At 63.7% G+C, this 57,671-nt stretch carries 48 protein-coding genes, 3 tRNA genes and 1 riboswitch (1 of these 52 running past the window's edge); of the genes, 33 read left to right on the top strand and 18 right to left on the bottom strand.

The window, feature by feature from the left end; all coding sequences use genetic code 11:
• The 5 genes in view from gspD to GCN78_RS24880 are tightly spaced (at most 58 nt apart) and all read left to right on the top strand, a layout consistent with a single transcriptional unit that may run on beyond the window.
• Window positions 1-323: the end of a type II secretion system secretin GspD gene (gene gspD, locus GCN78_RS24900; protein ID WP_152254110.1), read on the top strand. Its footprint begins 1,921 nt before the window's first position; 323 of the gene's 2,244 nt are visible here — the last part of the coding sequence; its start codon lies beyond the left edge, outside the window; the stop codon is at window positions 321-323.
• 10 nt (window positions 324-333) lie between these two features.
• Complete coding sequence (gene gspE, locus GCN78_RS24895) at window positions 334-1,755, top strand: type II secretion system ATPase GspE (RefSeq protein WP_152254109.1); 1,422 nt, start codon at window positions 334-336, stop codon at window positions 1,753-1,755.
• A gap of 10 nt (window positions 1,756-1,765) precedes the next feature.
• On the top strand, window positions 1,766-2,986 hold the full coding sequence (gene gspF / locus GCN78_RS24890) for a type II secretion system inner membrane protein GspF (RefSeq protein ID WP_152254108.1): 1,221 nt from the start codon (window positions 1,766-1,768) through the stop codon (window positions 2,984-2,986).
• A 15-nt stretch (window positions 2,987-3,001) separates the two neighbouring features.
• Window positions 3,002-3,559 carry a type II secretion system protein N gene (locus GCN78_RS24885; RefSeq protein WP_152254107.1) on the top strand — a complete coding sequence of 186 codons (558 nt, stop codon included), beginning with the start codon at window positions 3,002-3,004 and terminating at the stop codon, window positions 3,557-3,559.
• Between the two features lie 58 nt (window positions 3,560-3,617).
• Window positions 3,618-5,864 carry a patatin-like phospholipase family protein gene (locus tag GCN78_RS24880; RefSeq protein ID WP_152254106.1) on the top strand — a complete coding sequence of 749 codons (2,247 nt, stop codon included), beginning with the start codon at window positions 3,618-3,620 and terminating at the stop codon, window positions 5,862-5,864.
• On the opposite strand, the gene GCN78_RS24875 is transcribed toward GCN78_RS24880, so the two are convergent.
• Window positions 5,837-6,631, bottom strand: a complete 795-nt coding sequence (locus GCN78_RS24875; protein ID WP_152254105.1) for a helix-turn-helix domain-containing protein — start codon at window positions 6,629-6,631, stop codon at window positions 5,837-5,839. The genes GCN78_RS24880 and GCN78_RS24875 overlap by 28 nt on opposite strands.
• Window positions 6,632-6,799: 168 nt before the next feature.
• Here GCN78_RS24875 and GCN78_RS24870 point away from each other — a divergent pair, with 168 nt between their 5' ends.
• Entirely contained in the window at window positions 6,800-7,414 is a 615-nt protein-coding gene (locus GCN78_RS24870) for an outer membrane protein (protein ID WP_152254104.1), read from the top strand.
• Window positions 7,415-7,567: 153 nt separating this feature from the next.
• On the opposite strand, the gene GCN78_RS24865 is transcribed toward GCN78_RS24870, so the two are convergent.
• The 8 genes from GCN78_RS24865 to GCN78_RS24830 all read right to left on the bottom strand — a co-directional run bounded on the left by GCN78_RS24865 (window position 7,568) and on the right by GCN78_RS24830 (window position 15,008).
• Entirely contained in the window at window positions 7,568-7,762 is a 195-nt protein-coding gene (locus tag GCN78_RS24865) for a hypothetical protein (RefSeq protein ID WP_077398720.1), read from the bottom strand.
• Window positions 7,763-7,780: 18 nt separating this feature from the next.
• Complete coding sequence (hslU, locus tag GCN78_RS24860) at window positions 7,781-9,133, bottom strand: ATP-dependent protease ATPase subunit HslU (protein ID WP_152254103.1); 1,353 nt, start codon at window positions 9,131-9,133, stop codon at window positions 7,781-7,783.
• A 135-nt stretch (window positions 9,134-9,268) separates the two neighbouring features.
• On the bottom strand, window positions 9,269-9,805 hold the full coding sequence (gene hslV, locus GCN78_RS24855; protein WP_010394217.1) for an ATP-dependent protease subunit HslV: 537 nt from the start codon (window positions 9,803-9,805) through the stop codon (window positions 9,269-9,271).
• Window positions 9,806-10,026: 221 nt separating this feature from the next.
• A complete protein-coding gene (gene dksA, locus GCN78_RS24850; RefSeq protein WP_076565074.1) occupies window positions 10,027-10,479 on the bottom strand; it encodes an RNA polymerase-binding protein DksA in 453 nt (150 codons plus the stop codon).
• Between the two features lie 481 nt (window positions 10,480-10,960).
• Entirely contained in the window at window positions 10,961-12,037 is a 1,077-nt protein-coding gene (locus GCN78_RS24845; protein WP_152254102.1) for a CobW family GTP-binding protein, read from the bottom strand.
• Window positions 12,038-12,176: 139 nt separating this feature from the next.
• Entirely contained in the window at window positions 12,177-13,124 is a 948-nt protein-coding gene (locus GCN78_RS24840; RefSeq protein WP_152254101.1) for a tyrosine recombinase XerC, read from the bottom strand.
• A 7-nt stretch (window positions 13,125-13,131) separates the two neighbouring features.
• Window positions 13,132-13,809: a DUF484 family protein gene (locus tag GCN78_RS24835; protein WP_152254100.1), complete on the bottom strand. Its 678-nt coding sequence runs from the start codon at window positions 13,807-13,809 to the stop codon at window positions 13,132-13,134.
• 179 nt (window positions 13,810-13,988) lie between these two features.
• Entirely contained in the window at window positions 13,989-15,008 is a 1,020-nt protein-coding gene (locus tag GCN78_RS24830; protein WP_152254099.1) for a porin, read from the bottom strand.
• Between the two features lie 414 nt (window positions 15,009-15,422).
• On the opposite strand from GCN78_RS24830, the gene GCN78_RS24825 reads away from it, so the two are divergent.
• On the top strand, window positions 15,423-16,925 hold the full coding sequence (locus tag GCN78_RS24825; RefSeq protein ID WP_152254098.1) for a tetratricopeptide repeat protein: 1,503 nt from the start codon (window positions 15,423-15,425) through the stop codon (window positions 16,923-16,925).
• Between the two features lie 11 nt (window positions 16,926-16,936).
• Here GCN78_RS24825 and dapF read toward each other — a convergent pair whose 3' ends face one another.
• From dapF to GCN78_RS24810, 3 genes are read right to left on the bottom strand one after another with little or no spacing between them, the layout of a single operon-like run.
• Window positions 16,937-17,800, bottom strand: coding sequence for a diaminopimelate epimerase (gene dapF, locus GCN78_RS24820; RefSeq protein WP_152254097.1), 864 nt, complete (start codon window positions 17,798-17,800; stop codon window positions 16,937-16,939).
• Window positions 17,801-17,811: 11 nt separating this feature from the next.
• The gene (locus GCN78_RS24815) at window positions 17,812-18,687 is read right to left on the bottom strand and encodes an LpxL/LpxP family acyltransferase (protein WP_152254096.1); all 876 of its coding nucleotides are present in this window, start codon (window positions 18,685-18,687) and stop codon (window positions 17,812-17,814) included.
• Complete coding sequence (locus tag GCN78_RS24810; RefSeq protein ID WP_152254095.1) at window positions 18,684-19,553, bottom strand: lysophospholipid acyltransferase family protein; 870 nt, start codon at window positions 19,551-19,553, stop codon at window positions 18,684-18,686. Before GCN78_RS24810 ends, GCN78_RS24815 begins: the two co-directional genes overlap by 4 nt.
• A 188-nt stretch (window positions 19,554-19,741) precedes the next feature.
• On the opposite strand from GCN78_RS24810, the gene metK reads away from it, so the two are divergent.
• The 5 genes from metK to metF all read left to right on the top strand — a co-directional run bounded on the left by metK (window position 19,742) and on the right by metF (window position 24,542).
• The gene (gene metK, locus GCN78_RS24805; RefSeq protein WP_152254094.1) at window positions 19,742-20,908 is read left to right on the top strand and encodes a methionine adenosyltransferase; all 1,167 of its coding nucleotides are present in this window, start codon (window positions 19,742-19,744) and stop codon (window positions 20,906-20,908) included.
• A gap of 144 nt (window positions 20,909-21,052) precedes the next feature.
• Window positions 21,053-21,565, top strand: coding sequence for a hypothetical protein (locus tag GCN78_RS24800; protein ID WP_152254093.1), 513 nt, complete (start codon window positions 21,053-21,055; stop codon window positions 21,563-21,565).
• Between the two features lie 86 nt (window positions 21,566-21,651).
• A riboswitch (S-adenosyl-L-homocysteine riboswitch) is annotated at window positions 21,652-21,720 on the top strand.
• Window positions 21,721-21,747: 27 nt separating this feature from the next.
• Window positions 21,748-23,172: an adenosylhomocysteinase gene (gene ahcY / locus GCN78_RS24795; protein WP_092713571.1), complete on the top strand. Its 1,425-nt coding sequence runs from the start codon at window positions 21,748-21,750 to the stop codon at window positions 23,170-23,172.
• Between the two features lie 196 nt (window positions 23,173-23,368).
• A complete protein-coding gene (locus GCN78_RS24790) occupies window positions 23,369-23,725 on the top strand; it encodes a phage holin family protein (protein WP_077398738.1) in 357 nt (118 codons plus the stop codon).
• On the top strand, window positions 23,712-24,542 hold the full coding sequence (gene metF, locus GCN78_RS24785) for a methylenetetrahydrofolate reductase [NAD(P)H] (protein ID WP_034783533.1): 831 nt from the start codon (window positions 23,712-23,714) through the stop codon (window positions 24,540-24,542). Before GCN78_RS24790 ends, metF begins: the two co-directional genes overlap by 14 nt.
• Window positions 24,543-24,557: 15 nt before the next feature.
• On the opposite strand, the gene GCN78_RS24780 is transcribed toward metF, so the two are convergent.
• Window positions 24,558-25,085, bottom strand: coding sequence for a 5-formyltetrahydrofolate cyclo-ligase (locus tag GCN78_RS24780; protein WP_152254092.1), 528 nt, complete (start codon window positions 25,083-25,085; stop codon window positions 24,558-24,560).
• Window positions 25,086-25,222: 137 nt separating this feature from the next.
• Here GCN78_RS24780 and GCN78_RS24775 point away from each other — a divergent pair, with 137 nt between their 5' ends.
• The 4 genes from GCN78_RS24775 to GCN78_RS24760 all read left to right on the top strand — a co-directional run bounded on the left by GCN78_RS24775 (window position 25,223) and on the right by GCN78_RS24760 (window position 29,812).
• Complete coding sequence (locus GCN78_RS24775) at window positions 25,223-27,178, top strand: lytic transglycosylase domain-containing protein (RefSeq protein ID WP_193316866.1); 1,956 nt, start codon at window positions 25,223-25,225, stop codon at window positions 27,176-27,178.
• Window positions 27,179-27,190: 12 nt separating this feature from the next.
• A complete protein-coding gene (locus GCN78_RS24770; protein WP_152254090.1) occupies window positions 27,191-27,907 on the top strand; it encodes a glutathione S-transferase family protein in 717 nt (238 codons plus the stop codon).
• A gap of 12 nt (window positions 27,908-27,919) precedes the next feature.
• A complete protein-coding gene (locus GCN78_RS24765) occupies window positions 27,920-29,017 on the top strand; it encodes a multifunctional CCA addition/repair protein (RefSeq protein ID WP_152254089.1) in 1,098 nt (365 codons plus the stop codon).
• A gap of 87 nt (window positions 29,018-29,104) precedes the next feature.
• Complete coding sequence (locus tag GCN78_RS24760; protein WP_152254088.1) at window positions 29,105-29,812, top strand: GNAT family N-acetyltransferase; 708 nt, start codon at window positions 29,105-29,107, stop codon at window positions 29,810-29,812.
• On the opposite strand, the gene GCN78_RS24755 is transcribed toward GCN78_RS24760, so the two are convergent.
• Window positions 29,813-30,337, bottom strand: coding sequence for an Lrp/AsnC family transcriptional regulator (locus GCN78_RS24755; RefSeq protein ID WP_034783525.1), 525 nt, complete (start codon window positions 30,335-30,337; stop codon window positions 29,813-29,815). It lies immediately after the preceding gene.
• Window positions 30,338-30,462: 125 nt separating this feature from the next.
• Here GCN78_RS24755 and hppD point away from each other — a divergent pair, with 125 nt between their 5' ends.
• The 9 genes from hppD to kefC all read left to right on the top strand — a co-directional run bounded on the left by hppD (window position 30,463) and on the right by kefC (window position 46,664).
• Window positions 30,463-31,590 carry a 4-hydroxyphenylpyruvate dioxygenase gene (hppD, locus tag GCN78_RS24750; RefSeq protein ID WP_070313026.1) on the top strand — a complete coding sequence of 376 codons (1,128 nt, stop codon included), beginning with the start codon at window positions 30,463-30,465 and terminating at the stop codon, window positions 31,588-31,590.
• A gap of 196 nt (window positions 31,591-31,786) precedes the next feature.
• On the top strand, window positions 31,787-35,383 hold the full coding sequence (locus GCN78_RS24745; RefSeq protein ID WP_152254087.1) for an indolepyruvate ferredoxin oxidoreductase family protein: 3,597 nt from the start codon (window positions 31,787-31,789) through the stop codon (window positions 35,381-35,383).
• A gap of 122 nt (window positions 35,384-35,505) precedes the next feature.
• Entirely contained in the window at window positions 35,506-37,002 is a 1,497-nt protein-coding gene (locus tag GCN78_RS24740) for a S41 family peptidase (protein ID WP_152254086.1), read from the top strand.
• A 163-nt stretch (window positions 37,003-37,165) separates the two neighbouring features.
• Window positions 37,166-39,889, top strand: coding sequence for a TonB-dependent receptor plug domain-containing protein (locus GCN78_RS24735; protein ID WP_152254085.1), 2,724 nt, complete (start codon window positions 37,166-37,168; stop codon window positions 39,887-39,889).
• Window positions 39,890-40,013: 124 nt separating this feature from the next.
• Window positions 40,014-41,813: a M14 family metallopeptidase gene (locus GCN78_RS24730; RefSeq protein WP_152254084.1), complete on the top strand. Its 1,800-nt coding sequence runs from the start codon at window positions 40,014-40,016 to the stop codon at window positions 41,811-41,813.
• Window positions 41,814-41,933: 120 nt separating this feature from the next.
• Window positions 41,934-43,079 (top strand): ankyrin repeat domain-containing protein, encoded by a 1,146-nt coding sequence (locus tag GCN78_RS24725; RefSeq protein ID WP_152254083.1) that lies wholly within the window; start codon window positions 41,934-41,936, stop codon window positions 43,077-43,079.
• A gap of 3 nt (window positions 43,080-43,082) precedes the next feature.
• Window positions 43,083-44,195 (top strand): MGDG synthase family glycosyltransferase, encoded by a 1,113-nt coding sequence (locus GCN78_RS24720; protein ID WP_193316865.1) that lies wholly within the window; start codon window positions 43,083-43,085, stop codon window positions 44,193-44,195.
• 10 nt (window positions 44,196-44,205) lie between these two features.
• Window positions 44,206-44,778 (top strand): dual specificity protein phosphatase family protein, encoded by a 573-nt coding sequence (locus tag GCN78_RS24715; protein WP_226939814.1) that lies wholly within the window; start codon window positions 44,206-44,208, stop codon window positions 44,776-44,778.
• 62 nt (window positions 44,779-44,840) lie between these two features.
• On the top strand, window positions 44,841-46,664 hold the full coding sequence (gene kefC / locus GCN78_RS24710) for a glutathione-regulated potassium-efflux system protein KefC (RefSeq protein WP_152254082.1): 1,824 nt from the start codon (window positions 44,841-44,843) through the stop codon (window positions 46,662-46,664).
• A gap of 24 nt (window positions 46,665-46,688) precedes the next feature.
• Here the strand turns inward: kefC and pepF are convergent, their stop codons facing one another.
• The 4 genes from pepF to GCN78_RS24690 all read right to left on the bottom strand — a co-directional run bounded on the left by pepF (window position 46,689) and on the right by GCN78_RS24690 (window position 50,973).
• The gene (gene pepF / locus GCN78_RS24705; RefSeq protein ID WP_152254081.1) at window positions 46,689-48,578 is read right to left on the bottom strand and encodes an oligoendopeptidase F; all 1,890 of its coding nucleotides are present in this window, start codon (window positions 48,576-48,578) and stop codon (window positions 46,689-46,691) included.
• 189 nt (window positions 48,579-48,767) lie between these two features.
• Window positions 48,768-49,730: a tRNA 2-thiocytidine(32) synthetase TtcA gene (ttcA, locus tag GCN78_RS24700; RefSeq protein WP_152254160.1), complete on the bottom strand. Its 963-nt coding sequence runs from the start codon at window positions 49,728-49,730 to the stop codon at window positions 48,768-48,770.
• Between the two features lie 5 nt (window positions 49,731-49,735).
• Window positions 49,736-50,134 carry a dihydroneopterin aldolase gene (locus tag GCN78_RS24695; RefSeq protein WP_046682033.1) on the bottom strand — a complete coding sequence of 133 codons (399 nt, stop codon included), beginning with the start codon at window positions 50,132-50,134 and terminating at the stop codon, window positions 49,736-49,738.
• 53 nt (window positions 50,135-50,187) lie between these two features.
• On the bottom strand, window positions 50,188-50,973 hold the full coding sequence (locus GCN78_RS24690) for an SDR family oxidoreductase (protein WP_152254080.1): 786 nt from the start codon (window positions 50,971-50,973) through the stop codon (window positions 50,188-50,190).
• Between the two features lie 90 nt (window positions 50,974-51,063).
• On the opposite strand from GCN78_RS24690, the gene GCN78_RS24685 reads away from it, so the two are divergent.
• The 8 genes from GCN78_RS24685 to GCN78_RS24650 form a co-directional block, all read left to right on the top strand.
• On the top strand, window positions 51,064-52,215 hold the full coding sequence (locus tag GCN78_RS24685; protein WP_152254079.1) for a class I SAM-dependent methyltransferase: 1,152 nt from the start codon (window positions 51,064-51,066) through the stop codon (window positions 52,213-52,215).
• A gap of 139 nt (window positions 52,216-52,354) precedes the next feature.
• Window positions 52,355-53,446: a J domain-containing protein gene (locus GCN78_RS24680; RefSeq protein WP_152254078.1), complete on the top strand. Its 1,092-nt coding sequence runs from the start codon at window positions 52,355-52,357 to the stop codon at window positions 53,444-53,446.
• Window positions 53,447-53,509: 63 nt separating this feature from the next.
• Window positions 53,510-55,105 (top strand): DUF3369 domain-containing protein, encoded by a 1,596-nt coding sequence (locus tag GCN78_RS24675; RefSeq protein WP_152254077.1) that lies wholly within the window; start codon window positions 53,510-53,512, stop codon window positions 55,103-55,105.
• A gap of 133 nt (window positions 55,106-55,238) precedes the next feature.
• Window positions 55,239-56,885: a tetratricopeptide repeat-containing response regulator gene (locus tag GCN78_RS24670; protein WP_152254076.1), complete on the top strand. Its 1,647-nt coding sequence runs from the start codon at window positions 55,239-55,241 to the stop codon at window positions 56,883-56,885.
• Window positions 56,886-57,119: 234 nt separating this feature from the next.
• Window positions 57,120-57,204, top strand: a tRNA-Tyr gene (locus GCN78_RS24665).
• A 63-nt stretch (window positions 57,205-57,267) separates the two neighbouring features.
• A tRNA-Gly gene (locus GCN78_RS24660) sits at window positions 57,268-57,341 on the top strand.
• Window positions 57,342-57,384: 43 nt separating this feature from the next.
• Window positions 57,385-57,459, top strand: a tRNA-Thr gene (locus GCN78_RS24655).
• Window positions 57,460-57,547: 88 nt separating this feature from the next.
• Window positions 57,548-57,671: GTP-binding protein (locus tag GCN78_RS24650; protein ID WP_017454492.1), on the top strand; the 124-nt coding region annotated here is incomplete at its 3' end.

The following is a 57,671-nucleotide window of genomic DNA, read 5'->3' as shown; positions in this document are numbered from 1 at the left end:
AAACCAACCTGATGATCTTCCTGCGCCCCGTCATCGTGCGCAACAAGGAGCAGAGCGGCAGCCTGGCGGCCGACCGCTACGACTACATGCGTTCGGCCGAGACGGCCGCCGTGCCGGCTTCGGGCAATCTGATGCTGAAAGACCTGGGCACGCCGGTGCTGCCGGCCCTGCAGGATGGCCAGCCCGTGGGCGGCAACATGGTGACGCGTCCCGTGCCGCCGGCACCGACGCCGCCGCCAGGCGCGCCGGCCAACGCGGCCACGCCGCCGCAGTCGCTGCTGCAGCAATATCAGCAACAGCCGCAGCCGCAGCCGCAGAAGTGATGGGACAGTCATGAGTAATCTGCTTCCCTACGCCTACGCGCGCGATTTCGGCTTGCTGGCCCGGCCCGGCGCCGTCGACGGCGCCCCCGTCGAGGTGCTGGTGGCCGTATCGACGGCGCCGGCGGCGATTGCCGAAGTGTCGCGCCGTTTCGGCCAGATCCAGCTGACGGTGCTGCCGCGCGGCGACCTCGATGCGGCCATCGCCGGCGCCTACGCGGGCGGCGGCGGCGACGCGTCGCAGATGGCCGACGAATTCGACGCCGACCTCGATCTGACCAAGCTGCTGCAGGACGTGCCGGCCATCGAGGATTTGCTCGAATCGTCCGACGATGCGCCCGTCATCCGCATGATCAACGCGCTGCTCACGCAGGCGCTGCGCGAAGGCGCGTCCGACATCCACATCGAGCCATTCGAGCAGACCTCCGTCGTGCGCTTCCGCATCGACGGCAGCCTGCGCGACGTGGTGCGCCCGCGCAAGGCCATCCACGGTTCGCTGATCTCGCGCATCAAGATCATGGCGCAGCTCGACATCGCCGAAAAGCGCTTGCCGCAGGACGGCCGCATCACCCTGCGCGTGGGCGGCAAGCCCGTCGACGTGCGCGTCTCGACCCTGCCGACCGGGCATGGCGAACGGGCCGTCTTGCGTTTGCTGGACAAGGAAGCGGGCCGCCTCGACCTGCAGCACCTGGGCATGAGCGCGCCCATGCTGGCGCAGTTCGACGGCCTGATCACGCAGCCGCACGGCATCGTGCTCGTCACGGGCCCCACCGGCTCGGGCAAGACCACCACCCTGTACGCGGCGCTGTCGATGCTCAACGCCACCACCACGAATATCCTGACGGTGGAAGACCCGATCGAGTACGACCTGGCCGGCGTGGGCCAGACGCAGGTCAATCCGCGCATCGACATGACGTTTGCCAAGGCGCTGCGGGCGATCCTGCGGCAAGACCCGGATGTGATCATGATCGGCGAGATCCGCGACCTGGAAACGGCGCAGATCGCCGTGCAGGCATCCTTGACGGGCCATCTGGTGCTGGCGACCCTGCACACGAACGACGCTTCGGCGGCCGTCACGCGATTGCTGGACATGGGTATCGAGCCGTTCCTGCTGTCGTCGTCGCTGCTCGGCGTGCTGGCGCAGCGGCTGGTGCGCAAGCTGTGCGGCTCCTGCAAGACCTTCGACGGGCAGTACTGGCAGGCGGTCGGCTGCGAGCATTGCGGCCAGACGGGCTACCAGGGCCGCGTCGGCGTGTACGAGCTGCTGCGCACGACGGAGCAGATCCGCGCGCAGATCCACAACCGCGCCTCGGAGGCGGACGTGCGCGCCGTGGCCCTGCAGGACGGCATGACGAGCATGCGCGACGACGGCGAACGCTGGCTGCGCGACGGCACCACCACGCAGGCCGAATTGCTGCGCGTGACCAAAGACTAGGCCCGCCACCATGCCCGCATTCCGCTATGAAGCCGTCGACGCCCAGGGCGCCACCCGCAAGGGCGTGCTCAATGCCGACAGTCCCCGTTCCGCGCGCGCCGAGCTGCGCGTGCAAGGCCTGGTACCGCTGGCCGTCGAGCCGATCGCCGCGCAGGTCGACGCCGCCGGCGTGACCAAACGGCGCGGCTTCGGCGAGCGCCTGTCCAGCACCGAGCTGGCCCTGTTTACGCGCCAGCTGGCCAGCCTGCTGGAAGCGGGCCTGCCGCTGGAGCAGGCGTTTTCCGCCCTGCTGGAACAGGCCGAGCGGCCGTATCTGCGCGACCTGATCGCCTCGATCCGTTCGGAAGTGATCGGCGGCGCCGCGTTCTCCGACGTGCTGGCGCGCCATCCGCGCGATTTCGCGGAGATTTACCGGGCGCTGGTGGCGTCGGGCGAGCAGATCGGCCATTTGTCGCGCGTGCTCTCGCGCCTGGCCGACTACATCGAGCGGCGCAACGCGCTGGTGCAGAAGGTCAAGCTGGCGTTCACGTATCCGGCCATCGTCACGGTGGTGGCGTTTTCCATCGTCATTTTCCTGCTCACCTACGTGGTGCCGCAGATCGTCTCCGTATTCGCCAATACCAAGCAGAAGCTGCCCATGCTGACCGTGATCATGCTGGCGCTGTCGGACTTCGTGCGGCACTACGGCATCGTCGTGGCCATTGTCCTCGTCGGCGCCTGGTTCGCCTGGCGCCGCGCGCTGCAGCAGCCAGCCCTGAAGCGGCGCTGGCATACCTGGCTGCTGACGGCGCCCCTGTACGGCAAGTTCGAGCGCAGCCTGAACACGGCGCGTTTCGCCAGCACGCTGGCCATCACCACGGGGTCCGGCGTGCCGATCCTGCGCGCGCTCGACACCAGCCGCGACACGCTCACCAATGTGGCGATGCAGGAACTGGTGGCTGACGCCAGCGGCGCCGTGCGCGAAGGCGTCAGCCTGGCGCGCGCGCTGTCGGCGCAAAAGCACTTTCCGCCCATGCTGATCCACATGATACGCGCCGGCGAAATCACGGGCGAGCTGCCGGCCATGCTGGAACGGGCCGCCAGCGCGCAGGAGCAGGACCTGGAACGCCGCACGCTGACGATTGCCGGCCTGCTGGAGCCTGCCCTGATCCTGGCCATGGGCGTGGTGGTGCTGCTGATCGTGCTGGCCGTGCTGATGCCGATTATCGAAATCAATCAGCTCGTAAGATAAGAATCCAAGGAAGCCATGAAGCGTTTGCCTCAAGTTACAAGTTTGCTCGCCGTCGTGGCGCTGTCCGTGTCGCTGGCCTATTGGGCCATGCAGCTGTTCAAGGCGCCGCAGCGTCCCATTAATCCACCGGCCGTACCGGTGGTGCAGGATGCCAGCGTGGAGGCGGGCGCTTCGCTGTTCGGCGGCCAGGTCAGCGTGGCCACGGCCAGCAACTACCAGCTCAAGGGCGTGGTCGCCGCCGGCAATGGCCGCGGCAGCGTGGCCATCATCTCGACCGATGGCAAGCCTTCCGTGGCCCTGCCGGAAGGCGCCGAGGTGGTGCCCGGCGTGACGGTGCAGGAAGTGCATGCGCGCCACGTGCTGTTGCGCGATGGCGGCGTGAGCAAGCGCATCGACCTGGTGGCCGACGACAAGGCGCTGGCCTTGCCGGGGCAAGTGTCCGCCACCCCAACGCCGGCTGCGGCTCCTGCGCCGACCACGAACCTGGTGCCGCCGCCGCTGCCGATGGAGCAGCAGCGACCGGCGACCATGATGCCGGCGCCGCAAGTGAGCAGTGTGCCGCCGGCGAATTAACGCTGTCCTTATCGTATTTTGCCGATGGCGCCGTGTCGCCATCGCCACAGGAGTCTTCATGTTCTCGATCCGTGCCGTCCTGGCGGGCTGCGTGGCGGCGCTGTGCGCCTTGCCGCCGGCTGCCGCCGCCGATGTCCCCGCCGCCGCCACTGTCTCTACCTCCGTCCCCGCGCCCGTCGCGGCGCGCCCGCGCATCGCCCTGGTGCTGTCGGGCGGCGGCGCGCGCGGCCTGGCGCACATCGGCGTACTGAAAGTGCTGCAGGAGCTGCATGTGCCGATCGACATGGTGGTCGGCACCAGCATGGGCGGCGTGGTGGGCGGCGCGTATGCGGCTGGCGCTTCCGTGGCGGACCTGGAAAAGATGGCGCGCGAAACCAACTGGGCGCGCGTGGTGGCCGACCGGCCGCCGCGCGACGAACTGGCGTTCCGCCGCCGCGAGGAAGACTTGTTGCTGCCATCGCGCATCGAATTTGGCGTGAGCAGCAACGGCATCTCCACGCCGCCGGCCGCGGCCAGCAATGCGGCGCTGGAGATGGCCCTGAGCCGGCTGCTGCCGGCTGGGATGCGCGACCGTCCCGCCAATCTGCTGCCGCTGCCCTTCCGCTCGGTGGCCTCGGACCTGGTCAATGGCGAGCTGGTGGAACTGGTCGATACGCCATTGTTCCTGTCGATGCGCGCCTCGCTGGCCGTGCCCGGCGTGTTCGCCCCCGTGCGCGTGAACAACCGGCTGGTGGTCGATGGGGGCCTGGTGCGCAACCTGCCCGTCGACATGGCGCGCGCCATGGGCGCCGACGTCATCATCGCCGTCAACGTGGGCACGCCGCTGGCGCCGGAAAAAGACCTGGGCAGCGCCATCGGCGTGGCGCAGCAGATGCTGCAGATCCTCACGGAGCAGAACGTGCAGCGTTCGCTCAAGGAGCTGCGTGCGCAGGATATCCTGGTGGCGCCGGATTTGACGGGCGTCAGTTTCCTCGACTTTGAAAACTATGCGCGCGCCATGCGCGCCGGCGAGCAGGCGGCGCAGGCGCTGGCCGCCCGCCTGGCGCCGCTGGCCCTGCCGCCGGAGCAGTATGCGGCGCGCGAGCAGCTGCGCCTGGCGGCGCCGGCCCTGCTGGACGTGGCCTTGCCGCTCACGCGGCTGGCCGTGGAGAGCGAAGGCGAGATCAATCCGCGCATCCTGCAGGCGCAATCGGGCCTGGTGGAAGGGCAGGCGGTCAGCCAGGAAGATGTGCTCGCGGCCGCGGCGAGGCTGTATGGCCGCGGCGACGTGGCGCGCGTGGAGACGGAAGTGGTCGACGCGGGCGACCAGCGCGCGGTCACCCTCAAGGCCGTCGAAGCGCCGTGGGCCAGCAACCGCCTGCGCGTGGGCCTGGAGCTGTCCAGCGATTTCAGGGACAGCAACAGCTTCGCCCTGAAGCTGCTGCATGTGCGTTCGAACCTGAACAGCTGGGGCGGCGAATTGCGCAGCACGGCGCAGATCGGCAACGCGCGCGGCTATGGCGTGCAGTTCTGGCAGCCGCTGGGCGCCGGCAATCCGTGGTACATCGCGCCGCAGCTGCAATACACCTCGTCGGCGATGGATGTCTTCGACAAGGGCCGGCGCAGCGCCCGCCTGACGTACTACGGCCAGACGGCGGCGCTGGTGCTGGGACGCGAGTTCGGCACCTGGGGCGATCTGCAGTTCGGTGTCACGCGCACGGAGATCAAGGGCAAGCTGGCGATACCGGCCGATCCCACGCTGCCCGAGTCGCGCGCGCTGGGCACCACCCGGTTCGTCCAGTTCCGCGTCGATACGCTCGATTCGCCCGGTTTCCCCACGCGCGGCGCGCTGCTCGACGCCACCTGGGCGCGCGCCTCGACCACGGGTTCGGGCGAAGCGGCGCTGGGCCGCTCCTCGCTGACGGCATTGAAGGCCTTCGGTTATGGCAACTGGGCCGGTCACGTGTATGGCGAATGGGCGCGCGCGCAGCGCGGCGAGGCGCCGCTCAGCCTGGGCGGCTTCCTGCGCCTGTCCGGCACCGATTTTGAATCCGTGAGCGGGCGCAGCATCGCCCTGGCGCGGGTGGTGATGGCGCGCCGCATCGGTTCCCTGCCCAGTACCCTGGGCGGCGCCGTGCGGGCCGGCTTTTCGCTGGAAATGGGCGGCGGCTTCGATCAGAACGAACGCTGGAAGAGCAGCAAGTTCACGCAGGCCAGCAGCGCCTTCATCTCGGTCGATACCCGCTTCGGCCCCGTGTACGTGGCCTCGGGAGCGTCCAAGGGCGGAGAGAGCACCTTCTATCTATTCCTGGGACCGGTCTGGTAGCTGGCCGCCGGCGCGGCGGGCAGGGCGGCAGCCGAACTGCGGCGCAAGGCCGTGAAGGCGGCAAATTCCCATGAGCGGAAACCCAGCAGCAGGGTGAAGCCGTCGCGTTCGGCGGGCGCCAGGCGCCGGTCGTTCTGGTGCAGCCGCGCCAGTTCCTCGGCCAGCTGGCGGATCTTCTGCACCAGCTCCTGTGCGCTTGACAGCGACAGGCGCGCCGGGATGCACATCAGGGTTTCGCCGGCGCCGGCGAAATGCCCGCTGAAATAATCGGCCACCACGTGTTCGCGGAAGTACTGCTGCACCGGACCGTCGGCCAGCCAGTGGAAGGCGTTCGAGACGCGCAGGCTGTAGCGGTTCAGCGGCTTGAGTTCGATCAAGCCCAGCCGGTCCAGCTCGGCCAGGCAGCCGATGCATTCGGCCTGCGTCAGCGCATACGTTTCCACCACCTGCTCCAGGCTCCAGTGACCGAGGCAGCAGATGGCCACCAGCAGCAGGCGCGGATGCGCCACCAGCGACCTTTCCTGCACCAGGGTGAGCGTGTCGGCATGCGGCGTGATGTCGGCCGCGCCGCGCAGCACGTCCTCCATGGCGATGCCCGAGGCCTTGCAGATCAGGGCCAGGCGCGACAGCGACATGTCGTGCTGGCCAAACATGCGCTTGACGCTCGACTCGCTCATGGCGATGCGCTCTGCCAGCACTTTATACGTGATGCCGGCGGCGCGCAGTTGGGTGCGCAGCACGCGCAAAACCAGTTCGGGTGAACTCACGGGATATCCCTTTTGATAAGATTAGTGGCGGATGACGGTACCGAATGTATCCCTGAATGGCACTTTGCACAAGGAGATAGTACTTTACGGCAAAAACGATGACACTCCCGCTTGTGGCTCGCACGGCGCGCTACAACCAGGCAACTCATCCACTTGTAGAGGTTATCCATGTCCTTCAAATTACGTTTCCCCGCAGCGCTGCTGGCGCTGGCCGCCATCGCTCCCTTGCATGCGTCGGCTGCCGATCCGGCGCCAAGCCCCATCTACATGGGCGCCAGCTATGGCTTTCGTGCCAGTACCGGCCTCGATTGCATCGCCGGCCAAAGCGATTGCGACAAAAGCAGCAAGCGCAATGGCAAGGCCTACGTGGGTTACAGTTTCGACGCGCTGCCGTTTCAGGGCGGCGTGGCCCTGCCTTCGATTGAACTGGTGGGGTATATGGGCGGCGAGGTCAAGTCCGGCTTTGACACGGGCGCCGGCAAGCGTGCCGGCCGCGGCAAGTTCACGGGCCTCGGCATACAGGGCGTGCTCGGCTACCAGTTCGACGCGTTTACCCTGAGCGGCCGTGCCGGTGCTGCGTACACGCAGGGCAAGGTCGATTATCTGGGCGGCGGTTCGGACAAGAAGGACAAGATCGGCCTGACCTACGGCATCGGCGCCGCGTATGCATTGAACCAGAACTGGTCGCTGCACCTCGACTGGGATCGCGTGCCGGTCAAGTACAGCACCAAGCAGACGACCAAGGTCGACATGTTTTCGCTGGGCGCGTCCTACCGTTTCTAAGGGGATACTGCTGCGGCACACAGTGGCCTGATGGCGGACGCCCCTGACCGGGGTGTCCGCGGGCGGCCTGAAATGTCCATAGCGGCGTTGCACGGCCTCGCCGTATTGCTCATACTGTCTTCGTCCATGCGCCTTGCCATGGACATTTCCAGATCAGTCTTTGACGTCAACTTTCAACAGCAATTTCGCCAGCAGCCGTTTTTCCTGCTGGCGCTGGCCTGACACGGTCTTCACGTGCGCCCCGGCGGCGCGCTGCAGGGCGGCGGTGGCGACCGGGTTGCGCGGTTTTTGCGAGGGTTCGACGCGGAACTGCATTTTTTGCCGCGTCGCCAAGGCCTTGTTTGCCATCGGTTTCCCCCTTCCTTGCTACAGCACGTAGCGCGACAGGTCCTCGTTGACCGACAGCGCTTCCAGGCGTTCGTTGACGTACGCGGCATCGATCACCAGCAGGTTTTCCGTGCCGCTGCTGTTTTCGCTGGCCGTAAACGATACTTCTTCCAGCAGTTTTTCCATCACCGTATGCAGTCGGCGCGCGCCGATGTTTTCCGTGCGCTCGTTCACCGAGTAGGCGATTTCCGCCAGGCGCGTGATGCCTTCCGGCGCGAATTTCAAGGTCAGGTTTTCCGTCGCCAGCAAGGCTTCGTACTGCATCGTCAGGCAGGCGTCGGTGCTGGTGAGAATGCGCTCGAAGTCCGCAATCGACAGCGATTCCAGTTCCACGCGGATGGGAAAACGCCCCTGCAGCTCGGGAATCAGATCCGACGGCTTCGACAGGTGGAACGCGCCCGAGGCGATGAACAGGATGTGGTCCGTGCGGATCATGCCGTACTTGGTGTTGACGGTCGTGCCCTCGACCAGCGGCAGCAGGTCGCGCTGCACGCCGGCGCGCGAGACGTCGGCGCCGCCCGATTCCGACCGCGAGGCGATCTTGTCGATCTCGTCCAGGAAGACGATGCCGTTCTGCTCGACGTTCTGGATGGCCTTCTGTTTCAGCTCATCCTCGTTGACCAGCTTGGCCGCTTCCTCCTCGACCAGCAGTTTGAGCGCTTCGCGGATCTTGACCTTGCGCGCCTTCTTGCGCTGCCCGCCCACGCCCGAGAACATGGATTTGATCTGTTCCGTCATTTCTTCCATGCCGGGCGGCGCCATGATTTCCATTTGCGGACCCGCCTCGGCCAGTTCGATCTCGATTTCCTTGTCATCGAGCTCGCCCTGGCGCAGTCGCTTGCGGAAGGTCTGGCGCGTGCTGTCGCCGCTGCCGCTGTCCACGGCCGCTGGGGTATTCGGCGTGAAGCCGAAGTCGCGCGCCGGCGGCACGAGGATGTCGATCACGCGGTCTTCGGCCGCATCTTCGGCGCGCGCGCGCACCTTCTTCATTTCCAGCGCGCGCGTCTGCTTGATGCCGATGTCGATCAGGTCGCGGATGATGGTGTCGACGTCGCGGCCCACATAGCCCACTTCCGTAAACTTGGTCGCCTCGATCTTGATGAACGGCGCCTCGGCCAGCTTGGCCAGGCGGCGCGCGATTTCCGTCTTGCCGACGCCCGTCGGGCCGATCATGAGGATGTTCTTGGGCGTGATTTCATGGCGCAGGGGCTCGGCCACCTGCTGGCGGCGCCAGCGGTTGCGCAGGGCGATGGCGACGGCGCGCTTGGCCTTGGCCTGGCCCACCACGTGCTTGTCGAGTTCGGTGACGATTTCCGACGGGGTCATGTTCATGATCATAATGGCTTTCTATCTTTCTTTTGCGTAGAGTGCCCGAAAAACGTTCAGGGCAAGGCGCTTGGCCGCAGGCAGTACCTTTTTGTACGCCCAGGCCAGGCAACGTAGCCATGGGCGTTTTCTCGGGGACTCTTAGTCTAAGGTCTCGATGATGTGGGACATATTCGTGTAAATGCAGAGTTCCGCGGCGATGGTCAGCGATTTCTTGACCACCTCGGCCGGCGAGAGGTCCGTGTTTTCCTGCAGCGCCTTGGCGGCCGATTGGGCGTAGGTGCCGCCCGAGCCGATGGCGCCGATACCGTCTTCCGGTTCCAGCACGTCGCCATTGCCCGTGATCACCAGGGTCGATTCGCTGTCGGCCACCAGCAGCATCGCTTCCAGGCGGCGCAGCACGCGGTCGGTGCGCCAATCCTTGGCCAGTTCGACGGAGGCGCGCAGCAGATTGCCCTGGTGTTTTTCCAGCTTGCCTTCGAAGCGGTCGAGCAGGGTGAAGGCGTCGGCGGTGCCGCCGGCAAAGCCGACCAGGACCTTGCCCTGATACAACTTACGCACTTTGCGGGCCGTGCCCTTCATGACGATGTTGCCCAGCGTGACCTGGCCGTCGCCGCCCAGCGCGACTTGCTTGCCGCGCCGGACGCAGAGGATGGTGGTGCCGTGAAATTGTTCCATAGTGACCTCAAAAAATTCGTGCCGATGCGTGCAAGGTCATGCGATTGCGCGCCCATGGCTCAAAAGTGGGGATGGAAAAGACAATTGCAAGCGGCACTTGCCGCTGCCGCGTCTGCTTCAGTGTAGTCGGCGCGGGACGAAAAAAAAGCACGCAACCGCAGTTGTGTGCTTTTTTATCGCCATCGCGGGGCCGCCGGGGCGGCCGCGCGAGGGGAGGGCGATCAGTCGCCGTACAGCTTTTGCTTCAGTTCGCGCCGTTGCTGGGCTTCCAGCGACAGGGTGGCGGTCGGACGGGCGATCAGGCGCGGAATGCCGATAGGCTCGCCCGTTTCTTCGCACCAGCCATAGTCGCCAGCGTCGATGCTGGCGATCGATTGCTGCACTTTCTTCAGCAGTTTGCGCTCGCGGTCGCGCGTGCGCAGTTCCAGCGCATGCTCTTCCTCGATGGTGGCGCGGTCGGCAGGATCCGGTACGAGCACGGTTTCACGCAAGTGTTCCGTGGTTTCGCCGGCGTTTTTCAGCAGGTCTTTTTCGAGCTGCTGCAGGCGCGCCTTGAAGAATGCCAGTTGTGCCGGATTCATGTAGTCATCTTCGCTCATGGCGCGAATTTGCTCTTCGCTGATGAGAGGGATGTCTTGGTTGGCGGCCGGGGTCGATTTATTAGTTTTGGTCATAACTTCGCTTACCTTCGATACGACAGAGTTTTCAAATTGATCAGTTGATGCGGCGATACCGAGCAACTGTACAGGTTCCGCTTGGCATTGCTGTCCCGCTGTACTGCGTGCGACCTTGGCTTGCCGGCGAAAGCCAGGACTACCGGCCGGCTAAGGTGCCATGTTGATAACTTTTTACCGCTCTATGCCAGTCGCGCTATGCGCGCGTCAACCGGCGTGTTGGGTGGATCGCTTGCATGCCTGGCATGTGGCCAGCGGCAGTTTGCCAGCATTTCATGACAGGCGAACGACATGGGCCGTTTTCGTCGCTGATTTTGGCACGCTTTGCTTTATATTGCCATCCCGATTTGTTGACTAGCCGATCAGAAACGGCTACTTGTTGGTTTATGCCAGCAAGTTGGGTGTCGGACAGCGGGAAAGCGTGCTTAACTTTCCCTTTTGTTTCTGCTTTGCAACGGATACTTTGCAAAACCCGGCTAGTTTATACCAAACATTGTTCGAGTCCGCGAATAAAAATGTCTTTTGGTAGATTCTTGCCAATAAACACCATTTTGCTGCCGCGCACTTCGTTTTCGCCCCATTTGGCGCCCAGGTCGCTGCCCATCAGCTGGTGCACGCCCTGGAAGACCACCTTGCGTTCGGCGCCCTGCATCAGCAGCACGCCCTTGTAGCGCAGCATGCGCGGGCCATACACTTGCACCAGGCCGCCGAGGAACTCGTCGAGCTTGGCGCTGTCGAACGGTTGCGTGCTCTTGAAAACGAAGGCGGCGATATCGTCGCTGTGCTGCGCATGGTGGTGGTCGGCATGGCCGCAGTCGGTGGCGCAGGTGTCGCTGTGCTCGTGTGCGTGCTTGTGCTCGTGGCCGTGCGCATGGTCATGATCATGCACGTGCGCCGTTTCCGTGGCCAGGAAATCCGGGTCCAGTTCCAGCTTTTCATTCAGGTTGAAGCCGCGAATGTCGAGCACCTCGGCCAGCGGCGCGCGGCCGAAATCGACTTTGGCGATGGGCGCGCGCGGGTTGATGCGCTTCAGGCGGCGCGTCAGCGCGGCCACGTCTTCTTCACTGACGAGGTCGGTTTTCGACAGCAGCAGCTTGTCGGCGAAGCCCACTTGCCGCTGGGCTTCCTCGTATTCATCGAGTTGCTTCATCGCATGACGGGCATCGACCACCGTGAGGATGGCGTCGAGCATGTAGTGGCTGCCCACTTCCTCGTCGACAAAGAAGGTTTGCGCCACGGGGCCGGGATTGGCCAGGCCCGTCGTTTCGATGACGACGCGGTCGAACGCCAGCAAGCCGGCGTCGCGCTTGCGCGCCAGTTCCGTGAGGCCCACGATCAGGTCGCCGCGCACGGTGCAGCAGATGCAGCCGTTGTTCATCTCGATGATGTGTTCGTTGCTGTCCTGCACCAGGATCTCGTTATCGATGTTTTCCTGGCCAAACTCGTTTTCGATCACGGCGATGCGCATGCCATGCTCTTCCTGCAGTATGCGGTTGAGCAAGGTGGTTTTGCCGGCGCCCAGGAAACCGGTGAGGATGGTGGTTGGAATCAGTGCCATGAAGGATGCCTATGCTGTAATCGGTGGTGCCGCCGCGCAAGCGGAAGAATGCGGACGATTATGCCGGAATTTTGCAAAAGCTTGCAAATACGCGCCCATCCGCTTGATATGGATCAGGCTGCCCCACTGGCGCGGCTGCCTACTTCACCTTGGCGCGCGGGTGCGCCTGGTCGTATACATGGGCCAGGTGCTGGAAATCGAGGGCCGTATAGACCTGGGTCGAGGTGATGCTGGAATGGCCCAGCATTTCCTGCACGGCGCGCAGGTCGCCCGACGATTGCAGCACGTGCGAAGCGAACGAGTGGCGCAGCACGTGCGGGTGCACGTTGGCGGGAATGTCCGTTGCCAGCGCGTGCGCCTTCAGGCGCAGCTGCAGCACGCGGGGCGAGATGCGCGTGCCGCGCGTGCTGAGAAACAGGGCGGCGCTGCCATCGCTTGCCGGCGGGCGCACGGCCAGCCAGCTGGACAGCGCCACGAGAGCCGCCTTGCCGACCGGCACCTTGCGCATCTTGCTGCCCTTGCCTGTGACGATGACTTCGAAGCTGGCCATGTCGAGCCAGCCCAGCGAGGCTTCCCGGCCGTCCTCGGCCTTGCAGTAATGGGTATCCAGGCTGGTCAGTTCAGAGACGCGCAAGCCGCTCGAATACAGCAGCTCGAACATGGCGCGGTTGCACAGCTGCTCCGGTTCGGCGGCGCCTTGCTGGTGTTGCGCGGGCGCCACGAGGCGCACGGCATCGTCCACCGACAGGGCTTTGGGTAATGTCTTGGCCCGCTTGGGGGCGCGGATGCCGTCGACGGGATTGGCGTCGAGTGCCGTTTCACCGCTGAGCCAGTTGTAAAAGCCACGCCACGACGACAGCTTGCGGGCGATCGAACGCGGGTCGAGGCCGCCGGCATGCAGCTTGGCCGTGTAGCGGCGCACGTCGTTGTGCGCCAGCGCCGTCCAGGGCGTATCGCCGCTCAGTTCCTGCAAGGCGCGCAGGTCGCGCCCGTAGGCGTCGAGCGTATGCGGCGACAGCTTGCGCTGCGTGGCCAGCTGCGCCAGATAGGCGCCCAGCCACTCGGCCTTGCCGCGCGCCGCAGTCATGGCGTGTTCAGGCAGGCGAGCCGGCGCGCAGCGCGGCCAGGGCGGCGCTGGCCGTGGCGCCGATGTGCACGAGGAAATCGGTGCCCATGCTGGAGGTAAAACGTTCGCTGTCGGGCGAGCCGAGCACCAGCAAGCCGAAGGTGCCCGTGGTGTTCGGCGCGCGCAGGGCGATCATGACGGTCGATTCGATCTTGTCGGCCTGCAGCCAGTGCACGGCTTCGAAATCGCGGTTGCTGCCGCAATATGGCGCTTGCAGGCTGTTGGCGAACATGCGCACGTCGGCCGTCACATCTTCCGTGAACCAGCCGTCGGCGTGTTCCGGCAGCACTTGCCACAGGCGCAGGCTGACATAGGGCACGTCGAAGTTGCCTTGCAAGGCGTCGACCAGCACGCGCGGCATGTCCGCATCGTTGCGCACTTGCAGCATGGCCTGGTTCCAGCCGTGGAATTTGCTGGCGATATCGCCATTTTCCTCGGCCAGGCGGCTCAGCTTGGACATGCGCAATTCCAGCGCCTTGTACTTGTCGCGCATCACTTCCATCTGCCGCTCCTGCAGCGAGATCGTGCGTCCCGTCAGCGGGCTGCTCAGCTTGACCTCACCGAGCAGGGCGGTATGCTCTTCGAAGAAATTCGGATGCTCGCTCAGGTACTGGGCGACGGTGCTGGAATCGAGTGTGGCGGTCATTGAGAATATCTGTCAGTGAAGGATGAACGCTTCATTCTAACCGAGAGTGCGGCGGCATAGGCGCAAAGGGGACGGCGCCGATGCATTTTCCGCGCGCGCATGAAAAAAGCGGCATGGTTGCCCATGCCGCTTTGTATTCTTAGCTCAGCAATCACCCGTGGCGGGTGACTGGTGGAGCATTAGAAGTTGTGGTGTACGCCCAGACCGATGTAGGTCTTCGAAACGTCTGCTTTGCGGTTCGAGATGTCCGCGTACAGGTAGGTGCGCTTCGACAGGTTGTAGTCGTAGCCCAGCGATGCCTGCTTGGTCTTGACCACGCCATCCGGTGTTTTTTGACCGTAGCCAGCGCGGATCTTGCCTGGGCCGACGTCGTAGTTGGCGCCGATCAGCCATGCCTTGGTGTCGGTATTGGTGATCTTGAACTTGCTGTCATCCTGATGCTGGTACGACGCCATCAGTTTCAGTTCCGTGATTGGATTGAACGATGCGGCAACCGACCACAGTTTCGCTTCCAGCGCATTGCGCTCGTAGGCGGCCATGGCGGCGAATTGCGCGTTGTTGTACGTGGCCGACACCGAGTACGGGCTCACCTCTGGCACGGCATTGAGCGGTACGGCGCGGTTCGCTGCCGTGGCAGCGACGGCTAAGTTGCCATTGGCTTCCTTGGCGGCGACGGTGGCGTTGATCTGGAAGCCGCTGAAGACTGGCGAGTTGTAGAAGACGGCGTTCGAGAAGCGGTTTTTCGAGTTGCCTGGCGCGCTCAGCGGATCGCTGCTATAGGCCGCTACCGTGATGTCGGTCTGGAAACCGGCGGTCGTCGGCATGCCCGACCATGGTTCGAACGCGGTGCTCGATTCCTGGAAGGCGGTCAGGCCACGGCCCAGGCGCACGGTACCGAAGTCGCCTTGCAGGCCGACGCGGCTTTGACCCTGGAACAGGGGACGGGCGTTGTTTTCCAGCGTGCCGGTATCGGATTCATAGCGAATCTCCAGTTGGAAAATCGCTTTCAAGCCATTGCCCAGATCTTCCGTGCCCTTGAAGCCCAGCTTGTTGTTGTCGCGCTTGGTGACTTTGGTGGTTTCACCAGTCAATTTGCCCAGGCCTGCATCGATCGTGCCGTAGATTTGGACGGACGACTGCGCTTGTGCGGTGGCGGCAAAGGCGCCGAAGAGTGCGAGGGCAACGAGTGATTTTTTCATGTCTTATTCCCTATTAAAAGTGAGTTCCGTCCGAGATCCGAGCAGATTGAAACACGCTAACTGTCGCGTTTCGATGAATGAACCTTAATTCGTCGGCGCGCAAGACGTGCGGGATTGGTCAAATGTGCGTGAAAAGATTGGTGAAAAGCGGCATAACAGCATGCCCCTGTTGTATTTTTGTAACGCGCGGTTTCTGCCGATCCTGTGCCGGGGGCACGCGTTTCCCCATCGCACACCAGCCGCGCCTTGCCATCTTGGCGCGTCCGGGCCAGGGCATTGTTGCGTTGAATCAAGTTCTTCAGCCGGCTTAGTCGGATTTGTGACACAAGGACGTTACACTAAGGGACGGCCTGCGTTGATGGGCCTGGAGACGGCTCACTATTATTAGAATCATTGACTCAATATCGAGAATCGATGGCAAATCGCGAAACATTAGGATTGATCAAGGGGGCACGCGCGGGCGATGTCGCTTGCCAGCTGGCGTTGGGGCGGGTGTATCTGTTTGGACAGGGGGTGCCGCAAAGCCTGCCCACCGCCTTGCACTGGCTGGCGCGGGCGGCCCAGGAGGATAGTCAGGAAGCGTGCTTGCTGATCGGTACGCACGTGCCGTTCGAAGTGGCGCAACCGGCCGCCAAGGCGTTGATTCCCTATTACGCGCAGGCGTTCGATGCGGGCCTGGTGCAGGCGGGCCTGGTGCTGGCGCAACTGGTGCTCGGTAATGCGGCCAGCCATAGTGAAGCCTTGCGCGCCAAGGCGCGCGTGGCGCTGGATGCGGCCGTACGGGCCGGATTGCCCGATGCACAATGGTTGTTGTCCATGCAAGAGGGGGCACTTGCCGCTGCCGGGCCGGACACCAGCCTTGCTGGCGAGCACGTTCTCGATGGCGACGCGCCGTTGTACGCCTGGCTGGAGCAGGCATGGAGCCAGGGCAACCATGCCGGCTTCCTGTCGCAAGGCTTGCCGCTGGCGCGCGAGTTGCTGCAGCGCCAGGCCGCGGCCGGGGCGCGCACGATCGCCCTCGAGGCGCAGCAGGTGCAGTTGCTGTCGCGTTGCGCCCAGGCCTTGGCGCCTGGCGGCGATGCCGAAGGCTGGCAGTGTTGCGAGCTGGCCGCGCATGGCGGCGACCGCACGGCGCAGCTGGAGCTGGGGCTTGGCTATGCGCGCATGGATGCGCAGGGCCAGCGGCTGGCCACGCGCAACGGCGCGGCCAATTTCAAGCGGGCCGTGCGCTGGTTGACGCAGGCTGGCGAGCAGGGACTGGCGGAAGCGTGGTTCGTGCTGTCGCGCATCTACACGAAACCGGAATTTTCCCAGCGCAATGTGGTCGAAGCCTATTCCTGCCTGGAACGTGCCGCCGACCTGGGGCATGGCCCGGCCCAGCTCGAATGCGGCATGCATGCCTGGCGCAATCGCCGCGACGGCGTCAACAACGATGTGCGGGCCGCGTACTGGCTGCTGCAGGCGCAGGCGCAAGGCAGCCGTGAAGCGGAGGCGGCGCTGGCGAAGATCGCGCCGCAAGGCGAACCCGGCGACTGGGGCCAGTGCGCCGCGCTGCAGGCCGACGGGCATTTGCGGCTACTGAGCCAGAGCCACCCCTTGCTGGCGGCGCGCCTGGCGCTGGCGCGCTGCTTTCACCTGTCGCGTGCCGAGGCGCTGCTGCTCGATATCCACACGGCCGACCAGGGACATTGTCTGTTGATCGACATCAGCGCCACGCATGGGCGCGGCAAGCGGCGCCTCGTGCTGATCCGCACGGCGCAGGAGCGCCAGCTGCTCGATCAGGTGGTGCGCCTGTTCGAGCGCGTCGATTGCGGCGTGGCGGGGCCGGAAGGCAATTATCGGCAGCGCCTGTATCGCCTGAAGTGCTACCTGGCCGAACTTGATGTCGCGCAGGAACAGCAGTTCCTGGCGGCCTGACTTTTCATCGCTTACAGCTCGATCGTGCCTTCGAACACGGTCACGGCCGGGCCCGTCATCAGGACGGGATGGCCCGGACCTTGCCAGGCGATCGACAGTTCGCCGCCGCGCGCGCTGATGCGCACGGGAGAATCGAGCAAGCCGCGCAGGATGCCGGCCACGGCGGCGGCGCAAGCGCCCGTGCCGCAGGCCAGGGTTTCCCCCGCGCCCCGTTCAAACACGCGCAGTTTCACGTGCTGGCGGTCGACGATCTGCATGTAGCCGGCGTTGACCCGGCGGGGAAAGCGCGGGTGATGCTCGATGCGCGGACCCGATTGTTCCAGGTCTTGCGCATCGACATCGTCAACCACTTGCACGGCGTGCGGATTGCCCATCGAGACGACGGATACCAGCACGGTTGTATCGTTGCCCGGCAGTGCCAGGTCCAGTGGCCACACGGTGTCGTTGCCTTGCGCGACACCGTCCAGGCCCGCAGCATCGAAAGGCACCAGCGCGGGTTCGAGCACCGGCGCGCCCATGTCGACCGTGATGCTGCCATCGGGTTCCAGGCGCGGAGAAATGATGCCGGCCATGGTTTCCACACGGATGCAGTCCTTGTTCGATAGCCCTTTTTCGCTGACGAACTTGACGAAGGCGCGCGCGCCGTTGCCGCATTGCTCGACTTCGCCGCCATCGTTGTTGTAGATGCGGTAGCGGAAGTCGCAGCCGGGCAGGCGCGGCTTTTCCACCACGAGGATCTGGTCGGCGCCGATGCCGAAACGGCGGTCGGCCAGGCGCTGCCACTGGGCCGGCGTGAAGTTGATCTCTTGATGGATGGCGTCGATGACGATGAAGTCATTGCCGGCGCCATGCATTTTGGTAAATTGGAGTTTCATGGTGTGCCGTATCACTTGTGCTGGTTGTAGAACGATGCTTCGCCTTCCGGACGCGTCTTGAAGCGCTTATGCGTCCAGAAATATTCGGCCGGCGCTTCGCGCACGCGCTCTTCGATGAATTCGTTCATGCGGCGCGTGGCGGCCGTGATGTCGTCGCCCGGATAATCGTCCCACGCCGGGTAATAGGTCACTTGCCAGCCCTGGTAATTGGGCAGGAAGGTGGCGATGACGGGAATGACTTGCGCCTTGGCGGCCAGCGCCAGGCGCGCCGTGGCCGTCAGGGTGGCGGCGGGCACGCCGAAGAAGGGCACGAATTCCGCATCCTTCTCGCCGAAATCCATGTCCGGCAGCATGAAATACGGCAAGCCGTCGCGCAGCGCGCGCAGGATCGTCTTGATGCCGTCCTGGCGCGTAAACAGCTTGGGCGGCTTGAAGCGCGAACGGCCGTTGCGCAAGGCCTGGTCGAAGGCGGCGTTCTTTTGCTGCACATACATCGACGAGGCGGAAATTTCCATGGCCGTGGCGGCGCCGGCCACGTCGAGACAGACGAAGTGCGGGCACAGCAGGATGGTCGGCTTGGCCGCGATCTGCTGGCCCGGGAAGGCGGGCACCTTTTTGATCAGGCGGTTCAGGCGTTCTTCCGACGACCACCACAGGATGCTGCGTTCCCACACGCTGCGCGAGTAGGCCTGGAAATGCTGGCGCGCCAGCGCCACGCGCTCGGCTTCCGTCAGTTCCGGCATGCACAGGCGCAGATTCGTCAGGGCAATCTTGCGCCGCGTGGGCATGGCGATGAACAGCACGCTGCCGACGGCCACGCCGAAACGGCCGAGGATGGGCAAGGGCAGCCAGTGCAGCAGCCACATGAAGGCGATCAGCAGTCTCATGCCTGCTCCTTGACCGCCTCGGGCGTGGCGGGCGAGGGCGGCGGCGCGCCGCGCGGCACCTTATAGCGGTTGTAGCTCCACAGGTATTGCGCCGGGCTGCGCGCGATCAATTGTTCCATGGCGGCATTGATGGTGCGCGCCTGCTCGGCCGAGGTACTGTCGAGGGAATCGGTAAACGGCACGAAATGCACGACATAGCCGCGTCCGCCCGGCAGGCGTTCGGCGTAGGTGATGATGACTTCGGCGCCGCCCATCTGCGCCAGCTTGGCCGGCAGGGTCATGGTGTAGGCCGGGCGGCCGAAGAAATCGGCCCACACGCCCTCACCTTCCTGCGGCACCTGGTCGGGCAACAGGCCGATGGGCTGGCCCTTTTTCAGGCATTTGGCGAAGATGCGCACGCCCGACATATTGGCCGGCGCCAGCATCAGGTTTTCGCGCGCGCGCGCTCCTTCGATCAGCGGCTTCAAGGCGGCGCGCTTGGGCGGACGGTACATCACGGTGAGCGGCGTGCGCAGCGCGATTTGCTGGGCGACGATTTCAAAGCAGCCCAGGTGCGGCGTCAGGAAGACGATGCCGCGGCCATGTTGCAGCGCTTTTTCCACCAGTTCCCAGTTTTCCACCGTCGCATGGCGCGCCACGCGCGCGGCTGGCGCGCACCAGATGAACGGCAATTCCAGCACGCTCTTGCCTGCTTCGGCCACAGCTGTGTGCAAGTGTTGCGAAAACCCCGCACCCTGCATGTTCTCGCGCATGCGGCGACGGTAGGATGGGGAAATGGCGTAAATCACCCAGCCGAGCGCAGCGCCCAGGCCATGCAGAACCGGCAGGGGAAAGATGGATAAAAAGCGGAAAATTGGGACTAACATGTATAAGCTGTTTCCAGGAATGGCGTGTTGCCGTGCCAAAATTTTTTAAGAAGCGTAAAATACCACGTATGCAGTAACCGCTGAGTTAATAGACAACTTGCGATGCGGAATATAAATCTCGCTAAAGCGTCGCAGGCAAAATCCTCTTTACTGCGACAGAACATTCACATAGTAAACAGGAGCTTGCAATGTCAAACGACTATCTCTTCACTTCCGAATCCGTCTCGGAAGGCCATCCCGACAAGGTTGCCGATCAAATTTCCGACGCCATCCTTGACGCCATCCTGACCCAGGACCCGACCGCCCGTGTGGCAGCCGAAACCCTGTGCAACACCGGTCTGGTGGTGCTGGCTGGCGAGATCACCACGCACGCCAATGTGGATTATATTCAAGTTGCGCGCGAAACCATCAAACGTATCGGCTACGACAACACGGAATACGGCATCGACTACAAGGGTTGCGCCGTGCTGGTGGCCTATGACAAGCAGTCGCCGGACATCGCGCAAGGCGTCGATGAAGGTGCGGGCATTGACCTGGATCAAGGCGCCGGCGATCAGGGCCTGATGTTTGGCTACGCCTGCGATGAAACGGCCGAGCTGATGCCTGCCGCCATCCACTACGCGCACCGCCTGGTCGAGCGCCAGTCGCAACTGCGCAAGGATGGCCGTCTGCCATGGCTGCGTCCGGATGCGAAATCGCAAGTGACCCTGCGCTACGTCGATGGCCGCCCCGTCGGCGTGCACACGGTCGTGCTGTCGACCCAGCATGCGCCGGAAATCTCGCACGCGCAAATCAAGGAAGCCGTGATCGAAGAGATCATCAAGCCCATCCTGCCGCGCGAATGGCTGAATGACACCATTTTCCTCGTTAATCCGACGGGCCGTTTCGTCATCGGCGGTCCGCAAGGCGATTGCGGCTTGACCGGTCGCAAGATCATCGTCGACACCTACGGCGGCGCAGCCCCGCACGGCGGCGGCGCGTTCTCGGGCAAGGACCCGTCGAAAGTCGACCGTTCGGCAGCCTACGCGGCCCGTTACGTGGCGAAAAACATCGTCGCGGCCGGCCTGGCGCGCCAATGCCAGGTGCAGGTCAGCTACGCCATCGGCGTGGCCAAGCCGATCAACATCACCGTCTACACGGAAGGCACGGGCGTCATTCCCGATGAGCAAATCGCCAAGCTGGTGCTGGAACACTTCGACCTGCGCCCGAAGGGCATCGTGCAAATGCTCGACCTGCTGCGCCCGATCTACCAGAAGAGCGCCGCCTACGGCCATTTCGGCCGCGAAGAGCCGGAATTCACGTGGGAACGCACGGACAAGGTCGCCCTGCTGCGCGATGCCGCCGGCCTGAAGTAATCTAGCCCGCTTGCAAGAGGAGCGCCCCGGCCAGCTGGCCGCGGGCGCTTTTTTTATGGGGCGCGCACCGGGCGGTGCGTGGCGAACGGCGCTGCCATGGAGATACGTTACAATTTGTTGCAAATAAACCAATTGGAGTACTTCATGACTTTGTTGCGCGCACGCTCGTTGGCTGTTGTCTTGCTGGCCACATGGGGCTTGGCCGCTTTCGCGGCCGAGCCAGCCACGCTGACGGTGGGGCAATGGCTGGACAAGGCGGAGGGGGGCGATGGGCATGCCGTGCTGACCCTGGCGGCGGCCGGCAAATTTGTTTTCCCCGATGGCTCGCTGGCAACGCCGGTCCAGATCCGGCCCGAACTCACCGAGCTGATGGGGCAAATGTCGGCACGCCAGGCCTTGCATGTGCTCACCATCTATGCCGACAGTGGTTTTCTCGCCACGGATCCCGATGCCTGGCGCTCGAATATCAAGCCCGACCCCGTGATCACCTGCAAATGGGCCATGCGCGCCGCGAATTACCCGAGCGACGGCAGCCAGGCCGATCAAGACATGGTGCCCATCCTGCGCGACCTGGCCGATGAGATAGCGCAGCGCCTCGATGCTGACAAGCGCGCCAGCTGCCTCAGCCAGGGCAAGAACTGGCCGCGCAAACCGTAGCGCGCCAGCGCGCGTCGCGGACCTGTCAGGCGGCCGGCCCGCTTGACTAATGGTTGCCGCCGGCGCATGGCCAATGTTATGATGCGGGGTCCGAGGAGCGTTGCGACGAAGAAATTCGCCAGGCTCGGAATATCCTGCAACCGCGCTCACGTACCTTTTTCAACAACTGAAAGGAGGGCGTGATGAACGCCGTACTCAAATCGCAACACGACTACACCATCGCCGATATCACTCTGGCCGCATGGGGCGACAAAGAAATCAAGATTGCTGAAACGGAAATGCCTGGCCTGATGGCCATCCGCGAAGAATTCGCGGCGGCGCAGCCTTTGAAGGGCGCGCGCATCACCGGTTCCATCCACATGACCATCCAGACCGCCGTGCTGATCCAGACTCTGGAAGCGCTGGGCGCGCAAGTGCGTTGGGCATCGTGCAACATTTACTCGACGCAAGACCACGCCGCCGCCGCCATCGCCGCCGCCGGCACGCCCGTGTTCGCCGTCAAGGGCGAGTCGCTGGACGACTACTGGGAATACACGCACCGCATCTTCGAATGGCCGAACGTGGACGGCAAGGCTGTCTACTCGAACATGATCCTCGACGATGGCGGCGACGCGACCCTGCTGCTGCACCTGGGCGTGCGCGCGGAAACCGACCTGTCGGTGCTGGCCAACCCCGGTTCGGACGAAGAAATCTGCCTGTTCAACTCGATCAAGAAGCATTTGCTGGCCGACCCGACCTGGTACTCGAAGCGTCTGCCGGAAATCCTCGGCGTGACGGAAGAAACGACGACCGGCGTGCACCGCCTGTATCAAATGCACAAGGAAGGCAAGCTGGCTTTCCCTGCCATCAACGTGAACGATTCCGTCACGAAATCGAAGTTCGACAACCTGTATGGCTGCCGCGAATCGCTGGTCGACGGCATCAAGCGCGCCACCGACGTGATGATCGCCGGTAAAGTGGCCGTCATCGCCGGTTACGGTGACGTCGGCAAAGGTTCGGCGCAAGCCATGCGCGCCCTGTCGGCGCAAGTGTGGGTGACGGAAGTCGACCCGATCTGCGCACTGCAGGCGGCGATGGAAGGCTACCGCGTGGTGACCATGGATTACGCCTGCGAACACGGCGACATCTTCGTCACTTGCACCGGCAACTACCACATCCTCACGCACGATCACCTGACGCGCATGAAAGACCAGGCCATCGTCTGCAACATTGGTCACTTCGACAATGAAATCGACGTCGCTTCGTTGAAACAATACGAGTGGGAAAACATCAAGCCGCAAGTCGACCACATCATCTTCCCGTCGGGCCGCCGCATCATCCTGCTGGCCGAAGGCCGCCTGGTCAACCTCGGCTGCGGCACGGGCCACCCGTCGTACGTGATGAGCTCGTCGTTCGCCAACCAGACGATCGCGCAGATCGAGCTGTACGCGAACACGGCTAACTACCCGGTCGGCGTGTACACCCTGCCAAAACACCTGGATGAAAAAGTCGCCCGCCTGCAACTCAAAAAGTTGAATGCGCAGCTGACGGAACTGACGCAAGAGCAAGCCGACTACATCGGCGTGCGCACGGAAGGTCCATACAAGCCAGAGCACTACCGCTACTAATCGGTTGCTTGCCTCGGGAACCTACTGCGCGGCGCGGGGCGCGGCCGGCGATGCTCGCTGTACATAACGTACAGCTGCGCTTCTCGGCCACGCCGCGCATCCGCTCGCTACGGTTCGCGAGGCAAGGAGGCTCACTTGTGTAATCTGAACAGTCCGGCCGTCGCCGGTCTATTATCATTTTTGACAGGCTAGAGAAATGCGCTTGCTACTGATTTGGTTTATCAATGCGGCGGCCCTGTTTGCCGTTCCTTATTTGATGCACTCGGTGACGATGAGCAGCGGCTGGACGGCGCTGCTGGCCGCTGCCGTGCTGGGGCTGGTCAATGCGCTGATCCGTCCCTTGCTGATCCTGCTGACCCTGCCCGTGACGTTCTTGTCGCTGGGCCTGTTCATCCTGATCATCAACGGCTTCATGTTCTGGCTGGTGGCGCAGATGATCGACGGTTTCCATGTCGCCAGTTTCTGGTCGGCCGTGGGCGGTGCCATTCTGTACAGCATCATTTCCTGGGCCCTGTCGACCTTACTTTTGAGTAATGACGATGGAAAAGCATAATTTCAGTATTGAGTTTTTCCCGCCGAAAACCCCGGAAGGGGCGGAAAAGCTGCGCGCCACGCGTGTCAAGTTGTCCGAGTTGCATCCGAAGTATTTCTCGGTGACCTTTGGCGCCGGCGGCACCACGCAGCAGGGCACGCTGGACACCGTGCGCGAGATCCTGGCGGCCGGCGAACAGGCCGCGCCCCATCTGTCTTGCGTCGGCGGTTCGCGCGAATCGATCCGCGCCGTGCTGGCCGACTTCAAGGCGGCCGGCGTGAACCGCATCGTGGCCTTGCGCGGCGACTTGCCGAGTGGCTATGGCGCCTCGGGCGAGTTCCGTTACGCCAACGAGCTGGTGGAATTCATCCGCGCCGAGACGGGCGACCATTTCCATATCGAAGTGGCCGCCTACCCGGAAGTGCACCCGCAAGCCCGTTCGCCGCAGGACGACTTGAACGCGTTCGCGCGCAAGGTGCAGGCCGGCGCCGATGCGGCCATCACCCAGTACTTCTACAATGCCGACGCGTATTTTCAGTTTGTCGAGCAGACGCAGAAGATGGGCATCAACGTGCCCATCGTGGCCGGCATCATGCCGATCACGAACTACACGCAGCTGATGCGCTTTTCGGACATGTGCGGCGCAGAAATTCCGCGCTGGGTGCGTCTGAAACTGGCCAGCTTCGGCGACGACAGCGCGTCCATCAAGGCCTTCGGCCTGGACGTGGTGACGGGCTTGTGCGAACGCCTGCTGGAAGGCGGCGCACCGGGCTTGCATTTCTATAGCATGAACCAGGCGGCGCCCACGACGGCACTGTGGCAGCGCCTGGTCAAGTAATCTCCATCTGATCCGTCAGAGCAGATCGCCCTCGGTCATGATGTGATCGAGGGCGATGTCGTATGGGCCACTGTCAAATGAGGCCTTCAGGCAGTCGTATGCCACACCCACGGTGCGCGGACGCGGCGCGTGTTCCAGGGTGCGGTCGTAATAGCCGCCGCCATAGCCGAGACGAAAACGTTCCGTATTAAACCCCAGGCAAGGCACCAGCAGGGTGGCGGGCGTCGGGCGCAGGCGCAATTGGGCCGGCACGGCCACGCCCATGCCATCCTTGACCATGGGCTCACCGGGTGTCCAGCTGGAAAAGGCCAGCGGCGCATGCTTTTCCAGCACCACCGGCAAGCTCAATTGCACGCCGCGCGCGGCCAGCTGCGCGTAGGCGCTGTGCAAGTCCGGCTCGCCATGCAGGGGCCAGTACACACCCAGTTCCTCGACGTTTTCCTGCGCGCACCAGTCCAGCAGGCGCTGCGCGATGGCCGCATTCCACCCCGCGCGCGCGGCGTCGGGCAGGGCGCGCCGGGCCGCCAGCAAGGCTTTGCGCAAGCCGGCTTTTTCCGCTGGCGCAATGGGTGGCCGTGTAGCCAGGTCGCATGTTATTCTAGGGTCGCTATTCATATCACCATCAAGTTAAGATTGAGAGTCGTACATTGATTTCCCCACTGAAATGGATTGCCGGCACGATGCTGTGTGTTGCATCGGCCTTGTCTCCCCTGGCCGCCCTGGCCCAGGTGTCCGCCACCGCATCGCCTGCCGCGCCCGATACGCGCAGCGAGGACGATGCCTTCCTGCTGCTGCGCGACGCCGCGCGCAAGGATGACGTCGAGAAAGCCGATTTCTATGCGGGGCGCCTGACGAATTACCAGATTCCCTCGTATGTTGACTATTATCGGCTGAAACCACGCATCAAACAGTTGACCGAGGCGCAATTTCGCGATTACCTGAACCGCTACAAGGGCAGCGCCATCGCCGACCGCTTCCGCAACGACTGGCTGCTGGAGCTGGGCCGCAAGCGCGACTGGGTCGTGTTTGATGAACAATACCCGCAATTCGCCCTCGACGACGACACCCAGCTCAAGTGCTACGCGCTGATGTCGCGCGCGGCCAAGGGCCAGAACGTGGCGGCCGAGGCGCGCAACCTGCTCGTCTCGCCGCCCGGCTATGGCGAAGCGTGCGGCAGCCTGATCTCGGCATTGGCGCAAAATGGCCAGTTCGACACGAATGACCTGTGGGCGCAGATCCGCCTGGCGGGCCAGACCAATGCCACGGGCCCGGCGCGCCGCATCGCGCTGCTGCTGGGCGCGTCCGACGCGAAGATGGCGCAAGCGATCGATTTGCCCGCGCTGATGCTGGCCAAGGGCGTGGGCGCCAGCCGCGCCGACCACGAGATGTATCTGGTGGCCGTCGGCCGCATGGCGAAAAGCACCCTGAAACTGGGCGTGGTGGCGCTGCAAAAGGCCAGCGCGCAACTGACGCCGCAGGAGCAGGCCATCGGCTGGGCCAGCCTGGCCCTGCAAGCGTCGTATGCGCTGGCGCCGGAAGCATTCGAGTATTGGCAAAAATCCAATGGCGCGCCGTTGACCCAGGAACAGATGCAGTGGAAGGCGCGTATTGCCTTGCGTGAAGGCAATTGGCCGCAGGTGAAAGCCGCCATTCAGGCCATGCCGGCCTCCCTGCGCGCGGATCCCACCTGGGTCTACTGGCTGGCGCGCGCGCAGCAGGCGGAAACGCCGGGCCGCCCGAATGCGCAAGCGGACACCCTGTACCGCACGATTGCCGATCAATCGAATTTCTACGGCTTGCTGGCCAATGAAGAGCTGGGCAACCATCTGGTCTTGCCGCCGCCGGGCCAGCCCGTCAGCCCGACGGAAATCGCCGCCATGGCCGCCAATCCGGGACTGCAGCGCGCCTTGAAATTTTTCAACATGCGTTTGCGCTTCGAAGGCACGCGCGAGTGGAACTGGGAATTGCGTTCGATGACGGATCGCCAGCATCTGGCGGCCGCGGAATTTGCACGCCAGAACAATGTGCTCGACCGCATGGTCAACACCTCGGACCGCACGCGCCTGGAAGTGGACTATACGCAGCGCTATCCGACGCCGCACGACGACGTCATGCATCCGGCCACGCAAACCCTGGGCCTGGACAAGGCCTGGGTGTATGGCCTGATCCGCCAGGAATCGCGTTTCATCATGGATGCGCAGTCGCACGTGGGCGCGTCCGGCCTGATGCAGGTGATGCCGTCGACGGCCCGTTATGTGGCCAAGAAGATCGGCCTGACCGATTTCGTCACGGAAACGTTAAGCGATGTGCGCACCAACGTCATGCTGGGCACGAATTATCTGAACATGGTGCTCGGTGGCCTGGACGGTTCGCAAGTGCTGGCCAGCGCCGCCTACAACGCGGGGCCGGGGCGCCTGCGCATCTGGCGCGCCACCATGACGCGTCCGCTGGAAGGCGCCGTCTTCGCCGAGATCATCCCGTACACGGAAACGCGCGGCTACGTGAAGAACGTGATGGCCAACGCCACGTATTACGCGGCCCTGTTCGAGAAGCGCCCGCAGTCGCTGAAGGCGCGCCTGGGCACCGTGGGACCGAAAAACAGCGCCGTTTCCGCCGATTTGCCATCATCCAACTAAAGTTAGCCGAGCATGCAAACGACCATCCTTGATCCCAGCCTGACGCAAACCCTGGCCGCCGCGCGCGAGCCTGGCCTGACCCTCATCATCGGCAACAAGAATTATTCATCGTGGTCGATGCGCCCGTGGGTGGCCATGACGGCCTTCGGCATCCCGTTCCAGGAAGTGCGCGTGCTGCTCGACCAGAGCGACACGGCCAGCAAAATCGCCGAGTATTCGGCCTGCGGCCGGGTTCCCGTGCTGCTGGCGGGCGAGATCACGATCTGGGACAGCCTGGCCATCTGCGAATACCTGGCCGAGCAGTTTCCCGATAAACACATGTGGCCGCAAGACGTGGCCGCGCGCGCCATGGCGCGTTGTATCTGCGCGGAAATGCATTCCGGTTTCGCCGGCTTGCGCACGGATATGTCGATGAATATCAAGGCCAAGTTGCCGGGCCGTGGCCGCACGGCCGCCGCGCAGGCGGACATCGGCCGCATCAGCGAAATCTGGGAAGAGTGCTTGTCGCGCTTTGGCCACCACCAGTTCCTGTTTGGCGACTTTTCCATCGCCGACGCGTATTTCGCCCCCGTCGTCATGCGTTTCCGCACCTATGGCGTGAGCCTTGCGCCGGCGCTGAACGCGTATTGCGAGCGCGTGCAGGCGCACCCGGCAGTCGCGCGCTGGATCGCGGAAGCGCTGGCGGAAACGGAAGTCGCTGCCAGGCACGACGCGGAATTACCTGACTAAGAAAAGAGTGTTATGAAGATTTACACGGTCGGTGGCGCGGTGCGCGACCAACTGCTGGGCTTGCCCGTGAAAGACCACGACCACGTCGTCGTCGGCGCCACGCCGGAAGACATGCTGCGTCAGGGCTTCCGGCCCGTCGGCAAGGATTTCCCCGTCTTCCTGCACCCGAAGACGCAGGAAGAATACGCCTTGGCCCGCACGGAGCGCAAGACGGCGCCCGGCTACCGGGGTTTCGTCTTCCACACGGCGCCCGACGTCACCCTGGAAGACGACCTGGTGCGCCGCGATCTCACTATCAACGCCATCGCGCGGGCCGAGGACGGTACCTTGACCGACCCGTTCGGCGGTATGCAGGATATTGAGAATAAGATCTTCCGCCACGTCTCCGACGCGTTCGGCGAAGACCCCGTGCGCATCCTGCGCCTGGCCCGCTTCGCCGCCCGCTTCGACGGTTTTACGGTGGCACCGGCCACCATGGCGCTGATGCGCCGGATGGTGGACGATGGCGAAGTCGACGCCCTGGTGGCCGAGCGCGTGTGGCAGGAAGTGGCCAAGGGGCTGATGGAAAGCCATCCTTCGCGCATGCTGACGGTGCTGCAGGACTGTGGCGCCCTGGCGCACATCATGGGTGAAATTGCCATCAGCGAGCGCTTGCTGCAGGTGATCGACCATGCCGCCGCGCAAGGTCATGACTTGCCCGTGCGCTTCGCCGCCCTGCTGCTGCGCCTGCCGAAAGATGCCATTGAACAACTGAGCGAGCGCCTGCGCGTGCCCAACGAGTGCCGCGAGCTGGCCGTCATGGCGGCGCGCGAGCGGGAGCATGTCAATGGCGCGCTGGCCTTGGGCGCCGAAGCCATCGTCAGCCTGTGCGAACGCTGCGACGGCTTGCGCAAGCCGCAGCGCTTTGCGCAACTGCTGCAGGCGGTGGCCTGCGACGGGCTGGTCGCCGGCGATTTCCCTCAGGCGGTACGACTGCAAGGCGGGCTGGACGCGGCGCGCGGCGTGAATGCCGGTGCGCTGGCGCACGGCTGCGCGGAGCCGAAACGTATCCCCGAAGTCATCCATGCGGCGCGGGTGGCGGCTGTGCAGGCATTCCTGGCCCAGGCTTGAATGGCGGGAATAGGCTACAATGGCGCCATAATGTTGCACTGCACAATTCCGGCCTGACGCGCCGCAGCACCGCCCCCAGGAGTCGTCGTGACCTTACCCAAGCTGTTTCAAAACCCGTTTCGCCGCTGGCTCAGCCGTAGCGGCGGCGGGCGCCCGACCGTGCTCGTCAAGCAATTGCATGAGCGCGACCGGCGCCGCATGATGAAGCATTTCCTGTCGCTCGAGAAAAGCGACCGTTTGCTGCGCTTCGGCAGCGCCTTGCCCGATGAGCTGGTGGCCCAGTACGTGCAGAAGATGGATTTTTCGCGCGATATGATTTACGGCGTCTACAACAGCCTGTTCAAGCTGGTGGGCGTGGGGCACCTGGCGTTCGCGCCGAAGGACAAATCGCCGGCGAAAAGCGTCGTCACGGACAAGGAGCAGGTGGCCGAGTTTGGCGTATCCGTATCGAAATCCATGCGCGGCATGGGCGTGGGGTCGAAACTGTTCGAGCGGGCGGCGATTCACTGCCGCAATAACGATGTCGATACCCTGTACATGCATTGTTTGTCGTCGAACAAGACGATGATGCATATCGCCAAGAAGGCGGGCATGGAAATCCAGCGCGACTATGGCGAAGCTGATGCTTATCTGAAACTATTGCCGCCGAACCCGAGCAGCATGCTGCAGGAAGCCGTGCAGGAACAGTTCGCCATGTTCGACTACACGTTCAAGGCCAATGCGCGCGCCGCCAGCAAGCTCTTCGAGCGCTTGCCAGGACGCAAAAAGCCCACGCCACCGCCGCCAGCGGAGTAATTACAGCAGCGGCAGGGCCGTCGTATCCTTGATGCGCTGCAAGGCGAAGCTCGATTTGACGTCCAGCACGGCCGGGTGGCGCAGCAGGGTCGCCATCATGAAGCGCGAAAAGTGCTCCATGTCTTCCACGTGCACGCGCAACAGATAATCCATTTCGCCCGTCATCGCATAGCAGGCCACCACTTCCGGCCATTGCGCCACGGCCACGGCAAAATCGGCGCGCGGCGAGGTATTCGTCACCAGGTTGGGCGCCAGCACGCGTGCCGTGCTGTGGGCGGTGGCGTCGCTGTGCTTTTCCAGCCGCACGTTCACGTAGGCGAGCAAGCCCAGGCCGATCTTTTCCGGGTCCAGCAGGGCCACGTACTGGCGGATCACGCCCGCTTCCTCCAGCCGTTTGACGCGGCGCAAGCATGGCGACGGCGACAGGCTGACCTGCTCGGCCACGTCCTGATTCGACAGGCGGCCATCGGCCTGCAGGACGGAGAGGATCTTGCGATCCGTTTTATCCAGCGTAATTTTGCTCATGCTTCCTCCGGTGGTTCTTGTTTCACGCAATATTATTGCGCAAATCATGATTGTTCGGGAGATCTTTGGCATTTAATGCCCGTGACCCACGCCTATACTGTGCGCTACTTCTTGGAGGAGACATCATGCAATTTCAGCCTTGGGATAACCCGATGGGTACCGATGGTTTCGAGTTCGTCGAGTATGCAGCACCAGACCCAAAAGCATTGGGCAAGCTGTTCGAGAACATGGGCTTCACGGCCATCGCGCGCCACCGTCACAAGGATGTGACCCTGTACCGTCAGGGCGACATCAATTTCATCATCAATGCCGAACAAGATTCGTTCGCGCAGCGTTTTGCCCGCCATCACGGCCCGTCCGTGTGCGCCATCGCCATCCGCGTCGACGACGCGGCCTTCGTGTACCGCCGCGCGCTGGAACTGGGCGCCTGGGGTTTCGACAATAAAACAGGTCCGATGGAGCTGAACATTCCCGCCATCAAGGGCGTGGGCGATTCGCTGCTGTACTTCGTCGACCGCTGGCGCGGCAAGGGCGCCGACAAGCCGGACGCGGCGGCTCCCGGCGGCATCGGCGACATCAGCATCTATGACGTCGATTTCGTCGCCATTCCCGGCGCCGTGGCCAATCCCGTCGGACATGGCCTCACGTATATCGACCACCTGACGCACAATGTGCACCGTGGCCGCATGAAGGAATGGGCGAGCTTCTATGAAAACCTGTTCAACTTCCGCGAAGTGCGCTACTTCGACATCGAAGGCAAGCTGACGGGCCTCAAATCGAAGGCCATGACCTCGCCGTGCGGCAAGATCCGCATCCCGATCAATGAATCGTCGGACGACAAGTCGCAGATCGCCGAATACCTGGACCAGTACCATGGCGAAGGCATCCAGCACATCGCGCTGGGCACGGACAATATCTACGCCTCCGTGCAAGGCATGCGCGATACGGGTATCGATTTCCAGGACACGATTGAAACCTACTATGAGCTGGTCAACCGCCGCCTGCCGAACCATGGCGAGCAGCTGGAAGAACTGCGCCGCCTGCGCATCCTGATCGATGGCCACAGCACGGAAAACGAACGCGAACTGCTGCTGCAAATCTTCACGCAGACGGTGATCGGCCCGATCTTCTTCGAGATCATCCAGCGCAAGGGCGACCAGGGCTTCGGCGAAGGCAATTTCCGCGCCCTGTTCGAGTCGATCGAGCTGGACCAGATCAAGCGCGGCGTGCTGAAAGATACGAACGCGGCGTAAAGTTGCTCTGTAGCAAATAGTAGTGAAAATGGTACCCGCCCGGGAGTGCAGCGCAGCAAAGAACTGCGCGCATTCCTGTGGTAGTCTACGACAAACAAGTCATTTTTCCGCACCGGCATGGTCCACAAGGCACAGCTGGTACGTGTGAGTTCAACCGACTTTGCACGCGTAGCACAGAGAATAATGGAGACAAGTAATGAATGCACCAATCAAGGGCTCGAGTCTTGAGCCGGGCGCGCACGCGTCCGAAATTTCCCTGAACGACAAATACACGCTGGAGCGCGGCCGCGCCTTCATGACGGGCACGCAAGCGCTGATCCGCCTGCCCATGCTGCAGCGCGAGCGCGATTTGAAGGCGGGCCTGAATACGGCCGGCTATATCACCGGTTACCGCGGTTCGCCTGTGACGTCCGTCGACATGACGGCGATCAAGGCCAAGAAATACCTCGATGAACACCACGTCAAATTCCACCCGGGCCTGAACGAAGACCTGGCCGCCACGGCCGTCTGGGGCACGCAGCAAACGAATCTGTTCGAAGACGCGAAATACGACGGCGTGTTCGGCATGTGGTACGGCAAGGGCCCCGGCGTGGACCGCTGCGGCGACGTCTTCAAACACGCCAATAACGCCGGCTCCGCCAAGCATGGCGGCGTGCTGGTGCTGGCCGGCGACGACCATGCGGCGAAATCCTCGTCCACGGCGCACCAGTCCGACCATATCCTGAACGCCTGCGGCATCCCCGTGCTGTACCCGTCATCGGTGCAGGAGTACATCGACTACGGCTTGCACGCCTGGGCCATGAGCCGCTACACGGGGCTATGGGTGTCGATGAAATGCGTGACCGATATCATCGAGTCCGGCGCCGCCGTCGATTTCGACCCGGACCGCGTGCAGATCACCCTGCCGACGGATTTCGAGATGCCGGCCGGTGGCTTGAACATCCGCTGGCCCGACACGGTGCTGGAACAAGAAGTGCGCATGAACAGCTACAAATGGTATGCGGCGCTGGCGTATGCGCGTGCCAACAAGCTCAATAAGATCATCTGGGACAGCCCGAAGGCGCGCATCGGCATCATCACGGCCGGCAAATCCTACCTGGACACGCGCCAGGCGCTGGCCGATCTCGGCATCGACGAACAGACGGCGTCCGACATCGGCATCCGCCTGTACAAGATCGGCATGACATGGCCGCTGGAAGCGGACGGCGTGCACGAATTCGCCAAGGGCCTCGACGAAATCCTCGTGGTGGAAGAAAAGCGCCAGATTCTCGAATACGCGCTGAAGGAAGAACTGTACAACCTCAAGGACGGCGAGCGTCCGCGCGTGGTCGGCAAGTTCGACGACACGGGCGAATGGAGCAACCAGAAGGGCACCGGTCACGGCGACTGGCTGCTTCCGGCCACGTATGAGCTGAACCCGGCCATGATCGCGCGGGCCATTGCCAGCCGCATCTCGCGCTACTACGCGGGCCACCCGGTGGAGCAGCGCGTGAAGGAACGCATCGCCTACCTGGAAGCCAAAGAGAATGTGCTCAAGGCGATCAGCGTGAAACCCGATCCGCAAAAGGACCGCACGCCGTTCTTCTGCTCCGGCTGCCCGCACAATACCTCGACCAAGGTGCCGGAAGGCTCGCGCGCGCTGGCCGGCATCGGCTGCCACTACATGGTGCTGTGGATGGACAGGGAGACCTCGACGTTTACCCACATGGGCGCCGAAGGCGTCACCTGGGTGGGGCAGGCGCCGTTCACGAATGAAAAGCACGTGTTTACCAACCTCGGTGACGGCACGTATTTCCACTCGGGCATCCTGGCCATCCGCGCCGCCGTCTCGGCCAAGGTGAACATCACCTACAAGATTCTGTTCAACGATGCGGTGGCCATGACGGGCGGCCAGGAATTCGACGGCCCCCTGTCTCCGGCCATCATTTCGCGCCAGATCGCCGCCGAAGGCGTCGGTCCCATCATCGTCGTCACGGACGAACCGGAAAAATACCCTGCCGACTACGCCTGGGCGGAAGGCGTCACCGTGCGCCACCGTTCGGAACTGATGGACGTGCAGCGCGAACTGCGCGACATGCCCGGCGTGTCGGCCATGATCTACGATCAGACCTGTGCTTCGGAAAAACGCCGCCGCCGGAAACGCAATGAATACCCGGACCCGGCCAAGCGCGCCGTCATCAACGAAGCCGTCTGCGAAGGCTGCGGCGACTGCTCCGTGCAATCGAACTGCCTGTCGGTGGAACCGCTGGAAACGGAACTGGGGCGCAAGCGCCAGATCAACCAGTCGTCCTGCAACAAGGACTTCTCGTGCACGACGGGTTTCTGCCCGAGTTTCGTGACGGTGGAAGGCGGCGGCTTGAAAAAGCCGAAGAAGGCGGCTGCCGCCGACAAGGATGCGCCAGCCGTGCCGGCCTTGCCGACACCGCAGATTCCCTCGACGGCCGAGCCGTTCGGCATCCTGGTCACCGGCATCGGCGGCACGGGCGTCGTCACCGTCGGCCAGATCCTGGCCATGGCGGCGCATGTGGAAGGCAAGGGCTGTTCCGTGCTGGACATGAGCGGCCTGGCGCAGAAGGGCGGCCCCGTGATGTCGCACGTGCGCCTGGCGGATCATCAGGAAGACATCCACTCGACGCGCGTCGGCACCGGTGCGGCCGATCTCGTGATCGGCTGCGACCTGATCGTCACGGCCAGCCGCGACGCCCTGTCGCGCATGGGGGAGGGCCGCAGCTGGGCCATGATCAACTCGACCAGCTCGTCGACGGCCGCCTTCGTGAAAAACCCGGACTGGCAATTCCCCGGCGCTTCCGCGCGCATGGAAATCGAAAAGGCCTGCGGCAGCGACCACGTGGACTTCATCGACGCGGGCCAGATCGCCACGGCGCTGATGGGCGACTCGATCGCCACGAACATGTTCATGCTCGGCTACGCCTGGCAAAAGGGCAAGGTGCCATTGAGCGAAGCGTCCATCATGAAGGCCATCGATTTGAACAACGTCTCGGTGGCGTTCAACAAGGCGGCCTTCAACTGGGGCCGCGCGGGCGCCCACGATGCGGCCAGCCTGGTGCGCATGACGACGCCGGCGAAAGTGGTGGAATTCAAGCGCATCGACACGCTCGACGACATCATCGAAAAACGCGTGGCCCTGCTGACGGCCTACCAGGACCGCGCGTATGCGCAGCAGTACCTGGACTTCGTCGGCCAGGTGCGCGCCGCCGAAAGCGCCCTGAATGGCCCGCACCTGCGCCTGACGGAAGCCGTGGCCCGCTACTTCTACAAGCTGATGGCCTACAAGGATGAATACGAGGTGGCGCGCCTGTACACGGACGGCGCCTTCCAGGCGAAGATCGCCGCCATGTTCGAAGGCGACATCAAGCTCAAGTTCCACCTGGCGCCGCCGATCATGGCGAAAACGGATGGCCAGGGCCATTTGATCAAGAAGGAATATGGCCCGTGGATGCTGAAGGCGTTCGGCGTGCTGGCCAAGTTCAAGGGCTTGCGCGGCACGGCCTTCGACGTGTTCGGCCATACGGCCGAGCGCAAGATGGAGCGCGCACTGATCGCCGAATACCGCGCGACGGTGGGCGGCTTGCTGCCGAAACTGACGACGGCCAAGCTGGCGCAAGCCGTGGCGATCGCCAGCATTCCCGAAGACATCCGTGGCTATGGCCACGTGAAGGAGCGTCATTTGAAGGCGGCGAAAGAGAAGGAAGCCAGTCTGCTGATCGCCTTCAACGCGCCGACACCGCTGCCGCCCGTCGTGGCGGCGCCCGTGGCGGCCACCGTGGCGTGATGGGGTGACTACCACGCTGTAGCAATGGCGCCTGCGGGCGCCATTTTTTTTGTCAAAGAAAACCAGGCCTGTTTGTAAAACGCTTTATAATTTTTCGATAATTTCTTTTCGGAAAGTCTGCCATGCCCTCCCTGCGCTTTTCCGCCTTGGCGGTTCCTCTTGTATTGTTGCTGAGTGCCTGCGGTGGCGGTGGCGGCGGCGACAGCACGGCCGTCATCCCGCCCGTGACGCCGACGGGGCCGACGGCGCTGGTCGCGTCATCCACGGTGGCGAACCGCTGCGAAGCGCCGCGCAGCGGCAGCGGCATCGACAAGCCGGGCACCTTGCTCGATGAACAGACGTGGGTGCGCAGCTGGATCGATGAAACGTATCTGTGGTACCGCGAAGTGCCGACCACCTACCAGCCGCAAAGCTTCAGTACGGCCAAGGCATATTTCGACGTGCTGAAAACCACGGCCACGACGGCGTCCGGCCAACCCAAGGACCGGTTTCATTTCACGTATACGACGGCCGAATGGGAAGCCTCGCTCAATGGCGTGGAACTGGGCTACGGCATGCTGCTGGCGCTGACGCGTACCACGCCGCCGCGCACGGCGGTGATCTCGATCGTCGAGCCGGGCTCGCCGGCCGACCTGGCGGGCTTGCGGCGCGGCGACGTGCTGCAAACCGTTGATGGCGTCGATTTCGTCAACGCGCCCGACACGGCCAGCGTGCAGACCATCAATGCAGCCCTCTTCCCCAAGGCGCAAGGCACGCACACGTTGGGATTTGGCCGTGGCGGAACGGTGCTGAGCGCCACCCTGCAGGCGATCGAAGTCAATACGAGCGCCGTGCAAAACGAGCGCATCATCGACACGCCCACGGGCAAGGTCGGCTATCTGACCTTCAACACGCATAACAACGTGGCCGAACGCCAGCTGGTCGAGACCATGCGCCGCTTCCAGGCGGCCGGCATCAGCGACCTGGTGCTCGACGTGCGCTACAACGGCGGCGGTTACCTCGATGTCGCCAGCGAACTCGCGTACATGATTGCCGGCCCGCAGGCGACGACTGGCAAGGTCTTCGAGCAGGTGCTGGCCAATGACAAGACGCGGCAGGCAGCGCCCGTGCCCTTCCATGCGCAAAGCCAGGGCTTTCCCGCGCCCAATCCGCTGCCCAAGGGCACGCCGCTGCCCTCGCTGGGCCTCAAGCGCGTGACCTTGCTGACAACGGGCAATACCTGCTCGGCCAGCGAAGCCATCATCAACGGCTTGCGTGGCGTCGACGTGCAGGTCAACCTGATCGGCGGCACGACGTGCGGCAAGCCCTACGGTTTTTACCCTGCACCGAATTGCGGCACCACCTATTTCGCGGTGCAGTTCCAGGGTGTCAACGCCAAGGGCTTTGGCGACTTTGCCGACGGCATGGCGCCGACCTGCGACGTGACGGACGATTACCAGCATGCGCTGGGCGACGCGGCCGAAGGCGTGCTGGCGGCGGCGCTGCGCTACCGCAGCACGGGCAGTTGCAGCCCGGCCACGGGCGCGACCCGCTTGCTCGGTGCCGTGGGGAACCCGGCCGAGACGGCCCTGCGCGTGCTGCGGCCAGCCTACAAGGAAATTGCCATCAGAAAACCATAAGCGGGAGTTGTCCTTGCCTGGGGACGCGGAGCACGGCGAGAGTTTCTTCTTTAAAATATTTCCATATAACAATAATGGTATATAGTAAGAAGAAAGTATTCGTTTTGTAAATACTGACATGTTGATATCTTTCACCCTTTCTCCCACCTTGAGAAGCGAAAATATGTCTATACAGTTCAAGTTATCCCCGCTCAGTGTTGCCGTGCTGGCCCTTGTCGCCGGCATCACCTCGCAGGCGCAGGCCCAAACCGCCGCGCCGGCTGACGATAGCCAGCCGGCGGCCAGCGCGCACGCGGTCATCGTGACGGGTTCGCGCATTCCCCGCGCCAGCCTGGAAGGCCCCTCGCCGGTCACCATTTTGACCGGCGACGAGATCACCAAGCAGGGCTATAAAAACGTATATGACGCCCTGAGCAACCAGGTGCAGAACAGCGGTTTTACGCAAGGCGAAGACTTCGGCAACACCTTTACGCCATCGGCCAATACCATCAGCCTGCGCGGCCTGGGACCGAACCACACCTTGATCCTGCTCAACGGCCGCCGCCTGGCCGACTTTCCTGTCGCCTATGAAGGCACGGTGAACTTCACCAACCTGGCGAACATCCCGTCGAGTATCGTCGACCGCATCGAGATCCTCAACGGCGGCGCCTCCGCCATCTACGGCTCCGATGCGATCGCCGGCGTGATCAACGTGATCCTGAAAAAACAGACGGAAGGCTTCGATATCAATGTCAAGGCAGGCGGCACCACGCGCGGCGGCGGCGGCAACCAGCGTGTGCAGCTGACGGGCGGCGGCAATTTCGACAAGCTGCATACCCTGTTCAGCGTGGAGCTGAGCCAGCGCGATCCGCTGTCCAGCCTGGACCGCGATTTCATGGCCACCCGCTCTGGCACGCCGACCAACATCGCCTCGCGCCGCGTGCCGCAGTCGAGTACCTCCGGCACCTACCAGGACCTGGGCGACACCTGCAGCCAGTTCGGCGACCTGTTCGGCGGCAGCGTCATCAAGTATCAGGCGAAGAACGGCAGTTATTGCGCCAGCCCGAAAGTGGGCCCGACCTACTGGACCACGCAGACCAAGAATCGCAGCCAGAACGTGTTCGGCAGCGCCAACTACGAGCTGTCGCCGGAAACGACGCTGTTTGCCGATTTCCTGATTGGTAAGAACGCGACGGAAAATAACACGCGCGGCCCGACGTGGACCTCGTCGTCGACGGGCAGCAGCTATTTCAAGAACCAGACCACGGGCAAATACGAGGCATGGACGCGCTATATCTCGCCCGAGGAAATGGGCGGCGTGTCGCGCTACAACCGCAAGTGGGATGACCTGGCCACGGCCATCTCGCTCGGTGCCAAGGGGCGCATTCCCGGCACGGCATCGTGGCAGTATGAAGCCAACTACAATGCCTCGCTGTACAAGAGCGAAAGCCACACGCCGCGCGCGCTGGCCAACATCGACAGCTTCTTCCTGGGTCCGAAACTGGGCACGGACGCGAGCGGCGTGCCCATCTACGCACCGGATCCGGCCCGCCTGTCGCGCCGCCTGACCGCTGCCGAGTTCGACAGCATCACGGGCAATTCCGACAGCGACGACAAGGCCTGGACGAATACCCTGAGCCTGGCCACGAATGGCGACTTGTTCCAGTTGCCGGCCGGCGTGGTAAAGATCGCCACCATCGCCGAAGCGGGCAAGCAGGGTTTCAGCAATGTGCCCGATGCGCGCCTCAACGAAGGCTATTTCAATGTCGCCACCAAGTCCGACATCACGGCCGGCACGCGCACGCGTTACGCGCTGGGCGCCGAGGTCAACCTGCCGCTGCACGAGAAGCTGACGGGGACCCTGGCCGGACGCTATGACCGCTACAACTTTGCCGGCCGCAGCGATGGCAAGTTCACTTACAACGGCGGGCTGGAACTGCGTCCGACGCGCGAACTGCTGTTCCGCGCCAACTACGCCACCAGCTTCCGCGCGCCGGACATGAACTACATCTACAAGGCGCGGGGCACGGGCTACTATTCCAGCACCACCGATTACTACCGCTGCGGCGCCGCCGGACAGGCCATCGAGGACTGCGACTACGCGAACAAGTCGCCGGGCGCCGACTATGTGCAGAACGGCAGCAAGGACCTGCAGTCGGAAAAAGGCAAGTCGTTTGGCGTCGGTGCCGTCTGGTCGCCGAGTGCCAGTTTCGATGTCTCCGTCGACTACTGGAACATCAAGATCGACGACCTGGTGACGAACCTGAGCGCCGACAAGATCTTGCGCGACGAAGCCGATTGCCGCCTGGGCAAGACCGACATCAACTCGCCGACCTGCGTCGATACCCTGGGCCGCGTCGAGCGCTTCGCCGCCAATGCGCTGAACCGCGCCGGCGAGATCAAGACCATCACCGTCAACCCGATCAACGCGGCGAAACAAAGCACCAGCGGCGTCGACATCAGCCTGAAGTATCTGCTGCGCACGACGGACTATGGCCGCTTCGCCTTCAAGGCCAACTATGCCAAGGTGCTGAGCAAGAAGTCGCAGCAGTTCGTGGGCGACGAAGAGATCGACGAGACGAAATCGCTGACCAACATGGATTGGCCCGACAAGTTGAACCTGAGCGTCAACTGGAGCGCGGGCGACTGGTCGAACACCTTGCTGGTGACCCGCTACGGCAAGATCCCGAACGCCGCCGGCAAGGCTTATCTGACGCCGACGGCGCTGGCCAACATCAGCACCGTCTACCGCATCAACGACCGCGCCACCTTGTCGCTGATCGTCAACAACGTATTCGACAAGATCAAGCGCGACGACAGCGGCGGCTGGCCGTACTACCCGGTGGGCAGTTTCAGCCCGCAGGGACGCCAGGGATGGGTCGAATTCAATTACCACTTCGGTTCGTAATTCACGCTTGCCTGAGCAAGGCCGGAGCAGCTGACGCTGTTCCGGCTTTTTTATTTTCCGCTGCGTTTTTAACCGACCGCCACTCTATAATTGCCCGCTTGTCCCCCTTGATGGAGCTAGTCCGATGCTACGCCGTGCCCTGCTGTCCGCCGCCGTGTTTTCCCTGTTTGCCGTCAACGCGCACGCCGCACGCGATATGCGGCTGTTTTCCCTGAAGACGCAGGCCGAGTACTCGGGTTTCAAGAATACGGGCCGCTACGAGGAAGTGGAAGCCTTGTGCCGGCGCTTCGAGGAACACCATCCGAAACAGGTGCGCTGCTTCGAATATGGCCGCACGCCGGAAAACCGGCCCATGCTGGCGCTGGCCGTGTCCAACACGGGCGCGCTGACGCCGGACGCGGCCAAGCGGCGCAAGATACCGGTACTGCTGGTGCAGGGCGGCATCCATGCAGGGGAAATCGACGGCAAGGATGCGGGCTTCCTGGCGCTGCGCGAAGTCCTGGAAGGCAAGGCGGCTGCCGGAGTGCTGGACAAGCAGGTGCTGCTGTTCGTGCCCGTCTTCAATGTCGACGGCCATGAGCGCTTCGGGGCGTGGAACCGCCCGAACCAGCGCGGACCCGTGGAAATGGGCTGGCGCAGCACGGCGCAAAACTACAATCTGAACCGCGAATACATGAAGGCCGACACGCCCGAGATGCAGCACATGCTGGCACTGGTTAATGCCTGGGACCCGCTGGCGTATGTCGACCTGCACGTGACGGACGGCGCGCAGTTCGAACCCGATATCTCGATTCAGGTCGAACCCGTGCATGCGGGCGATGCGGCCCTGCGCGTGGCGGGAACGGCGCTGCGCGACGGCGTACTGGCCGACCTGGCAAAGCAGGGTTCCGATCCGAAGCCGTTCTACATGTCATTTGCCGAAGAAGACAATCCGCAATCGGGTTTTGTCGATTCGGCGCCGAACCCGCGCTTTTCGCATGGCTATTTCCTGTTGCGCAACCGTTTCGGCGTGCTGGTGGAAACCCACTCGTGGAAGGACTATCCGACCCGCGTGCGCATCACGCGCAACACCATCGTCTCGCTGCTGTCGCAGGTGGCGCAGCACGGCGCCGCATGGCGGCAAACCGCCATGGAGGCGGACCTGCGCGCGGCGCAGCTGGCCGGCAGTGCACTGCCCCTCAGCTACAAGACGACGGAGAAAAGCCGCATGATCGCGTTTCGCGGCTATGCCTACACGCGCACGCCGTCCGAGGTGTCGGGCGCGCTGATGACGCGCTATGACGAAAAGACGCCGCAGATCTGGACCGTGCCGCTGCGCGACGAGATCGTGCCCGACCTGCAGGTGACCGCACCGAAGGCCGGTTACCTGGTGCCGCGCGCGCAGGCGGCCATGGTGGGCGCCAAGTTGCGCCAGCACGGCATCGCCTACAAGGAAATGCGCAGCATCTTCGCCAGGCAGAATGTGGAAGTCTTCCGCGCCACTGCCGTCAAGTTTGGCGCGCAGTCGTTCGAGGGACGCCAGACGGCGGCGGTACAGGGCGAGTGGCAGAAAGAGGAGCGCCTCGTCGATGCCGGCGCGCTGTACGTGCCCGTCAACCAGCCGAAGGCGCGCCTGGTGATGGCGCTGCTCGAACCGCGCGCGCCCGACTCGCTGCTGGCCTGGGGCAGCTTCAACACGGCGTTCGAGCGCAAGGAATACATGGAGGACTATGTGGCCGAGGATGTGGCGCGCGCGCAGCTGGCGGCCGACCCGGCGCTGGCGGCGCAATTCCGGCAGAAGCTGGCCGACGAGCCCGAGTTTGCAAAGAATCCGCGTGCGCGCCTGGAGTTTTTCGCGCGCCGCCACGCCTCGTGGGATGAGCGGCTGAACCTGTATCCGGTCATGCGTGTCGACGTGGCGCCTGTCGGTTTCATGGATTTATGACGCCCAATACGCGCGTCGCCGCACGGTGCGCACCGAAGTTGTCAAATCACGCAGATTCATCGAAAGAAAATGCTATTCTCCGCTCGATGATGGCGCCGCCACCACGAGCAGGGAACATGCATGGTCAACAAGACACTCTACAACCAGTACCGCGAGGCGTTTTTTCGCCTCTGCGACGCCGTCGGCGAGAATCGGGTGGAACAGGTGCGCAGCCTGCTCGAGGCCACGCCGCCGCTGTTGACCTTGCGCCGCTACAACATGGAAGACGGCGAATCGCTGCTGCATCTGGCCGCGGCCGGCGGCAGCCGCGACGTCTGCGCCCTGCTCGTGTCGCTGGGCATGGACATCGATCTGCCCTTGCCCGGTTACCGCAACCATACGCCGCTGGACGCGGCGGCGGGCCATGGCCATCTGGATACCTGCCGCTGGCTGCTCGGGCAGGGCGCCGCCGTCGATGGCTTGCCGGACAAGATACTCTCGCCGCTGGCCAGCGCCTGCGTTGGCGGCCACGAGGAGGTGGTGGCATTGCTGTTGCAGGCGGGTGCCAATCCGAACCGCCTGCATACGCGCTGGAACCAGGCGCCCGTCGATATCGCCACCGGCTGGGGCTTTCCCGCGATCGCCCAATTGCTGGCCGCCGCCGGCGGCGTCAGCATACTCGACGTGCCGCAGCAGGCGGCCGCCTCGCCGCAGGAATCGATCCGCACCTTCATGCACAACAGCGCCGGCTGGGTACTGCCGGCCGTGTTCAGCCCGGACAGCGGCGATGCGCGCTTTTCGCTGGGGATCAGCTGCATCGGCGGCAAAGGCGATTTCAAGCTGTTGTTTACGGTCGGCCTGTTCCAGCGGTCCCCGATGACCGAGCTGGCCGTCTGCCTGCCGGCCCGCTGGCCGCTGACCGTGCACGGCTTCATGGAACACAGCCCATGGCGCTTTCCGGTGGCGCTGCTGGCGCGCCTGGGACGGCGCACGCTCGATCAGGCCAGCCTGGCCACCGGTGAGCTGCTGCGGCGCGACGATCCGCACCTGGCGGATCTGGCCTGGCCGGACGGCGTCGATGCGCTGCTGGCCATCGACAAGCGCTGGAATCGGGCGCCGGAGGAGGAAGACATTGCCGACGCTGACAAGGTCACCATCTATCTGCTGGTGCCGGTGAAGTTCACCAAAAAAGGCGCGCCCGACGCCAGTACCTTGCCGGCCTTGATGGAACGCAAGCTCAAAGGCAGCTGGAAAGTGTCGGCCCTGCCTGTCCCCGTCACTGGCTAGCTCATGACAAAAAAAATTCTACTCCTGAGCGTCTCGGCCGGCGCCGGCCACATGCGCGCGGCGCAAGCCATCGCGGCGTATGCGGCGCGCGATGACGGCGCAGGGCCTGCGGCGCTGGCCCTGCATCTCGACGTGATGGATTTTGTGACGCCCGCATTTCGCAAGCTGTACACGGATTTTTATATCAAGCTGGTCAACAAGGCGCCCGCGCTGTGGGGCTATCTGTACCATGCCACCCACGCTGCGCCGCGCGACAGCTCGATGCAGCGTTTGCGCCGGGCCGTCGAGCGCCTCAACACGCGCGCGCTGCTGGCGCGCATCGCCGCCTTCCAGCCCGATGCGATCATCTGCACGCATTTCCTGCCAGCCGAACTGCTGTCGCGCGCGCTGCGCCAGCAGCAGCTGGCCTGTCACGTGTGGGTGCAGGTCACGGATTTCGACCTGCACCGCATGTGGGTGCACGAACGGATGCAGGGCTATTTCGCCGCCACCGACGAAGTGGCGTTCCGCATGCGCCACGAAGGCATTCCCGCCGACCGCATCCACGTGACGGGCATCCCCGTCATGCCAGCGTTCGCGCAGGCGCCCGACCGCGTGTCGTGCGCGCAGGCGTTTGGCCTGGACCCGCGGCGCATGACGATCCTGCTGATGGGCGGCGGGGCGGGACTGGGCAGCCTTGAAACGGTCGCCGCGCGCCTGCTGGCGCTGCCGGGCGACTTCCAGCTGATCGCGCTGGCGGGGAAAAACGCCATCGCGCTGGCGGCGCTGCAGGCACTGGCCGGCCAGTATCCGGGCCGCCTGCTGGCGCAAGGCTTTACCGGCGAAGTCGAGCGCCTGATGGCGTGCGCCGACCTGGTGATCACCAAGCCGGGCGGGCTGACCACCTCGGAATGCCTGGCGCTGGGCTTGCCCATGATCGTCAACTCGCCGATTCCCGGGCAGGAAGAGCGCAATGCCGACTATCTGCTGGAGCAGGGCGTGGCCCTGAAGGCATTCGATGCCGTCACCCTGGAATATCGGGTGCGCCTGCTGCTCGATCATCCCGAGCAGTTGCAATCGATGCGCGCAAAGGCGCTGGCCCTGGGCCGCCCGCGCGCCGGCGCCGTTCATCAATAACCAGGAAACCATGATGCTGCATGTCGTGCTGTTGACCCTCGCCCTGGGGCTGGCCGCCGCGCCGGCCGGAGCACAAGCCGCGCCGCCACGCCATCCGGACTGGGCCACGCCGCTGCCGCAGGTGTCGAACCTGCACCAGGTCACGCCCGTCCTGTACCGCAGCGCCAGGCTCGATAGCGCCGACGTGGCCCAGCTGCAGGCGCTGGGCGTGAAGACGGTGATCAGCCTGCGCTCCTTCCACGCCGATACGCAGGTGCTGGAAGGCAGCGGTATCCGCGCCATCCGCATCCCCATCAATACCTGGGCCATCCGCGACCGGCATGTGATCGCGACCATGCGCAGCATCCGCGCCGCCGAGCAGGACGGGCCCGTGCTGCTGCATTGCCTGCACGGCGCCGACCGCACGGGCTTGATGACAGCCATGTACCGCATGCTGTACCAGGGCTGGCCGCGCGAGAAGGCGATCGACGAGCTGAAAAATGGCGGCTATGGCTACCACGCCGTGTGGAAAAACATCGAACGCTATTTGTCGCGCGTGAATGTGGACGAACTACGTGCGCGCATCGACGCGCCGCAGCCTTGACCCCCGCTACTGCGCCACTTCAGGCATGATTGCGATTCCAATCACGTTTTTCCGGAATCCGCATGGAACACCACAGCTTTCTCGTCAACATACTGTTTTACCTGGTCGCCGCCATCATCATGGTGCCGCTGGCCAAGCGCCTGGGCATGGGCGCCGTGCTGGGCTATCTGGTGGCCGGCGTCGTCATCGGGCCGTGGGGCCTGGGCCTGATCAAGAATGTCGAGGTGATCCTCAGCTTTTCCGAATTCGGCGTGGTGCTGCTGCTGTTTTTAATTGGCCTGGAGCTGGAGCCCAAACGCTTGTGGCTGCTGCGCCGTCCGATTTTCGGCTGGGGCGGGGCGCAGGTGGGCGTCGTCAGCGCGGGACTGTGCGCCGTGGCCATGGCCTTCGGCGTGGACTGGCGCACGGCGCTGGTGGGCGCGCTCGGGCTGTCGCTGTCGTCGACGGCCATCGTGCTGGCCACGCTGGGCGAACGTAAATTAATGAGCACGCCGGCCGGTTCCGCCGGTTTTTCGATTTTGCTGTTCCAGGATATCGCCGCCATCCCCATGATCGCGCTGGTGCCGCTGCTGGGCGGCCTGGTCACGCACAGCGGCGAGCCGGGCTGGCTGCGCGTGGCCAAGCTGGTCGCCGTGCTGGCGGCGCTGGTGATCGGCGGGCGTTTTCTGGTGAACCCCATCCTGCGCTTCATCGCCAAAACGGACTTGCGCGAAATCTTCACGGCCTTCGCCCTGCTGCTGGTGATCGCCATCTGCGTGCTGATGGAATCGGTGGGCCTGTCGATGGCGCTGGGCACTTTCATGGCGGGCGTGCTTCTGGCCGATTCCGAATACCGCCATGAGCTCATTTCCGACCTGGAGCCGTTCAAGGGGCTGCTGCTGGGCCTGTTCTTCATCGCGGTCGGCATGTCCGTCGATTTCGGCGTGCTGCGCGCCCAGCCCTTGCTGATCCTGGGCCTGGTGGCCGGTCTGCTGGTGGTCAAGATCGCCTTGCTGTACCTGCTGTCGAAGTTTGTCGACATTCCCCGCGGCCAGCAGCTGTTCTTCGCGCTGCTGCTGTCGCAGGGCGGCGAATTCGCCTTCGTCGTGTTTGCCGCCGCAGAGGCCGCGCACGTGTTCGCGCCGCAGACGGCCGCGCTGCTGGTCGTGGTGGTGACCCTGTCGATGGTGGCCACGCCCTTGCTGCTGCTGGCGCATGATAAATTCGTCGCGCCGCGCCTGCAAGGCGACAAGAAGCGCCGTCCCGACGACCATATCGAGGCGCAGGACAACCCCATCGTCATCGCCGGCTTTGGCCGTTTCGGCCAGATCATCGGCCGCCTGCTGGCGGCGAACAAGATCGGCGTGACGGTGCTCGACCACGATCCGGACCAGATCGAGCTGCTGCGCAAGTTCGGCTTCAAGGTGTTTTATGGCGACGCCACGCGCGTGGACCTGCTGGTGGCGGCCGGCATCGAGAAGGCGAAGGCGCTGGTGATCGCCATCGACAACGTGGACGACAGCCTGGCCCTGGTCGACGCCGTGCGCCTGCGCCTGCCCGAGCTGACGATTCTGGCGCGCGCGCGCAACGTCACGCATTACTATGAATTGATGAAGCGCGGCGTGACCCTGATCGAGCGCGAGACCTTCGCCGCGGCCCTGCTGCTGGGCGAGCAGACCTTGCAGCAGGTGGGTTTCAGCGCGGAGCGGGCGCAGCGCGCGGCCGGCATCTTTGGCCGGCATAACCTGAAGACCTTGCTGGAAGTGGCGCCGCACTTCCAGGACCAGCAAAAAGTCATGTCGCTCACGCGCCAGGCGCGCGAGGAACTGGAAGACATGTTCGAGAGCGATGCGGCGGCGTTTGCCTTGGAGCAAGCGGCAGAACCGGGGTCAGACCCTCGGGTCTGACCCCAGCCGTTCGGACGTTGGGTTTTACTTCCCCCGCTTCGCTTCGATCGCCTCGATCTGGTCCATGATGCCGTTCATGCGCGCCGCCAGCGCCTGGTACGGTTTCGGCGAGGCCAGGTCGACGCCGGCCGCCTTCACCAGATCGTACGGGTAGGCCGAGCCGCCCGCGCCGAGCATCTTCAGGTAGGCGGCCAGGGCGCCCGGTTCCTTGTCGAGGATGCGCTGCGCGAAATCCTGCGCCGCAGCGATCGAGGTGGCGTACTGGAACACATAGAAGCCGTGATAAAAATGCGGCACGTAGGCCCATTCCAGCGCGTAGGCGGGATCGATGGTCATGACGCCCTGCGCTTCGCCGTGGTAGCGCTTGAGGATGCCGGCATAGATGGCCGTGATCTCCTCGCCCGTCAGCGATTCTCCCTTGTCCACCTTGCCGTGGATGGCCGCCTCGAATTCGGCGAACATGGATTGGCGGAAGAAAGTGCCGCGCAGGTTTTCCAGCGCCGCACCCAGGTACAGCAGGCGCTCGTCGTCATCCTTGGCCTGTTTCAGGCGCGCGTCGAGCAGCAGCGCCTCGTTCGTCGTCGAGGCGATTTCCGCGACAAAGATGCTGTATGGCGCATAGATCGACGGTTGCGCCTTGTTGGCCAGCACCGAGTGCATGGCGTGGCCCCATTCGTGGGTCAGGGTGCTGACGGCTTCGTAATTGTCCGTGTAATTGAGTAGCACGAAGGGGTGCACGTCGTAGGCGTCGCCATTCATGTAGGCGCCCGCCACCTTGCGCGGGCGCGGATACACATCCATCCAGCGCGCATCCACGGCGGCCGTCAGCGCCTTGACGTAGTCGGGTCCCAGCGGCGCGACGGAATCGAGCATCATTTGCTTGCCCTCGGCCAGCGGGAAGGTGCGCTCGCTTTTCAGCAGCGGCGCATACACGTCGTAATACGCCAGGTCCTTGACGCCCAGCATGCGCGCGCGCAGCTTGAAGTAGCGGTGCAGGGTGGGCAGGTTGGCGTTGGTTTGTGCGATCAGGGTCTGGTAGACGGCCGGCGGCAGGTTGTCGGCGTCCAGCGCGGCGCTTTGCGAGTCGGCATAGCGGCGCACCTTCGCATACGCGGCGTCCGTTTTCAGCTGGCCGTACAGGGTTTCGCCGAACGTGCGTTCATACTCTTTCCACTTGCCGAAGAAGGCATCGAACACCAGCTTGCGGTCGGCGCGCTTGTCGTCGCCCCGGTATTTCGTATACGCCGCCTGGTCGAGCCGTACTTCCTTGCCGTCCGATAATGTGACGGTCGGCCACGGGATTTCCGCATTGGCCAGGGTGCGGTAGACGCTGGCGGCCGAACCCGTCGCCAGGCCGAACTGCGCCACCAGCTGTTCGCCCGCGGCGTCGAGCGTGTGCGGCGCGCTGCGCAGCATGTTGCTCAATTGAAAGCGGTACAGCTGCAAACCCTGGTCTTTTGCCAGCATGGCATCGATGCGCTTGCCGCCCAGGGCGAGGATTTCCGGCTGCAGGAAGGTCGTCGCCTGGGTGAAGTCGTTGCCCAGCAGGGCGGCGCGCTGGTTCAGCTGGTTGCCCTTGCTGTCACCCGTATCCTGGTCGTAATACTGCGCCGCATAGGTGCTGAGCGTGTTGACGCGCTTGCGCGCTTCCGCGTACAGGTCCAGGCAGCTTTTCAGGCGGGCTGGCGACGCTTTCAACTGCCCCTTGCAGGCGCCAAGTTGCCGCAGCTGGGCCGACAGCTTTGTCGCGTCGGCGTCGAAGGCGTCGTCGTTTTGATACAGCGCCGTCAGGTCCCAGCGGTCGGCCTGCCGGTCGCCGGGCGTGGGGGCAGGCGCAGGAGCGGCGGAGGCGGTGGCGAGGCTGAGGGTAAGCAGGGAGAACAGCAGGGGGCGCTTGAGCGCGGATGGCGTCATGGTTCATTCCAGTGAGGTTGTCGGAAGAATGCGTGCTGACCGCCGGGCAGGGATGCGCGCGTGACACACCGCGTACCGGCAGAGTTGTCTACGGTACATCAAATGAAGGGAGGGGGAAAGAGGCAGAGGGAATATACTGCCCGCCACCGTGATGGTGGCGGCGAAACAACACGGGCTGACAACTGCGGATTACAACGGTTGCAGGGGGATCGTGCCGAAGGTGGTCGGCGTCGAGCATGGCTCTTCATCGAAGGCGATGTCGCCCATGGGGTTGGCCACGCCATCGGCCTTCAAATCCTTGAAGCCGAACAGTTTCGGGTCCATCAGGTGCGACGGCGCCACGTTCGACAGGGCCGAGAAGATGCTTTCCACGCGGCCCGGGAATTTCTTGTCCCATTCGCGCATCAGGCCCTTGATCTGCTTGCGCTGCAGGTTTTCCTGCGAACCGCACAAATCGCATGGAATGATGGGGAAGCCCTTGACTTCCGCATAGCGCTGCGTGTCCTCTTCCTTCACGTAGGCCATCGGGCGGATGACGATGTGCTTGCCGTCGTCCGATTGCAGCTTGGCCGGCATGCCTTTCAGTTTTCCACCGAAGAACATATTCAGGAAGAAGGTTTCCAGGATGTCGTCGCGGTGGTGGCCCAGGGCGATCTTGTTGGCGCCCAGCTCGTCGGCCACGCGGTACAGGATGCCGCGGCGTAGACGCGAGCACAGCGAGCAGGTCGTCTTGCCTTCCGGGATCAGGCGCTTGACGATGCTGTAGGTATCCTGGTTTTCGATGTGGAAGGCCACGCCCAGTTCCGTCAGGTAGGCGGGCAGGATTTCCGGCGGGAAGTTCGGCTGCTTCTGGTCCAGGTTGACGGCGACGATGTCGAAGTGAATCGGCGCGCGCTCGCGCAAGGTCATCAGGATGTCCAGCAGCGCGTAGCTATCCTTGCCGCCCGACAAGCACACCATCACCTTGTCGCCGTCTTCGATCATGTTGAAGTCGCCGATGGCTTGCCCCACCAGGCGGCACAAGCGCTTGTGCAGCTTGTTGTTTTCCAGGGCGATCTTTTCCGCCTTCTTGCGCGCCAGTTTCTGCGCTTCCACGTTGGCCGGGAATTCCACGGCCGTTGTCGTCGGTTCCATCACTGCGGCATTGTTCATGTTGCTCATGCTTCATCCTTGATCTTGAATACTTCCACGCCCACGCCTTCGCAGTCGGGATACACGTCCGGTTTCATGCTCGACACGCGCGCGGCGCGCACGCGCGGGTGCGCCAGCATGGCGGCGAGCACGTCGTCGACCAGGCTTTCCTGCAGCTGCACGTGGCCTTGCGCCATGCGTTTGGCGATGGTTTCGCGCATGAAGTCGTAGTCGACCACTTCTTCCAGCTGGTCATCTTTCGGCGTCGACAGGGCCAGGGGAATGTACAGGTCGACGTTGATGAGGACGCGCTGCTCGCCCTTTTTCTCGAAGTCGTAGACGCCGATGTTGATGAGGACTTCGTAATTGCGCAGGAACAGGCGGCGACAATCGGCCAGGCGAGGGTGGGACAGGGCGGACGACATAGTTTTACCTTTTCGGGGATGCTGGAATGCTGGTTGTTTGGTAGGGCTGCTGATTATTTGGTCAAAAACATGACGTCGCGCGGCAAGCCGATCAAATGCTGGCCGCCGTCGACGAGGAGCGTCGTGCCCGTCAATGCGCGCGCGCCGGCCACGTAACAGACGCAGTCGGCGACATCCTCGGGCGTGCTGGAACGGCCCAGCGGCGTGTTTTCATGCGCCTTGGTAAAGTTCGCTTCCGTCTGTTCGCCGGAGACCATGGTGATGCCGGGGGCGATGCCCACCACGCGCACTTTCGGCGCCAGCGCCTGGGCCAGCATGGTGGTCGCCGACAGCAGCGCCGCCTTGGACAGGGTGTACGACAAAAAATCAGGATTGAGATTGTACAGTTTTTGGTCCAGCAAGTTGATGACCACGGCTTGCCCGCCTGCCGGGGTGGCCTGGTACAGCGCTTGCGCCAGCAGGATGGGGGCGGCCAGGTTGGCGTGCATGTGGGCATCGAGCGCACCGAAGGAAAAATCGCCCGCATTGTCGTATGCAAACAACGATGCGTTGTTGACCACGCAAGTGACGGGGCCCAGCGCCGCCTGCGCCTGCGGCAGCAACTGGCGCACGGCGTCTTCCTGCGCCAGGTCGCAGGGGAAGGCGTGGGCGCGGCGGCCCAGCGCCGTGATTTCTTCCACCAGGCTGAGCGCTTCATCGCGCGAGTCGCGGTAATGGACGGCGATATCCCAGCCGTCGCGCGCCAGGCCCAGCGCGATGGCGCGGCCGATGCGGCGCGCCGCGCCCGTGACGAGGGCGACGCGGGGAGAGCTGTGTGGCAATGTCGATGCTGGAGTCATGTCTTTATTTATTGTGCTTGTGTGTGAAGTGCGCCTGGCCGCCGTGGCCGGCACTGGCGCCGTGGCCCGCCGATTCGCTACAATGCGGATATGTCTCTTCCCGCACCCGATAGCGACGCGCTGGCCGCGTCCCATGCCTTGCAGCACCAGATTGCCGCCGAAATCGCGCGCAATGACGGCGCCATTCCCTTTGTCCGCTTCATGGAGCTGGCGCTGTATGCGCCTGACCTCGGCTATTACAGCGGCGGCGCCGCCAAGCTGGGCAAAGATGGCGATTTTACAACCGCGCCGGAGATATCTCCCCTGTTCGGCGCCACGCTGGCCCATGTGGCAGCCGCTATTATGGCGCAAACGGCCCCGCGCATCCTCGAATTCGGCGCCGGCACGGGCAAGCTGGCCTTTGATATCCTGACGGAAGCGGCGAAGGCCGGCATCTCTGTGGAACAGTATGCGATCGTCGAATTGTCCGGCGAATTGCGCGCGCGCCAGGAACTGGCCCTGGCCGCCTTCCCGCAAGTGGTGTGGCTCGACGGCTTCCCCGACAGTTTCGAGGGCGCCGTGTTCGGCAACGAAGTGCTCGACGCCATGCCCGTCAACCTGATCAGCAAGACGCCCGCCGGCTGGTGCGAACTCGACGTCAGCATCGCCGACGGCCAGTTCGTGTTTGTCGAACGCGCGGCCGGCGCCGAGGTGGCCGCGCAGATCGCCGCCCAGGTGCCGGACGCCGATGCCTTGCCGGTCGGCTATGTCACGGAAATCCATGGCGTCGCCTGCGGCTTCATGCGCTCGCTGGCGCGCATGCTGACCAATGGCAAGGGCGGCGCGGCCGTGCTGTTCGATTATGGCTTCCCCGCGCATGAGTATTACCTGGACTTGCGCGCCACGGGCACCCTGATGTGCCATTACCGCCATCATGCCCACGCGGAACCGTTTTATCTGCCCGGCTTGCAGGACATCACGGCCCACGTCGATTTCACGGCCATGGCGGTGGCGGCGCAGGATGCGGGTCTCGATGTGCTCGCCTACATGAACCAGGCGTCTTTCCTGCTGGGTTCCGGCCTTGGCGACTTGCTGCTGCGCACCGATCCGGAACAGGTCAAGACCTACCTGCCGCAAGCGAGCGCCGTGCACAAGCTGGTGTCGCCCGCCGAGATGGGGGAATTGTTCAAGGTGCTGGTGGTGGGGCACCAGGTGGCGTTGCCGGAAGCGTTGTTGTCCAGCGACCGCAGCCACCGCTTGTAATATCAAGGCAGGGCCGTGTCGCCCTGCAAATTCCTGTCCGCCGGTGGTTATTATCTTGTCATATCGTATATGATGACCGACACAGCACGGTTCCATCCTGCAAGAACCCGTCGCCGCGCACCGATTTCAAGATAGAACGATGGGAAAGATACATACACACTATGACAACCTGAAGGTGGCGCGCCTGGCGCCGCAGGAAGTCATACGTGCCGCGTACAAAGCCCTCAGCCAGAAATACCACCCGGACAAGAATCCCGGCGACGAAAAAGCCGCCCGCATCATGGCGATTCTCAACAGCGCCTACGGCACCTTGTCCGATCCACAACGCCGCAAGGAACACGACGAGTGGATCGCCGCCGAGGAGTGGGAAATCGAATGGCTGGAAAGCACCCACCACGAAGAGGGCAAGAACCGCGATGGCCGCGCGAAAGGCCATGCCCAGCCGCATGAACACGCCTGGGCGCAGGATGTGCCGCCGCCGAAGGGCGCGCCGCGGCGCGGCCCGCAGCCCGTCTGGCGCAACTGGCGCTGGTGGCTGAGTCTGCTTGTTTGCCTGCTGCTGGGCTGGCTGGGCGCCTTGCTGATGCTCGATACGTCCCAACCCATGCCTGCCGCGCTGGCGTCGGCCTGGAGCGGGCTGGCCCGCGATGGCGCCAAGCCCCATGTGGAAACGGCCACGCCGGCGGGGAGTGCCGCGCCGTCATCGAAAGGCGAGGCGGTGGCGGTCGATAGCTGGGCGGTGGGCAAGCCGTATGCGCCCGAGCCCCCGCAAGCAAAGACGCCGGAGATCCGCGTGCTGGCCGTGGCACAGCTGAGCCTGAAGGCCAGCCAGCCAGTCTGCGATGGCGTGGGCCAGTCCGTGACGCTGGTGGCGCCGAACGGCGAGCCTTGGCCGGCGCAGTCCGGCTATGTGGATGGCTTCCCGATCAGTAACAAGGGCGACGAACTGAGCTTGACCATCGACAACAGCAGCAACGCGGCGCCCGTCTTCGTCAAGCTGTATGACCAGGAGCGGCGCTCGAATGTGCGCTACCTGTACATCCTGGCGCATGACAAGCTGACGGTGGAGCAGCTCAGCGCGGGCAAGTATGAAGTGCGCTACCAAGCCGTCGGGCCGGGCCAGGACAATTGTGGCGGCGCCACGCGCGGCGGCGCCTCGGCGCCGGCCTCGGCCTCGTCGCCGTCCGCCAGCGAAGGCGGTACGCAGAATCCTGTTGTAAGCGGCATCTAATCTGATTATGCTTGATATGCGTCAACGCAGCGTCCACATCGAACTTATCCCTTAGGAGTATTCATGACCGACCTCAAAGCCGATGCAGATGATAACTGGCTGCTCGACGAAGATGAGCCGGTGGCCAGTCCTGCCGGGCTGGCCGCGCCCGACCAGCGCCTGTGGCGTGTCCTGATCGTCGATGACGACGTCGATGTGCATGCGGTCACGCGGCTGGCGCTGCGCAATGTCAGCTTCAAGGGACGCGAGCTGGAACTGTTTTCCGCCTACAGCGGCCGCGAAGCGTACGAGATCCTGCGCGACACGCCCGATATCGCGCTGGTACTGCTCGACGTGGTGATGGAAACGGATGACGCCGGCCTGATCCTTGCCAAGCGCATCCGTGCCGACCTGAACAACTCCATCGTGCGCGTCGTGCTGCGCACGGGCCAGCCGGGCCAGGCGCCCGAGCAGCGCGTCATCATCGAATACGACATCAACGATTACAAGGCGAAGACGGAACTGACGACGCAAAAGCTGTTTACCACCGTCATCTCGGCCCTGCGCGCCTACGAGAGCCTGATGATGCTCGAGCGCAGCCGCATCGGCCTGGGCAAGATCCTCGCCGGCGCCACCAATCTGTACCAGATCCATTCCTTGCGCGAATTCGCCTCCGGCGTGCTCAACCAGGTCAGCGCCATCCTCGACGTGGGTGCCGACGGCGTGCTGTGCCTGATGCAGGGCGGCGCCGGGCGGCCCGAGGTGGTCGCCGCCACGGGCACCTATGCCATGCTGGCCGAGGCCGAAGCGATGCCGGCCGACCATGCGCTCACCGCCACCATCGCCAAGGCGTTTGCGGAAAAGCGCAGCCAGTTCGAGCATCCGGCCAATGTGCTGTTCATCCATACGGAGGGCAACCGCGAGCTGGCCATCTCCGTCACGCCGCCGTGGCCGCTGGCGCAGATCCAGCGCGACTTGCTGGAAGTGTTTTGCCAGCGCATCGCCGCCGCCTTCGACAACCTGTACATGTTCGGCCAGCTGCGCAAGGCGCAGGAAGCGACCGTGGTGGCGCTGGCCGACCTGGCCGAATTCCGCGACAGCGACACGGGCGGCCACGTGCGGCGCGTGCAGCTGCTGTCCGACGCCATCGCCCGGCGCATGCAGCAGCGCGGCGTGTACCCGGACGAGCTGACGCCGCAACTGCTCGACATGATCGGCCTGGCCAGCATCCTGCACGACGTGGGCAAGGTGGCCACGCCGGACGCCGTGCTGCTCAAGCCGGGCCGGCATACGGACGAGGAGCGGACGCAGATGCAGCTGCATGCCAGCGTCGGGCGCACCATCCTCGAGCGGGCCGCCAACATGGTCGACGGCGTCAGCTACCTGACGTATGGCGCGCAGATCGCCGGCGGCCACCACGAGCATTTCGATGGCGCCGGCTATCCGAATGGCCTGAAGGGGCGCGACATTCCTGTGGCCGCGCGCATCGTTGCCGTGGTCGACGTCTTCGATGCCTTGCTGCACGAGCGGCCCTACAAGGAACCGTGGCCGTATCCGCAGGTGCGCGAATACATCGAACAGCGCAGCGGCAGCCAGTTCGATCCGGAAGTGGTGACGGCGCTGCTGGATCTGATTGACCACGAGCCGCAACTGTGGCATCCGGAGCGCGCCGTCGCTTGAGCAGCAACTTCCTTGGCGTTTTTCGGCACGCCGCCATTCCCTTGCGCGCGGCGCCGTCATATACTCGGCAGCCTCATGCCGGCTGGCACCACGCACCAGCGTGGCGCGCCGCGGAGTTTTCGGACATCACGACATGAAAGAACTCAAGGGCCTTAGCGCACTGATCATCGAGCCGCATCCGGGCATGCGCGCCAGCCTGCACAATATGCTCAACCTGTGCGGCCTGGCGAAGATCGATGACGCGGCCAGTTCGGGCCAGGCGATCCGTATGCTGGGCAGCAAATCGTATGATTTGATCCTGTGCGAATACGATCTCGACGGCGGACAGGATGGCCAGCAGATGCTGGAAGACTTGCGCCACCATAAATTGATGCATGCGTCGACCATGTTCTTCATGGTGACGGGCGAAGGCAGCTTCGCCAAGGTGGTCAGCGCCGTCGAACTGTTGCCCACCGATTACATCCTCAAGCCGTTCACCGCTGACAACATGCTCGAGCGCATCGGCCGCGCGCTGGACAAGCGCAATGCCTTCGTGCCCGTGTACGAATTGATCGACGTGGGCAATGAGCGCGCGGCGATTGCCGCCTGCACCGAGGGCGCCAGCCTGTATCCGCGCTACGCCACGGATTTCCTGCGCCTGCGCGCGGAACTGCACCTGCTGCTGGGCGAGGCGGCCGACGCCGAGCCGATCTACGCCGCCCTGTACGAAGCCAAGTCCATCGGCTGGGCGCGCCTGGGGCAGGCCAAGACGCAATTTCTGCTGGGCGAGTACGCAGCGGCGCAGGGCACGCTGGAAGGGCTGCTGGAAAACAACAAGCGTTTTCTCGACGCGTATGACTGGCTGGCGCGCACGCATTTGGCGCAAGGCAAGCCGGAACTGGCGCAGGCGGCCCTGAGCGAAGCGGTGGCCCTGTCGCCGCACGCCGTGCGCCGCTTGCGCCGCCTGGGCGAGGCGGCCCTGGCGGCCGACGATATCGAGATGGCGGAAAAATCCCTGAAGTTGGTGGTGAGCAAGGCCAAGTATTCGGAGTTCCGCGATCCGGAAGACCACGTGCGCCTGGTGCAGACCCTGGTGCGCAAGGGCGATCCGCTGCAGGTGGGCGCCGTGATCCGCGACCTCGACAAGTCGATGGGCGGGCAAAAGAACACGGAACTGTGCAGCGCCCTGTGCAGCGCCATGTTGCATGCGCATACGGGCAACGCGGAGCGCCTGCAGCAGTCGCTCGACGCGGCCCTGGCCGCCAACCGCCACAACGTGGGCGGCTCGACCATGCTGAAAACGGAACTGGCGCGCCACTGCCTGGCGCACGGGCGCGAGGATGGCGCCGCCGAGGTGATGCGCGAAGTCATGCGCAATGCGCCCGACAGCGCCGCCATGACGCGCGCCATGGCCGTGTTCGAGCAGGCGGGGCGCGAAGAGCTGGCCAAGGCGCTGGCGCGGCAAAGCCGCCAGGAAGTGGCCGACATGGTGGCCGCCGGTGCGGCCAGGGCGGGCGAAGGCGATTTCCGCGGCGCCGTCGATCTGATGGGCGAAGCCGTCACGCGCCTGCCCGACAATCCGCAAGTGGTCTTCAATGCGGCCGTGGCCGTGCTGAAATGCCTGGAACACGAAGGCTGGGATGAGCGCATGGGCCAGCAGGCGCTGACGTTCATCGCCGGCGTGCGTCGCCTGGACCCGCGCAACCCCAAATTGCCCGTGCTGTCGGGCCTGCATCAGCAACTGTTGCGTAAATATAAGCCGCTGGGCAACGCCTGGATGCATCCGCCTGACGCCCGGTAAAAGGGGGACAATGCGGGGTGAATGACGGAAAAATGCGGCTTTCAGGCAGGGTAAAGAAAAAAATGCGAAAAAAAATCGACTTTTTCGCGCCAACCCTTGCACATTCTCAAATCGGGAGCTTATAATCACGCCCCGAAGCAGCCAACTTCTTCTTTATACGCAAATGCAGCAGTCAGGCATCAGTAAATAAGGTTGACAGTTGTGAGTAGATGCTTCATACTCTGCGGTTCCCGCGGAGGGGTGGCCGAGTGGTTAAAGGCGACAGACTGTAAATCTGTTCTCTATGAGTACGCTGGTTCGAATCCAGCCCCCTCCACCAAGTTTTTGCAAGGAAAACTGGGTAGTAGCAAAAAGCAAGTGAAGATAAAGTGAACGATACCTCGCGGGTGTAGCTCAATGGTAGAGCAGAAGCCTTCCAAGCTTACGACGAGGGTTCGATTCCCTTCACCCGCTCCAGTTTCCGTTCAGATGCTTGATGCATCGCATGCAACAAATTACAGCCCTTGTAGCTCAGTGGTAGAGCACTCCCTTGGTAAGGGAGAGGCCACGTGTTCGATCCACGTCAAGGGCACCAGAATTCGCAGCAGGCAGCACAGAAGCAATTCAAACCAGACCGTCGGGCGTGTGCCTGAGCAATCTAATCAAATCATTAGGAGTTCAAAATGGCAAAAGGTAAATTCGAACGGACCAAGCCGCACGTCAACGTCGGCACCATCGGCCACGTCGACCACGGTAAAACCACGCTGACCGCTGCAATCGCAACGGTTCTGTCGAAGAAATTCGGCG

This window comes from Janthinobacterium rivuli (assembly GCF_009208735.1).
Lineage (GTDB): Bacteria > Pseudomonadota > Gammaproteobacteria > Burkholderiales > Burkholderiaceae_D > Janthinobacterium.
Note: the sequence above shows the minus strand (reverse complement) of the source record. Positions and strands in the feature narration are given on the sequence as shown.

Excerpts from the sequence above, each read along its gene's own strand:
- gspE (WP_152254109.1), top strand. The coding sequence starts at position 334 with ATGAGTAATCTGCTTCCCTACGCCTACGCGCGCGATTTCGGCTTGCTG.
- gspF (WP_152254108.1), top strand. The coding sequence starts at position 1,766 with ATGCCCGCATTCCGCTATGAAGCCGTCGACGCCCAGGGCGCCACCCGC.
- GCN78_RS24885 (WP_152254107.1), top strand. The coding sequence starts at position 3,002 with ATGAAGCGTTTGCCTCAAGTTACAAGTTTGCTCGCCGTCGTGGCGCTG.
- GCN78_RS24880 (WP_152254106.1), top strand. The coding sequence starts at position 3,618 with ATGTTCTCGATCCGTGCCGTCCTGGCGGGCTGCGTGGCGGCGCTGTGC.
- GCN78_RS24870 (WP_152254104.1), top strand. The coding sequence starts at position 6,800 with ATGTCCTTCAAATTACGTTTCCCCGCAGCGCTGCTGGCGCTGGCCGCC.
- GCN78_RS24865 (WP_077398720.1), bottom strand. The coding sequence starts at position 7,762 with ATGGCAAACAAGGCCTTGGCGACGCGGCAAAAAATGCAGTTCCGCGTC.
- hslU (WP_152254103.1), bottom strand. The coding sequence starts at position 9,133 with ATGAACATGACCCCGTCGGAAATCGTCACCGAACTCGACAAGCACGTG.
- hslV (WP_010394217.1), bottom strand. The coding sequence starts at position 9,805 with ATGGAACAATTTCACGGCACCACCATCCTCTGCGTCCGGCGCGGCAAG.
- dksA (WP_076565074.1), bottom strand. The coding sequence starts at position 10,479 with ATGACCAAAACTAATAAATCGACCCCGGCCGCCAACCAAGACATCCCT.
- GCN78_RS24845 (WP_152254102.1), bottom strand. The coding sequence starts at position 12,037 with ATGGCACTGATTCCAACCACCATCCTCACCGGTTTCCTGGGCGCCGGC.
- GCN78_RS24840 (WP_152254101.1), bottom strand. The coding sequence starts at position 13,124 with ATGACTGCGGCGCGCGGCAAGGCCGAGTGGCTGGGCGCCTATCTGGCG.
- GCN78_RS24835 (WP_152254100.1), bottom strand. The coding sequence starts at position 13,809 with ATGACCGCCACACTCGATTCCAGCACCGTCGCCCAGTACCTGAGCGAG.
- GCN78_RS24830 (WP_152254099.1), bottom strand. The coding sequence starts at position 15,008 with ATGAAAAAATCACTCGTTGCCCTCGCACTCTTCGGCGCCTTTGCCGCC.
- GCN78_RS24825 (WP_152254098.1), top strand. The coding sequence starts at position 15,423 with ATGGCAAATCGCGAAACATTAGGATTGATCAAGGGGGCACGCGCGGGC.
- dapF (WP_152254097.1), bottom strand. The coding sequence starts at position 17,800 with ATGAAACTCCAATTTACCAAAATGCATGGCGCCGGCAATGACTTCATC.
- GCN78_RS24815 (WP_152254096.1), bottom strand. The coding sequence starts at position 18,687 with ATGAGACTGCTGATCGCCTTCATGTGGCTGCTGCACTGGCTGCCCTTG.
- GCN78_RS24810 (WP_152254095.1), bottom strand. The coding sequence starts at position 19,553 with ATGTTAGTCCCAATTTTCCGCTTTTTATCCATCTTTCCCCTGCCGGTT.
- metK (WP_152254094.1), top strand. The coding sequence starts at position 19,742 with ATGTCAAACGACTATCTCTTCACTTCCGAATCCGTCTCGGAAGGCCAT.
- GCN78_RS24800 (WP_152254093.1), top strand. The coding sequence starts at position 21,053 with ATGACTTTGTTGCGCGCACGCTCGTTGGCTGTTGTCTTGCTGGCCACA.
- ahcY (WP_092713571.1), top strand. The coding sequence starts at position 21,748 with ATGAACGCCGTACTCAAATCGCAACACGACTACACCATCGCCGATATC.
- GCN78_RS24790 (WP_077398738.1), top strand. The coding sequence starts at position 23,369 with ATGCGCTTGCTACTGATTTGGTTTATCAATGCGGCGGCCCTGTTTGCC.
- metF (WP_034783533.1), top strand. The coding sequence starts at position 23,712 with ATGGAAAAGCATAATTTCAGTATTGAGTTTTTCCCGCCGAAAACCCCG.
- GCN78_RS24775 (WP_193316866.1), top strand. The coding sequence starts at position 25,223 with ATGCTGTGTGTTGCATCGGCCTTGTCTCCCCTGGCCGCCCTGGCCCAG.
- GCN78_RS24770 (WP_152254090.1), top strand. The coding sequence starts at position 27,191 with ATGCAAACGACCATCCTTGATCCCAGCCTGACGCAAACCCTGGCCGCC.
- GCN78_RS24765 (WP_152254089.1), top strand. The coding sequence starts at position 27,920 with ATGAAGATTTACACGGTCGGTGGCGCGGTGCGCGACCAACTGCTGGGC.
- GCN78_RS24755 (WP_034783525.1), bottom strand. The coding sequence starts at position 30,337 with ATGAGCAAAATTACGCTGGATAAAACGGATCGCAAGATCCTCTCCGTC.
- hppD (WP_070313026.1), top strand. The coding sequence starts at position 30,463 with ATGCAATTTCAGCCTTGGGATAACCCGATGGGTACCGATGGTTTCGAG.
- GCN78_RS24745 (WP_152254087.1), top strand. The coding sequence starts at position 31,787 with ATGAATGCACCAATCAAGGGCTCGAGTCTTGAGCCGGGCGCGCACGCG.
- GCN78_RS24740 (WP_152254086.1), top strand. The coding sequence starts at position 35,506 with ATGCCCTCCCTGCGCTTTTCCGCCTTGGCGGTTCCTCTTGTATTGTTG.
- GCN78_RS24735 (WP_152254085.1), top strand. The coding sequence starts at position 37,166 with ATGTCTATACAGTTCAAGTTATCCCCGCTCAGTGTTGCCGTGCTGGCC.
- GCN78_RS24730 (WP_152254084.1), top strand. The coding sequence starts at position 40,014 with ATGCTACGCCGTGCCCTGCTGTCCGCCGCCGTGTTTTCCCTGTTTGCC.
- GCN78_RS24725 (WP_152254083.1), top strand. The coding sequence starts at position 41,934 with ATGGTCAACAAGACACTCTACAACCAGTACCGCGAGGCGTTTTTTCGC.
- GCN78_RS24720 (WP_193316865.1), top strand. The coding sequence starts at position 43,083 with ATGACAAAAAAAATTCTACTCCTGAGCGTCTCGGCCGGCGCCGGCCAC.
- GCN78_RS24715 (WP_226939814.1), top strand. The coding sequence starts at position 44,206 with ATGATGCTGCATGTCGTGCTGTTGACCCTCGCCCTGGGGCTGGCCGCC.
- kefC (WP_152254082.1), top strand. The coding sequence starts at position 44,841 with ATGGAACACCACAGCTTTCTCGTCAACATACTGTTTTACCTGGTCGCC.
- pepF (WP_152254081.1), bottom strand. The coding sequence starts at position 48,578 with ATGACGCCATCCGCGCTCAAGCGCCCCCTGCTGTTCTCCCTGCTTACC.
- ttcA (WP_152254160.1), bottom strand. The coding sequence starts at position 49,730 with ATGAACAATGCCGCAGTGATGGAACCGACGACAACGGCCGTGGAATTC.
- GCN78_RS24695 (WP_046682033.1), bottom strand. The coding sequence starts at position 50,134 with ATGTCGTCCGCCCTGTCCCACCCTCGCCTGGCCGATTGTCGCCGCCTG.
- GCN78_RS24690 (WP_152254080.1), bottom strand. The coding sequence starts at position 50,973 with ATGACTCCAGCATCGACATTGCCACACAGCTCTCCCCGCGTCGCCCTC.
- GCN78_RS24685 (WP_152254079.1), top strand. The coding sequence starts at position 51,064 with ATGTCTCTTCCCGCACCCGATAGCGACGCGCTGGCCGCGTCCCATGCC.
- GCN78_RS24680 (WP_152254078.1), top strand. The coding sequence starts at position 52,355 with ATGGGAAAGATACATACACACTATGACAACCTGAAGGTGGCGCGCCTG.
- GCN78_RS24675 (WP_152254077.1), top strand. The coding sequence starts at position 53,510 with ATGACCGACCTCAAAGCCGATGCAGATGATAACTGGCTGCTCGACGAA.
- GCN78_RS24670 (WP_152254076.1), top strand. The coding sequence starts at position 55,239 with ATGAAAGAACTCAAGGGCCTTAGCGCACTGATCATCGAGCCGCATCCG.